We start from the raw sequence: 54,630 nt of genomic DNA, 5'->3' as shown, positions 1-54,630 counted from the left end.
AAGGCGGATGAGTCCTTCGACGCCGACACCGAGGCGATGTATTCTGATTCCAAAGCAGACATGGCGGGCGCCGAGAGCGCGGCCGGGTCTGTTGATTGGTCCCGCGCGGGCTCCGGCGGCTCGTTCAATTCCTCTGAATTTGACGCCGCCGATCACGCCAGCCGGGAAAAAACCCTGCATGAGCATTTGCATGATCAGCTGGCGGATCTGGCTTTGCAGCCTGCTGACCGGCTGATCGCGGCGCATCTGATCGATCTGGCGGACGAAGACGGCTATCTGCGCGCCGATCTGGGCGAAACCTCCGACCGGCTGGGCGTCACCCGCTCTGAAGTCGAGGCGGTGCTCTTCGCCTTGCAGAAGTTCGAGCCGACGGGCGTCATGGCGCGCACACTGCAGGAATGCCTGGCGATGCAATTGCAAGAGCGCGACCGTCTGGATCCGGCCATGGCGGCGCTGGTGGACCATCTGCCGCTGCTGGCCAAGCATGACTATGCGGGGCTGAAAGCCTTGTGCGGCGTGGACGCCGAAGATCTTGAGGACATGATCGCCGAGCTCAAGCGCCTGACCCCAAAGCCTGGCCTGGGCTTTGGCGCTGACGGCGCGCGCGCGGTCGAGGCGGACGTGATGGTGCGCGAGCGCCCGGATGGCGGCTGGGCGGTTGAGCTGAACACCGACACCTTGCCGCGCGTCCTGATGAATAATCGCTACGCCGCACAGATCAGCGCGTCAGCGCGGTCAGAGGACGAGAAGGTCTTCATCAGCCAGTGCACCCAGAACGCGTCCTGGCTCGTGAAAAGCCTTGATCAGCGCGCCCGGACGATTCTCAAGGTCGCCAGCGAGATCGTGCGCCAGCAAGACGCCTTCTTCGCCAAGGGCGTGGCCTGGCTGCGCCCGCTGAACCTGAAAACGGTCGCGGATGCGGTGGGCATGCATGAATCCACTGTCAGCCGGGTGACGTCCAACAAATACATGGCCACCCCGCGCGGCCTGTTCGAGCTGAAATACTTCTTCACCTCGGCCATCGCGTCTGCAGACGGCGGCGAAGCCTATTCCGCCGAAGCGGTGCGGTTCCGCATCAAGGCGATGATTGAGTCCGAAACGATTGAAGATGTGATGAGCGACGACAAGATCGTCGAGCGTCTGCTGGCGGACGGCGTGGATATTGCGCGGCGCACGGTCGCCAAATACCGCGAGGCCATGAACATTCCCTCTTCGGTCAAGCGCCGGCGCAAGCTCAAGGGCATGGGCTGAACACGGTTCATGTTGCGCCGCATGATGCGTTTGCCTCACGCGTCGTTCACCGTGTCGCACCAGTTCTGATTGACGGCACGGTTTGCCTGCAGATACCGTGAATGTCCGGTCTTTCGACAAGGCCGGCCGCGCCCGGCGCGGGGAGTGACCCACAGGGTCCAACGCGCCGAAGGTGCGCTCTTGGACCCCAGTTGAAGGGAGCTCTCATGTTTATCCAGTTCGTCTCCAAAGGTATCGATGTGTCCCCCGCTCTGCGCGAGCGCATGGAGACCCGCATCACCGACGCCGGTTCGAAATATTTCAATCGACCTGCGGAAGCCTTTGTCGTCGCGAGCAAGGAAGGATACGGCTTCAAGGTGGACATCTCGCTCCATCTTCCCTCCGGAGCTTTTCTTCAGGCGTCCGGCTCGGCCGAGGAGGCGTATAGCGCGGCCGAAGACGCCGCCGGGCATCTGGAAAAACGGTTGCGGCGGTACAAACGCCGCCTGAAGGACCATCAAAATGGCGCAAAGGCCGGCTTGCCGGCGGCGGAATCCACGTCCGTCATGGTGCTGCGGTCTGATCGCCGGGCTGTGGAAGTCCCTGAAGACGAGCTTGAAGAGGATGATGGCGGCGCGGTTGGCGGCGATGAGCCGGTGATCATCGCTGAACAGGCGGCGGAGCTTAAAACCCTCACAGTCTCCATGGCGGTGCTTGAAATGGACCTGGCCGATGCGCCTTTTGTGCTGTTCAGAAACGCCGCCAACGGCGCGATGAACTTCGTTTACCGTCGGCCTGATGGTCATGTGGGGTGGATTGATCCGTCCCGAGGCGCTAAAGACGCGGCCAGCGCGGCTGCGGAGTGATCGAAACTCACAGCCGCTGGAGCAGTCAGCAGTTGAGCGTTTCATGGCTCTGAGCACACTTATTTCGCCAGGCGGCGTTTCCGCCGAACTGGCCGCGACCAGTCGCAAACAGGCCCTTGTGGGTCTGGCCGAGCTGGCGGAGCGCGCCCTGGGCGTGGCGTCGCGGCCTGTTCTGGACGCGGTCATCGAGCGCGAGAAACTCGGATCGACCGGGGTGGGGGATGGCGTGGCCATTCCCCATGCCCGCACCGATCTGGTGGACCGGGTGTGCGGCGTGTTCGCACGGCTCAAACAGCCGGTGGACTTTGACGCCATTGACGGCCAGCCGGCGGATCTGGTGTTTTTGCTGCTGGCGCCGGAAGACGCAGGCGCAGACCATTTGAAGGCCCTGGCTCAGGTGTCGCGGTTTTTCCGGCGTGAGGATTTGCGCCGCGCCGTGCGCGCTGCGCCGGATGCGGATGCGATCACCGCCTTGCTCAATAATGGCGTGGAAAGCGACGCGGCCTGATCCCGTTCGCCTCAAAGTCATTTTAAAAAGCCCCGACCAATCGGTCGGGGCTTTTTTTGAGTTGATGTCTGGGATGTCAGCTCATCCGCACATCGATGCGGCCGTCCGAATGGACGATGGCGCGTTTCATACCCGGCGAGTTGAACTGGGCGGTGACCGCGCCAGAGGCGTCGACCGCGATCAGGCCGCCCTCGCCGCCCAGACGCGCCACATCGGCGAGCGCGCCTTCGACAGCTTCCGCCAGGGGTCGCCCGGCGTATTTGACGCGGGCGGAGACGTCGGCGGCGGCGTTGGTGCGCATGAAATACTCGCCCTGCCCCGTACAGGAGACCGCCACACGTTCATCCGCCCAGGTGCCGGAGCCGATGATCGGCGTGTCCCCCACCCGGCCCCAGACCTTGTTCAGCGTGCCGCCGGTGGACGTGGCGGCGGCGAGCCGGCCGTCACGATCGAGCGCCACCGCGCCCACCGTGCCGGTTGGAATGGGGCGGGGGTCTGGATCGGCGGCGGATTTGTAATAGGCGTCCGGATCCTCAACCTGCGCCAGCCCGGCTTTTTCCGCGAAGGCTTCCGCGCCCTTCCCCGCCAGAAGCACATGAGGCGTGGTCTCCATCACGGCGCGTGCGGCGCGGATGGGGGAGAGAAACCCTGTGAGGGCGGACACGGCGCCGGCATTGCGGTTGGCCCCGTCCATCACCGCGGCGTCCAGCTCATACCGCCCGGCGGCGTTGGGGGCGCTGCCCTTGCCGGCGACATAGAGGCCGGACGCTTCGAGATCGGCCACAGCCTCCACAACCGCGTCCAGAGCCGATTGACCGGCCAGCAGCGCATCCCGCGTGCGTTCGGCGAGGGCGGAGAGATGATCGATCTCGCGATCATAACTGCGCTGAGCCAGCACGCCTGCGCCGCCATGGAGAACCAGAACCGGTGTCGTCATCACGCCCTCATCGGTTTGAATTGCTGGGCTGACTTATCATCCTTGAACGCAAGCGCCTAGCGGTGCGGCATGCGGGATAGGGCGCGCTGGAAAAGCAAGGTTAAAGAAGAGGACCTTTCCGCACTACGCGACTGTGACGTTCGCCTTCGGGCGGCGCATTTTCTTTTGTTCGCGCGCGCGGTATGAAGTCTGCGAACGCGCCGGAGGGCTCCGGCGCCAGCCTTGGATTGATAATAGCCCAAAAGGGGAGACTTTCATGAACTTCAAAGGCATCGCAGCTGTCGTCACCGGGGGTGCGTCAGGCCTGGGCGAAGGCACCGCCCGCCGCCTGGCCGCCGAAGGCGCCAAGGTCACCTTGTTTGACCTCAATGAAGAGCGTGGCGAAGCGGTCGCCAAGGAACTGGGCGGCGTCTTCGCCAAGGTGAATGTGGCCGACCCTGAAAGCGTGAAGGCCGGCTTTGAAAAGGCGCGCGCCGCCCACGGTCAGGAACGGATTCTGGTCAACTGCGCGGGCATTGGCTGGGCTGAAAAGACCGCACGCCGGTCCTCCAAGGGCGATATCGTCATGCACCAGCTCGACAAGTTCCAGCTGGTGATCAATGTGAACCTTGTGGGCAGCTTCAATTGCGCAGCGATCTCCGCCGCCGGCATGCTGGAGCTCGAGCCTGATGCGTCCGGTCGCGGCGTGATCGTGAACACCGCATCCGTCGCCGCTCAGGACGGCCAGATCGGCCAGGTCGCCTACGCCGCCTCCAAGGGCGGGATCTATGGCATGACCCTGCCGATGGCGCGTGATCTGGCGCGTGAAGGCGTGCGGGTGAACACCATCCTGCCGGGCTTCTTTGAAACCCCGATCTATGAGCAGATGCCGCCGGAAGTGAAAACCAACCTGGCCGCGAACCTGCAATTCCCGCAGCGCTTCGGCACCCCGGCGGAATACGCCGATCTGGTCGCCTTCATGGTGTCCAATGATTACATCAACGCCGAATGCGTCCGCCTGGACGCCGGCGCGCGCATGCCCCCGAAATAAGGGCGGTTTCAGCGCTGGAAGGACAAACCCCGGAGCCTCGCTCCGGGGTTTTGTTATGATTTGACCCAGGCGCCGCCTGCCTTTTTCAGCGGTCCTGCCTTGCTGAAGCGCCGCAAATCCTGTCTGACACGCTCGATTATGCCGATAGGGAGAGCAGGATGGGCTTTGCAGCGATATTTCTGGCGGTGTTTCTCGCCGAGCTGGGCGACAAGACGCAAATCGCTTCCGCCGCATTTGCAGCCGGCGATCCCGGCCGGGCCTGGAAGGTGTTCGCCGCGTCTTCGCTGGCGCTGGTCTGTTCGACCGCGATCGCTGTATTTGTCGGTCAGTATGCGGGCGAGCATCTGGCGCGTCTGCCGCTGAAGTTGATTTCAGGCGTGGTGTTCATCGTACTGGGCGCGCTGGCGGTGCTGGACCATTTCCGTCCGCTGGGCGGCGCCTGATCTTCAAATAGATACGCGCCCGTTCTCACGAACGGGCGCGTTTGTCGGCATTCAAGACTGTGGCGGAAGCGCCTGCTTAGCCTTCGCTGGGACGCTGAACCCGCGGCCCCAGATTCTGCACCACTTCTCGGGCGTTGAAGGCGTCTGGCGTATCGGGAATCGCGCCGCGGCCCAGAACGATCTCGGCCATGGCTTCATAGCGCGTAACTTCACGGATGTTCACATCGTTCCAGAACGGATCGTAGCGGCCATACCAGCCATAGGCGGGATGGTAATAGCGATACTGCAGGCCGAACCGGTCATAGGTGCTGGAGCCGACCAGACGAGTCTCGGTTTCGGTGTCGCGCTGGGCGAGGCGGAAATAGTCATAGCCCTGAGCCAAAGTCAGCTCGGCGGCGCGATACAGAAGATAGGTCTCCACCGTATCGCGATCTGTCAGCGAATTGCCGCTGAAGCTGATGCGAAACCGGTCGGATTCAACCTGTTGCTCGGTCAGCCCGTATCGGCTGTCGCCTGCCGGAGCGTAGGGCGTGGGTCCGCCAGCGCAGCCCGCCAGAACGGCGGCCAGAGTGATGATGGTGATGGATCGCAGCATGATCTCAGTCCTCTCATGACCTCTCCCCTGAATATGGGGGGAAGCGTGCGCCAAGTGAAGATGGGCAAGACAAATTTAACCTTGCAGGCGCTGACCCGCGCTAGAGCAGGATATGCCGGCCTCGCAGGACGATGGTGTCCTTGTCCGCATTGAGAATACGACGCCCTGTTGGGGACAGGGTCGGGCCCCGTCCTGCTTTATGCGCCTTGCTAGATGTGGCTTTGGCGAGCGCCAGAATGCTGAGAGAACGCCGCATAACAACCTCCTGTATGGTTTCAGGAGAATTATTGCACTCAAAAGTTGTTTTTGAAAAGTCTTAACCGGTGCGTCGCGCGTCAATAATCCGGCCTCTGAGCACCAGGATGTCGATATCGTCCGGCGCCAGGGCGCGAGCGGTTTCAATGTCGCTCAGCGCTTCATCATAAGCCTGCAAGCCCAGTCGCGCTTCGGCGCGCAGGCGCCAGAGCGAGGGCGAAGCATCGCTGCGGGACAAGGCGCGGCTGGCGGCGTCTTCGGCGGCGGCGAAATCTTCAAGCGCCAGATGGGTCCGGGCGAGCCCGCTCAGAAGCCCTGCATCGTCCGGGGCGAAGTCCAGCCCAGCGGTGAAGCTGATCAGGGCCTGATCGTATTCCTCAGCGGCCAGAAAGGCGTCCCCGGACTGGCTCAGCATGATGGCGCGGCTCAGATCGCTCGCCATGTCCGCGTCAATCGCGGCCTCGCGCAGGCGCAGGGCGCCGGGCGCGTCCTGTCCCAGAGCAATCAAAGCGTGAGAGACGCAATGCTCAGCCGGCCACCCGCCGCCCTGATGCCGCCAGGTCAGCGCATCCTCATACGCCTCTTCGGCATCGTCCTGAATGGCGCCGAGGCAGGCTTGCAGCCGGTCTTGATCATTGGGCGCCGGGGTGAGCGCAGTTGCGAGCAGGACGGATACGATGAGCACAGGCGCCATGGGCGGGTTTCCCTCGGGCTGGGTTGAGCGCTAAGCCTATCGGCCAGATCAAGGAGACGTCCATGGGCGCACGCAGCATCTGTCTTTTGGGGTTCGGCTTCACCGCCAAAGCGGTCGCCCGGCGACTGAGCGCAGAGGGCTGGCGGGTTCACGCCAGCACGCGGTCCGCCGAGCAGGCCGAACAGATCCGGGCGCAAGGCTATCAGCCTGTCCTCGCCGATCCGGCCAAGCCAGACGATCATGACGCCCTGCGCGCGGCGGTCAGCGCCTGTGACGCGGTGCTCGCCTGCGCCCCGCCGGGCGAGGCGGGTGACCCGTTCCTGCCCGCTTTTTCGGCTGAAATCCTGAACGGGAAATGGCTGGGATATCTCTCCACCACCGGCGTTTATGGCGACCGACAGGGCGGCTGGGCGTTCGAATATGAGCCCGTCAGCCCCGGTCAGCAGCGCTCGATCCGGCGCGCCGCGGCGGAGGCGGACTGGCTCAAGCACGGCGCGCGCCTGTTTCGACTGGCGGGGATATATGGCCCTGGCCGCTCCGCCTTTGACCGGCTGGAGGCGGACAAGGTTGTTTTTGACGTGCCCGGCCATGTGTTCAGCCGCGTGCATGCTGACGACATCGCCCAGGCGATCGCGTTGAGCCTAGAGCAGCCCGAAGCGAAAGGCGCGTTCAATCTGGCCGATGATTGGCCGGACACCCAGCCTCATGTGATGACCGGCGCGGCTGAGATTGCCGGGCTGCCCGGTCCGCGCATCGAACCGTTCGACCCGGACAAGGCCAGCCCCATGCAGGCGAGCTTTTATGCGGAATGTCGCCGCGTTTCGAACGCGCGCGCCAAGGCGGCGCTGGGCTGGCGGCCGCGCTATCCGAGCTGGCGTGAGGGGCTTCAGGCGATCTGGGATCAGCGCTAGCCGCTGACGCTTTCGATCAGCCGCACCAGCGCCGCCAGATCTTGCGGCGCGCTCATGCCGTGATCGCCTGCTTTGGACAGCTCATAGCGTACATCATTCGAGGTCAGCTGTTCGAGCACGCGCAGGCCATGGCTCCACGGTACGTCCTTGTCTTGCCAGCCGTGCAGGATGCGCACGGGGCCGTCAAAGGGAATGGGCGCGTCCAGAAGGCTCCAATTGCGGCCATCCTCAATCAGGGTTTTGGTGATGGCGTAGGGCTCGCCATAGGCGTTGGGCCGCAGCCATTGGCCTTCGGCTTCGATCTGCTCGCGGATATGGAAGGGCAATTGCTCCCAGATCAGGCTTTCGGTGAAATCCGCCGCCGGTGCGATCAGCACCAGCGCTTTCACCCGGTCAGGGCGCGCCATCGCCGCCAAAAGCGCCATCCAGCCGCCCATGGATGATCCTACGAGGATTTGCGGCCCATCCGTGCGCTGGTCGAGCATGTCCAGCGCATCCTGGCGCCATTGGCTGACCGTCGCGTCCTGCCAGGCGCCTTCGGACGCGCCGTGCGCGCTGTAGTCAAAGCGCAGATAGGCGCGGTCCGTCTGATCCGCCCAGTCCTGCAGCGCTGTGGCCTTGGTTCCGGTCATGTCCGACTTGAAACCGCCCAGAAACATCACGCTAGGCCCCTGTCCGGGACGGGCGACATAGGCGAGGCGGGGCTGGCCGGGGCGGTCGAGGTGTTCAGGCTGGGTCATCTCATCGGCCTCCAGTGCGGCGCTCATGGTTTACGGACCGGGCCGGTCGCGGTTATCTGATCATATCGCGGGCCGTCAACATGCCCGCCGTGAAAAGGCGAACGCGTTTGAACATCTTGCAGGTTATCCCCCAGATGCATGCGGGCGGCGCGGAGCGCACGGTCATTGAAATGGCCGAAGCCATTCTGGCCGATGGCGGTCAGGCTGTCGTGGCCAGCAGCGGGGGGCGTCTGGTCGCTGATCTTGAAGCGCTGGGCGCACGCCATGTGACGCTGGAGATGGACACCAAGAACCCGCTCAAGGTCTGGACCAATGCGGACAAGCTGGCGCAGCTGATCCGCGCTGAGAGCATCGACATTATTCACGCCCGCTCCCGCGCGCCAGCCTGGAGTGCGAAATGGGCGGCGCGGCGCACGCAAATCCCGTTCGTGACCACCTATCACGGCTTTTACAAAGCCAAATCTCGTCTCAAGCGCTGGTATAACTCGATCATGGCGCAAGGCGACCTTGTGATCGCCAATTCAGAATTCACCGCCCGGCATGTGCGTGAAGAGCATGAGATCGAGCCGAGCCGCCTGCGCGTCATCCCGCGCGGCGTGGATCTTGACCAGTTTGATCCGGCGCTGGTCAATCCTGAACGGATTAGGGCGCATCGCGCGGCCTGGGGCGCCGGGCCGGAAAAGCTGGCCATCGTGCTGCCTGGACGCCTGACCCGCTGGAAGGGCCAGCTGTTGATGATCGAGGCGCTGGCGCGGCTCAGGCTCGATCCCGGCCCTTTGCTGGTGTGTCTGGGCGAAGGGGCCGACAAACCTGACTATCAGGCGGAACTCAAAGCGGCGGCGGACGCAGCGGGCGTCGATCTGGCCCTGCCTGGCCATACGACAGACATTGCGGCGGCGTATCTGGCGGCGGATCTGGTGGTTTGTCCCTCGCTCGAGCCTGAAGCGTTCGGGCGCACCGCCGCAGAAGCCCAGGCCATGGGCGCGCGAGTGATCGTCGCCGATCATGGCGGCGCGCGCGAAGTGGTTCGCGACGGCGAAACCGGCTGGCGGGCGGCGCCGGGTGATGCGGACGCCTGGGCTAAAGCGGTCAAAGCCGCCTTGTCACTGAACGCTGAAGGCGCCAACACTCTGGCGCTGGCTGCGCGCAAGCGGGTCAGAACGCATTTTTCCAAGGTGCAACTGCAACAAGCCACCTTGCGGGTCTATCGGGAGCTTCTAGACTAAGCCCATGTCCGAAGACGAAGCTGACAAAGAACAGATCCTGGTGATCCATGAAGGCGCGCTCACTGACGTGGTGCGCATGCTGGCGCCCGCCAAGATGATCCGCGATCATCACCGCAAGGCGCGGATCACGCTGCTGTGCGGCGAGGAATATGAGGGCCTGCTTAAGCATTGCCCCTATTTCAACGCGGTCGAGACCAATCTCGACGACACCGCGAAGCGCAATTTCTTTGACCGGCTCAAGGCGGCCCGCAATTCGGGCTTTGACGTGATTTATGACCTGTGCGGCAGCGAAGGCGCGAAAAAGATTGGTCGCGCCGTCCGCTTCTCCAAAACGCGCTGGGTCAGCGCTGCGCCGCGGTCTGATCGTCCGGGGCACCCGCTTGAACAGATGGCCGCCCAGCTGGGCGAGGCGGGCCTGGGGCCCACCACATACCTTCTGGGCGAGGCGCCGCCGCCGGATCTGAGCTGGATTGATTTCGTCGCCAAACGCTCGCGCACTTTGGAGCCGGCCTATTTCGGACTTCTGGGTCGCTACGCCTTGTTCGCGCCCGCTGGCGAAGACGTGCTGCCCGCGCAGCGCTGGCCGAAAGAGCGCTGGGCGTCTTTGGCGCATGAGCTGCTGGAGACGGGCGTGGAGCCGGTGATCGTGGGCGGGCCGAACACGCGCGAAGTGGGCCGCTATGTGGCTCATGTGACGCCGGGCGCCCGCGACCTGACCGGACGGGCGAACCTGATTCAGCTGGCCGGGCTTGGCCGCAAGGCCAGCTGCGCCTTTGGCGAGGCGGCCGGATTGCTGCATCTGATGGCCGCCGCCGGATCGCCTGCGGTGCTCTTCCATCCCGGTGAAAACGCGCCGCTGGAGAGCGCGCCGCGGGGCTTGTCGCCCACCTTGCTGATGCACGCGCCGACCCTGGCGCAGATCAATGCAAAAGAGGCTGTGCAGGCCATGCGCTGCGCTGGAGGCTTCGCTGACGCCTCAAACGCGGCGTGACAACCTTGATTTTCGCCTGTTGTTCGCGGTATTCGCTACCGCTCACGCGCAAAGTCAGTTACTTTGCGCGTTCCACTCGCAGTCGCCATGGAGAAGACGCATAGCACGACGTCCGCATGCCGCGCCCCCGCCTAAGAAAGAAGGGCCGCGCATCAACAGAGAAATCCGCGTACCGCGGGTTCTGTTAATTGATGAATCTGGGGAAAAACAAGGTGAAATGCCAATTGACGCAGCGCTTGAAGCCGCGTCAGAGGTTGGTCTTGACCTTGTAGAAGTTTCGCCGAACGCCAACCCGCCGGTCTGTAAGATCGTCGATTACGGCAAGCTCAAATACCAAGAGCAAAAGAAAAAGGCTGAAGCTCGAAAGAAACAGAAGACCCAGGACGTCAAGGAAATCAAAATGCGTCCGAACATCGACATCCACGATTACCAGGTCAAAACCAAAGCCATGACCCGGTTCTTCGAGGATGGCGACAAGGTCAAAGTCACCCTGCGGTTCCGGGGGCGCGAAATGGCGCACCAGGAACGCGGCATGGATGTGATGAACCGCGTCAAGGCGGACTTCAACGAGGTCGCCAAGGTCGAGTTCGAACCCAAGCTTGAAGGCCGTCAGATGATTATGGTGATGGCTCCGCGCTAGCGTTTACGGACGTTTCGCCGCATCTCGGTTTTAAAAAACCCTATCGCTTTGAGCGGTAGGGTTTTTTCATGCGCCGTTCAGATTCCATCGTCACAATGGTCCTTGCGATTTTTTGAAAAAAGGGTTTGTCGGTCAAGGTTCGATCTGGCCCTTTTAACCAAGCCTGCTTAAGGTATGCGGATGATCCGCAGCTTGCTGCGGGGGAATACGGGGGACCAAATCATGATGAAATCTGCAACGCTGACGGCCAGTGTTATTGCGGCGGCGCTTTTCGCTGTACCGACGGCTCTGGCTCAGGACTTTACTGAGCCGCCCTCCTTTGGTCGGGCGACCTTGAGCGCCGGTTTTTCGCCGGATCCTTATGTGCGCAATCTGACGGCGGGCGGATCGATCCGCGCTCAGGATCGGTTCTCCGATTGCCGCGGTTATATCGCCAATGCGCCGGACTTTTCGGTCAATTACAGCGCCGGCTCTTTCCCGCTGATTTTCTCGGTGGATTCAGACGCAGACACCACGCTGGTCATTAATGGCCCGGATGGTCGCTGGTATTGCGATGACGACGGCGCGGAAAGCCCGCTCAATCCGCTGGTGCGGTTCTCAAACCCGTCTTCTGGCCGGTATGATGTCTGGGTGGGCACCTATCTGAGCGGTTCTGGCGTTCCTGCGACCTTGTTCGTTTCTGAACTCGGCGAGTACACGCGTGACAGCGCAGGCAGCGGCGCGGGCGGCTATGATTATGGCGGCGGCCTGGACATCTCTCTGGCGTCCCGTTTCGCCGACATCACGCTGAATGGCGGCTTCCTGCCCGATCCCTACCAGCTGCGTCTGACGGCGGGCGGTTCGGTTTCGGTCAGTGACGCGCTGGAATATGGCAGTGGTTCCTGCCGCGGCTATGTCACGCGCGAACCCAGTGTCGAGCTTGATTATAACGGCTATGGCGATCTCTACATCTATACGGACGGGGATGCGGACACGACGCTCGCGATCAATGGCCCGGATGGTCAGTGGTATTGCTCTGACGATGAGATCGGCACGGATGCCGGGATCGAGTTCAACAGCTCCACCCGAGGCGTTTATGACATCTATGTGGGCACCTATTCACAGGGTGAGCGTCAGACCACGCTGATGATTTCCGAGATTGAAATGGGCTACCGCCCGTCCCGGAAGTAACCGGTTCGCTGACGCGCCCCAGGCGCGTCAGCGCACACCGCTTTGATGGGGGAGCCGTCAGGGCCGGCAGGAGGATTGCAGGAAACCGAAAGGGTCTTGAGATGCGCTATAGTCTGATCACCGCCGTTGCGGCTGTCGGCATGATCGCCGTTTCCGCACACGCTCAGAATGTTTCATTGAGCCCCACATACGGCACCATCGCGCTCAATAGCGGGTTCTCACCGGACCCTTATGTGGTCAGCCTGGATGCTGGCGGTTCTATTTCCGCCTCCAATATCGGATGTACGGGCTATATCGCCAATGCGCCCGACCTGCGGCTCAATTACCGCGCTGGCGACTCTCTGCCGCTGATCATCTCGGTCAGTTCGGAAGCGGACACCACGCTGGTGATCAACACCCCGAACGGCGGCTGGGCCTGCAATGATGATGGCGGTGAGGGCTCCAACCCGTCGATCCGTTTCAGCGCCCCGCAATCGGGTCAATACGACATCTGGGTCGGGACGTATTCCAGTGGCGGGATACGGTCCGCGGATCTGCATATCTCCGAACTATACAGCCAATAAGTCTAATCAGGGCTCGGCCTGTCCGGACAGGTGACAAGGTATCGCGAGCCCGGCGCCAGATCGACATGATCTGGCCTGTATTTCAGTCCTACAGTGACTGAAATTGAGTTTTCACAGGGGGATCACATGACTGCATCACTGAAATACGCCGCCTCCGCGGCCGTTCTGGGGCTTGCGTTGAATCTGGGCCTGGGCGCGACCGCCGCCGCCCAGTCTTTCTCCGGCGATCCGGCCTATGGCGGGCTGAGCCTGCGCGACGGATCGGTTCAGACCGCCGTGCGAGCAGGCGGCGCCTGGAGCGCGGACCTTCTGAGCCAAGGGTGCTACGGCTACATCACCGAAGCGCCGACGCTGACCGTGGAGTATGCGGGGGGTGAAGACCTGTATCTCTCTGCGGGCGCGGATGAAGACACGATGTTGGTGGTCCGCACCCCGAACGGCGACTTGCATTGTGATGATGACGGCGCAGGCGATCTCAACCCCGGCCTGGTGTTCGCGAAAGCAGAGCGCGGCGTGTACGAGCTGTGGCTGGGCACCTATTCCGCTGGCGTCGGCACGCCTGCGGCCCAGATTCATGCGTCCACAAGCGGTTTTGACACGACGAACCCGTTCAGCGTGTCGCCGAACGCCAGCCTGCGCGCTGACCAGGCCCTGCGCCTGCGTTCTGGCTTTCGCGATGATCCGCGATTGATCGACGTGGTCGCGGGCGGCGAGGCGCGGCTCGAAGAGCTGGGCGATATGTGTTTTGGCTATTCGGGTGAAGCCGCCGATGTGGCGCTCACCTATCGCGCGGGGTCGCTGCCGCTGTACATCGCGATGGAAAGCGACCGCGACGGTGTCTTGGCCGTGCGTACGCCATCGGGCGAGATGCTGTGCAATGACGATGCCGTGGGGCTTAATCCCGGCGTTCATGTCGAAAATCCCGAACGTGGCGAGTATCTGATCTGGACGGGTCTTCTGGGCGACCGGGGCGTGACCGCGGATGGCGTTCTGTCGATTTCCGAGATCGGCTATCAGGGCGTCGACCGGCGTCTGGACCTGACCGAGCCGGCCCTGTTTGGTTCGCGCGCGCTGCGTGCTGGCTTCGTACCGGATCCCATGGCGGTCGACGTGCAGGCCGGCGGGCCGATCGAGGCCAATATGGCGGTGCAGGACGGCGTCGTGTCCGTGGGCTATTGCAACGGCGACGTCACGCGCGCGCCGACCTTCGAGCTCGACTTTGAAGCCGGAGAGTCGCCGCTCTTCATCTCGGCTGTCTCTGATGACGATACGACGCTGGTGGTGAACGGGCCGGATGGCGCCTGGATGTGTGACGATGACAGCGGCGCGGGCCTCAACCCGGTCCTTGAGATCAATAATCCGCAAAGCGGTGTCTATGACATCTATGTGGGACGCTTCTACGGCGACAGCGAGACGTCTCCGGCGACGCTTTACGTCTCCGAGATCGGCGGCGGCGCCGACCCGATCAATTCGCGTGTGGATCTGAGCTTGCCGGCGATGTACGGCGATCATGATCTGGAGGCGGGGTTCGTGCCGGATCCCTACCGGATTTCAGTCCAGGCGGGCGGCCCGCTCGAGGCGAGTTCGTCCGGCATTTCCTCGGATGCGGATTGGTGCAGCGGCAACTACACCGCAGCGCCGACGGCCGAATTGACCTGGAGCGGCGAGAACGGCCCGCTGTCGATCTATGTGGAAGGCGACCGGGATACGACCCTGGCGATCAACATGCCCGACGGCAGCTGGCGTTGTGATGATGATAGCGGACCCGGTCTTAGCCCGGCTCTGCAGTTCGACCGCGCGCTGAGCGGCGTCTATGACATTTATGTCGGCGTGTTCAGCGGCCAGCCGGCTTCTGCGCAGCTGATGATTTCGGAGTTCGACGCGCCGAACGATTAATCGGCGTTGCGACACGGTATAAAAGGCGCCCCGGCCGGTCCGGGGCGCCTTGCATTTTGAGCGGGGGCGCGTATAACCCCCGCTCTTACTCACCAGCCACCCCGGCTTCATCGACATGCCGGGCGGCTGAGAACGCTGGAAAGACTGGTCCTGAACGGCTGGATTTCCCCGCAGGAATGGAGAGCGAAATGTCGAAACTGAAGACCAAATCAAGCGCCAAAAAACGCTTCAAGGTCACGGCCTCTGGTAAAGTGATGGCCGGCCCGGCGGGCAAGCGCCACGGCATGATCAAGCGGACCCCGAAACAGATCCGTCAAAAGCGCGGCACCTCCGCGCTGGCGGCTCCGGACGCTAAAGTCGTCAAGCGCTCTTACATGCCGTACAACCGCTAAGGCGGAACGGCTAAGCCCACCTTTTAAAAAGATTTAGGAGACAGCCCGAATGGCTCGAGTGTCCTCCGGCCCGGCCCGTCACGCCCGGAAAAAGAAAGTTCTTGATCAGGCGAAAGGCTATTATGGCCGTCGCAAGAACACCTTCCGTACCGCCAACCAGGCGGTGGAGAAGGCTGGTCAGTACGCGTATCGCGACCGCCGCGCCAAGAAGCGCACCTTCCGTGCGCTCTGGATCCAGCGGATCAACGCCGCTGCGCGTCTGAACGACTTCACCTACGCCCGCTTTATGGACGGGCTCAACAAGGCTGGCATCGAGCTGGACCGCAAGGTTCTCGCCGATATCGCCGTGCATGAGCCCGAAGCCTTCGCTTCCCTGGTCGCTCAGGCCAAGCAGGCTCTGCAGGGCTAAGTCGGACTTTTTGTTCGACAGCTTGTGACAAGCGCCCGCCTGCAGACCCTGCAGGCGGGCGTTTTTCTGTTTGGAGCAAGGCGATCATGCTTGTGCAACGCGAGGATGGCCTGGAGCTGAGCGATGATCCGGCAAGACTGGATCTTGACCTCATGCATCGGGAGCTGAGCCAGTCCTACTGGTCGCCTGGCTTGCCGCGGTCTGTGATGGACCGCGCGATCACAAACAGCTGGTGCTTCGGATTGTACACGCTGGAGGCCGGGCAGATCGGGTTTGCACGCTTGATCACAGACCACGCCACCTTTGCGTATCTGGCCGATGTTTTCGTGCTTTCGGCCTATCGCGGCGGAACCGGACGCTGGATGATGGACCAGATTTTCGCCCTGCCTGAGCTGGCGCAGTTGCGTCGGATCATGCTGGCCACACGCGATGCACACAGCCTATACGCAGGTATTGGGTTTGAACCCCTAGCCGCGCCTGAAACTTTCATGCAAATCGTACGGCCTGACATCTATTCGAGCCCTACCAAGAGCGACTGATAATGGACGATCTGAAATCACTCGAAACTCGCCTGTCCGCTGACATTGAAGCGGCGTCCGATCTCGCCGCGCTTGACGCCCTGCGCGTGGGGGCGCTGGGCAAGAAGGGCGAGGTGTCCCTGAAAATGCGCGAGCTAGGCAAGATGAGCCCGGAAGAGCGTCAGGTGATGGGCCCGGCCCTGAACGGTCTCAAGGACCGCCTCAACACGCTTCTTGAGGCGCGCAAGACCACTTTGGAAGACGCAGCCCTGAACGCGGCGCTCGCTAGCGAGACGGTGGACGTCACCCGGCCCGTGAAGCGCGAGGCGCAAGGCTCGCTGCATCCGGTGGCGCAGGTGATGGAAGAGCTGGCGGTGATCTTCGCCGACATGGGCTTTGCGGTCGCTGAAGGCCCGGACGTGGAAGACGATTTTCACAACTTCACGGCCCTGAACTTCCCCGAGGATCACCCCGCGCGTGACACTCACGACACCTTCTTCATGAAGGCGGCCGAGGGCGAGACGCCGAAAGTCCTGCGCACGCATACGAGCCCGGTGCAGATCCGCACCATGCTCAACTCCAAGCCGCCGATCCGCATCATTGCGCCGGGCCGGGTCTATCGCTGTGACTGGGACCAGACCCATACGCCGATGTTTCATCAGGTCGAAGGCCTCGTCATCGACAAGGAGACCCATATGGGTCACCTCAAGGGCTGTCTGATGGATTTTGTCGCGGCTTTCTTTGAGACCGACACCGTCGAGGCGCGCTTCCGCCCCCACCACTTCCCCTTCACCGAGCCGAGCGCGGAGATGGACGTGCGCTATGAGCGCGTGGGCGATGCGGTGAAAGTGGGCTCTGGCGACAAATGGATGGAGATCCTGGGCTGCGGCATGGTCCACCCCAATGTGATCAAGTCCTGTGGTCTCGACCCGGACGAGTATCAGGGCTTCGCTTTCGGCATGGGCGTGGATCGTCTCGCCATGCTCAAATACGGCATGCCCGATCTGCGGCCTTTCTTCGAGCCTGATACGCGCTGGCTGAGCCATTATGGCTTCAGCCCGCTCCTGCAGGCGAACCTCGCCACCGGTTTGAGCTAGGAGACCGGCGATGCGGCTCAACTCTGATTATCTGCAGGCCTTCGGCACGCTGGCCGCCGCGATTGCAGCGCTCATTGCGCTGTTTGTCGCCTGGGATCAGGGCCGGGTCATGCGTCAGGAAATCCGCGCCTCGGTCTGGCCCGCTCTGCAGGTGGATGGTTTTTCCACCCAGCGGGACGCTGACATCGTGCAGGGGCTGAACATCCAGAATGCGGGCGTGGGACCGGCGCGGATCGACGCCATCTCCGTCTATTACCAGGACGCGCTTGTGCCTGATCTTGAGGCGCTGTCAGAGCTGTTCCCCGGTCATACCGGTCGCTCCGCCACCAGCGTCACCGGGCGCATTATCGGCGCCGGCGATACGGTGGAGGTCTTCGCCTTCCAGGCGCCGCGCGCTGAAGACGATGACGCGGTCGATATGATGTACGACCTCGCCAGCAATTACAGCGTGGACGTGTGTTATTGCTCGGTTCTGGACGAATGCTGGATCGCGCACACAAGTGGGGCCGCCACCCCGAAACCTGAATCTGTGGACGCCTGCCCTGTCCGTGGCGTCAGCCAACTCTAATTCTCCGACCCTTTGGACCTGACCGATGAAATTCACCTATTCCTGGCTCAAAGAGCATCTGGACACCGATCTGACCCTCGACCAGCTGGACGAGGCGATGACCATGGCGGGTCTGGAGATCGAAGAGATCGAAAATCCCGCCGCCAAGCTTGAGGCGTTCTCCACCGCCTATGTGAAAGACGCTCAGCCGCACCCGGATGCGGACAAGCTGCGCATCTGCACGGTGGAGACCAAAGACGGCGAGAAACAGATCGTCTGCGGCGCGCCCAATGCGCGCGCAGGCATGACCGCCATTTACGCCCCGCTGGGCGCCTACATCCCCGGCCTTGATTTCAGCCTCGACAAGAAACCGCGCAAGATCCGCGGCGTTGAGAGCTATGGCATGATGTGCTCGACCAAGGAGATCGAGGCGGGCGAGGATCATGACGGCATCGCCGACCTGACCGGCGACTGGCCGGTGGGCACCCCCGCCGCCGAGGCGCTGGGCGTTAATGACCCGGTGATCGATTTCGAAGTCACCCCGAACCGGCCTGATTGGCTGGGCGTTTACGGCATTGCGCGCGATCTCGCGGCGGCCGGCGCCGGCACGCTGAAGACCGGTCCGGTTAAGGCGATCCCCGGCAGCTTCCCCTGCCCGGTGACGGTGAAGCTCGACTGGCCTGAAGCCTGCCCGATCTTTGCCGGGCGGGTCATCAAGGGCGTCAGGAACGGCCCCTCGCCCGAATGGATGCAGAAGCGGCTGACCGCGATCGGCATCAAACCCAAGAATCTGCTGGTGGACGTGACCAACTATGTCTCGTTCGACTATGCGCGCCCGCTGCATGTCTATGATCTCGCGAAGATCGGCCCGGTGCTCTACGCCCGTAAGGGCCGGGGCGAGGCGGACCAGCATGTGGCGCTCGATGAGAAGACCTACACCCCGTCCGAAACCCATTGCGTGATCGCTGATGATGAGCGCGCGCTGGGCCTTGGGGGCATCATGGGCGGCCAGTATTCGGGCTGTTCGTCCGAGACGACGGACGTTTTCATCGAGAGCGCCTGGTTTGATCCCGCCATCATCCGCAAATCCGCGCGCGAGCTGGGCATTGAGTCAGACGCCAAATACCGCTTCGAGCGCGGCGTGGATCCCGAAAGCCCGGTCGATGGCATCGAGCTGGCCACCGCGCTGATCCTTGAATATGGCGGCGGCGAAGCCTCTGAGGTCACGGTGTCCGGGGAGTCCCCGGCGCGTCCGGATGACATTGTCTTTGACCCGTTCCGCATCAAGCGCCTGCTGGGCCTTGAGCTCTCTGAAGACCGCATCGAGGCGATCCTGGTGTCTTTGGGCTTCGGCGTCACCCGCGGCGATCGCTGGACGGTCAGCGTGCCGAGCTGGCGGCGCGATTGCTCCCAGCAGGCCGACCTCATCGAGGATGTGGCGCGGATCGCCGGCTATGACAATCTGCCGGTCGTCTCCTTCCGCCGTCCCGAAGGCGAGCGGTTCGAGGCGCCGGCCACGGAGCTGCAAAATCGCGTGCGCGCGGCGCGCCGGGCGGCGGCGAACCGCGGCTATCGCGAAGCGATCACCTGGTCCTTCTGCCGCAATGATCAAGCCGATCTGTTCGGTGGCGTGGGCGACGGGCTTGTTCTGGAGAACCCGATCAGCTCGGAGCTTGATGTGATGCGCCCGTCCGCGCTGGTTCATCTTCTGACCAGCGTTCAGAAAAGCGCTGATCGCGGCTTTGACGATGCGCGGTATTTCGAGGCGGGTCCGATCTATCTCAATGACAGCCCGACCGGTCAGCAGACCGTGGTGTCTGGCGTGCGCCGCGTGGTCGCAGCGCGCGACTGGCGGGGCGAGGGCGCGCCGGATGTCTTTGACATCAAGGCGGACGCCCTGGCGGCGCTCGAAGCCGCCGGCGCCCCGGTTGAGAAGCTGCAAGTGACCGCGGATGCGCGTGAGCATTGGCATCCAGGCCGGTCAGGCGTGCTGCATCTGGGGCCGAAAGTGCTGGCGGAGTTTGGCGAGATTCACCCCAAAACGCTCAAGGCGCTGGATGTGGATGGCCGGGTGCTGGCGTTTGAGGTGTTCCTCAACGCAATTCCGTCCGCAAAGAAGAAAGCCCTCAAGGCGCGCCCGGCGCTGGAGTTGTCTGACCTGATGGCGGTGAAGCGCGACTTCGCCTTCCTGATGGAGGCGTCGGCCCCGGCCGCCGAACTGATCAAGGCCGTGAAGGGCGCCGAGAAACAGCTCATCACCGATGTGGCGCTGTTTGACGTCTATCAAGGCCAAGGCGTGCCTGAAGGCCAGGTCTCGCTGGCGTTGGAAGTCACCATCCAGCCGAGCGACAAGACCCTGACCGACAAGGAGATCGAGGCGATCAGCGCCAAGCTCATCGCCAACGCCCAGAAGGCCGGCGCGAGCTTGCGCGGCTAGAGATATGACAACGCCCCGGAGGCTTGAGGTCTCCGGGGCGCGCACGCCGTCTTACCCATGCAGCAAAGCGTTCGTTAGACCGTCAGGTTCACGCCGCCCTGGGCGATCTCTTGCGGGGTCACTGCGCCGTCAAGATTGTTATCGAGCGGCTGGTTCACGGGCCGGGCGCGCTGGGGGTCTGGCGTGGTTTCGCTCAGCCGGTCAGCGGTTGCGGGGTTGGGATCGGTGCGGCTGATGCCGTCATCGCGGGTGGAAAGTCCGCTCTCGGCGCGCGCGAAACGCGTTTCAAACTGGGTGTTTGGCGTCGTCACCTCAGCTTCGGCGTCATTGACCGTATCGCTCTCAGGGCGAGCGGAACTGAGTCCTGATGCGTTATCGTCATCGTCAGCCTCAGCGGCATCTACCGCCGTCTCGGCGGCGGCGTTGCGCGGGTCAGCGCGGTTCACGGCGCTCGATTGCTCCAGCGCTGCTGTGGTGGGATTGATCGCGTCTGACGCCCGCGCCGCCGGGTTCAACCCGGCTTCAATTGCGTCGCTCTGAACAGGCGCTGTGTCATTGCGCTCAGTCTCGACCGGGCGGGCGGCTTGCGCCTGAGCGTCCTGCGGACGCGTGTCTTCGGTCACGGTGCGGGTTTCAACGGTTTGCGTGTCTAGGCGGCGGGTGTCGCGGGCTTCATCAGCGTTCCGGGCCTCTGCGGCGCGGGCCTGGCGCTCAGCGGTTTCCGCTTCGCGCGCACGGGTCAGCGTGTCGGAAAGCGCGTTTGCACGGGTCTCATTGGCGGCCGGGGCCGGGGCCTCGCGCGTCTCGACTGAAACGTCACGCTCTTCCCGGCTCTGACGCGTCGCGTCCTGTGTGGGCGGGGCGGTCGGCCGGTCCTGTTCGGGGCGGCTTTGCACGCGCGCTTCCTGAGCTTGCAACAGCGCAGCGTTGGTGGAGGCGTCCAGTCGGTCGCCCACCGCCTGTCCGAATCCCTCGGCGGCGGCGGAGCGGGTCTGGCGGTCGTCGCCTGCGCGGTTCTGATCTGTTGCGGATCGCTCCACGGGCGGGACTGCAGCCGCATCGCGTGCGCTGGTCGTGTTGATCAGGGCGGGCTCGGATTCACGGGGCGGGGTTCGATATAAATCAGCGAGATATCCCGCACCGCCTGCAATGTCAGCGACCATGGCGCACCTCTGCACAGCTGGGTTCACTGGGCAGCATACAGTTTTTACGTTTCGAAGGTTCCCCTGACAGGGGATAGTGCTTTCTGAATTCTTAACGGCCAGACCCCAAAAAAGCCCCGAAGCATGAGCTCCGGGGCTTTTCTGTTCGGCGATGAAGCCTAGCCTTCGCTCTCGGCGTCTTCGTCCATCAGCTCTTCCATCAGGAACGTGTATTCGAGCGCCAGACGACGCGCGCTTTCCTGAAGGTTGGCGGCGGCGGAGTGACCGCCCTCCATGTTCTCATAATAGAGGACATCCTGATCCATCTCGTTGAGCAGATAGGCCAGTTTGCGGGCGTGGCCGGGATGCACCCGGTCATCCTTGGTGGAGGTCAGAAGGAAGAGAGGCGGATACTCCACCCCGGTCTCCACATTGTGGAAGGGCGAGATCGAACGCAGGAAGGCGCGCTCTTCGGCGTTCTCGTCAGGGAAGCCGTACTCGTCCTGCCAGCTGGCGCCGGCCAGCAGCGTATGGAAGCGCAGCATGTCCAGGAGCGGCACCTGGCTGATGACCGCGCCCCAGAGGTCCGGACGCTGGGTGTACATCACCCCGGTCAGCAGACCGCCATTGGAGCCGCCCTGAACCGCAAGGTGGTCAGAGGTGGTGACGCCGTCATCAATCAGGTCTTCAGCCACCGCGATCAGGTCATCATAGATGCGCTGACGGTTGGTGCGCAGACCCGCCTGGTGCCAGGCCGGGCCGAACTCGCCGCCGCCGCGAATGTTCGCCAGCACATAGGTGCCGCCGTTTTCCAGCCACATCCGGCCACGGGTGCCCGAATAGGACGGGGTCAGGCTGACCTGGAAGCCGCCATAGGCATAAAGGAGGGTCGGCTGCGGGCCTTCCACGCCTTCAGCATGGACGATGAAGTACGGGATCATCGTGCCGTCGGTGCTTTCCGCCTGGCGCTGCTCGACCACAAGGCCTTCAGCCTCAAACCAGGACGGAGCCGCTTTGGCTGGCTCAAGTTCCAGATCAGCGGACAGGCGATAGAGCGCTTCAGGTTCCAGGAAGCCTTCCACATTCACATAGGCCAGATCGGAATGATCATCAGCGGTGACGATGGAGATCGAGGCGTTCTCAGGCGTTTCAACGCTTTCGCTGGTCCAACCGCTATCAGACCGGGTGAAGGCTTCCAGACCGCCCACCACATTGTCATTGATCACCATCAGCAGATGGTTGGCCGTGGTGGCGACGCTGCCGATGGATTGGCGTTCATTGGGCGTGAACACGACTTCGACAGCCGGAAGCTCGCCGGTCTCGACGAATTCGCCCATGTCAAAGCTGAGGATCGAGCCGGTGGGATAGGTTTGTCCGCCTTCGACCGGGGTCCACTCTTCTTCAATGGAGAAGACGAGCTGGCCGTCAAACAGGGTTTGCGGGCTGGATTTGCGCGGCAGCGGAAGCTTCACCGGTTCGCCGGTCGCTCCATCCGGCAGGTAGAAATAGTCGCTTTCAAAGAAGCTGATCGACTGGGTGGCCATCATGTAGGCCGTGCCGTCCGCCTGTTCGAAGCGGGCGGGCCAGACGCCCACATTGGTCTCATCCCCACGGATGACCTCTTGCGCCTCGTCAATCGGCGTGCCGCGAGACCAGCGTTTCACCACGAAGGGATATCCCGACTGGGTGGCTTCGGCCGGGTCGAGCGCCGTGGCGATCAGCAACGTGTCTTCGTCGATCCAGGCGGTCGAGCCCTTGGTCTCGTCAATAACGAAGCCGTCCTCGATGAACTCGCGGGTCTCCATATTGAACTCACGACGCACGGCCGCGTCAGACCCGCCGTCCGACAGGGTGATCATGCAATGGACATAGCCCGGCGCCAGGCAGTCGCCGCCACGGAAGACCCAGTTATGGCCTTCGGCCTCGCCCAGAGCGTCGAGATCGAGCACCACATCCCATTCGGGATTATCGGTGGCGTAGCTTTCCACGGTGGTTGTGCGCCACAGGCCTTTGACGTGATCAGCGTCCTGCCAGAAGTTCCACAAAACGCCATTGGCGACGCCCACATACGGGATGCGGTCGGTCGATTGCAGAACCTCGAGCGCCTGATTGTAAAGCGTGTCATAGCGCGGATCGGAGGTGAGGCGGTCGAGCGATTGCTCGTTCATCTCGGTGGCGAAGGCGAGGGCGCGTTCGCCTTCGACCTCTTCCAGCCATTCAAGGCTCTCGGTTTCCGCCTGGATGGCGGCGTTCAGCTCGGCGCCCGGCAGATCGGCGGTGTCTGTCACGCCGGACTCCTCAGTATCAGTCATATTGGATGGATCGGACGGCGAACAGGCCGCGAGCGCCAGAACGGCGGCGGCGGCGGACAGGTGATAACCCCAGCGGCGCATCATGCTCTCCCCTTATTGAGCGACTGTGCGCATTCAACAGGGCGTTGGCCTCCGGGTCAAAGTGATACTGTATTACAGGCCGTTTATCTTGCGGCCTGAGCCTCATGCGCGTATCGCTGCCGGTATGAGAGCTTACGCCATGAACGGGGCGGGTAACGCCTTTATCGTCATTGATCGCCGCCATGCGGCCGGCCCGTCCGGCTATTCTGAAACGGATATCGCGGCGATGCTGACGGTGCATGCCTTTGACCAGCTGATTGTTCTCGACCCTTCTGATGACGCTGACGCTGACTTGCGGGTCTGGAACAATGATGGCGGCGAGGTGGGCGCTTGCGGCAACGGCACGCGGGCCGCGGCCTGGTTGTTGTTTGAAGACGGCGTGAAGCCTCATCTTCGTTTCACCTCGGCGGGCGGGCTGATGTCAGCGCAACGCCTGGCCAAGGGTGCGGCGGAAGTGGATCTCGGCCCGGCCCGGCTCGACTGGCGTCAGATTCCGCTTTCGCTTCCCATGGATACGGTGCGGCTCGATTTTGGCGTCAATTTGCCAGACGGCGGACGGCTGGAGGGGCCGGGGGCGGTCTCCATGGGCAATCCCCATGTGGTGTTCGCGGTGGACGATCTCGACAGCCTGCCCATCACCGGGATTGGCCCGGACATCGAGCATGATCCGCTGTTTCCTGAACGTGTGAATTCAGGCTTCGCCCAGGTGCGCGATCGCGATGATATCCGCCTGAAGGTGTTTGAACGCGGCGCCGGACTGACGCTCGCATGCGGCACGGGCGCCTGCGCCGCGCTGGTCGCGCTTCATCGTCAGGGGCTTGCAAACCGCGAAGCGGTGATTGAGGCCGATGGCGGCAAGTTGCCTGTGCGGTGGGACAGCGAGGGCCATGTGCATCTGTCCGGTCCGGTGGAGCTGGAGCGCGAGCTGGATTTGCGGGGCCTCTGATCGGTTCTGAAACTCTAGCCAAGCGCAGTGCAGAGCCGGGGCCTCCATCAGGATAAGGCGCTGTTTGCGGACATAGGTCCCGGGTCTTCGCTTTGCTCGCCCGGGAATTCACGCTCTTCCCCACTGAATGACATGGATAAGTGAGTGAAACTGGACCTGCATGCGTCGGTGCGCGTCCCTCTCCCCTTCCTGAGGGGAGAGGACAGGTGAGGGGTGAGCGGCGCCTGATCCTTCAAGCGCCTGCATGTTGAAGCGCACCCCCTCACCCAGCCTCTCCCCCTTGGACAAGGGGGAGAGGGGCAGGGCCGAGCCGCATCTGCATGAACACTCCAAACGCATACCCGCCTTGCAGACTCCCTTCCCCGCTTGACCCAAAGCCCTCTCAACCCCACTTTGCGCGCCAATGAGCACACCTGTGGAAAACCCTGCCCCGTCCCCTGAAGCTTCAGAGGGGCGCGATGTGGAGATTGTCACTTTTGGCTGCCGGCTGAACGCCTGGGAGTCCGAAGTGATGCGCGATCACGCGCGGGCGGGCGGGCTGCAAGACGCCGTGATCATCAACACCTGTGCTGTGACCAATGAAGCCGTGCGTCAGGCGCGCCAGACCATTCGCCGGATGAAGCGCGAGCGTCCCGACGCGCAGATGATCGTCACCGGTTGCGCCGCCCAGATCGATCCCGAGCAGTTTGCGAAAATGGCCGAGGTGGATCAGGTGCTGGGCAATGCAGAGAAATTGCGTCCTGAAACCTTCAAATCCACCGCTATTTCAGGCGGCGACAAGGTGAAGGTGGATGACATCATGGCGGTCAGCGAGATCGCCAGTCACCTCGTTGATGGTCTGGATGGTCGCGCCCGCGCCTATGTGCAGGTTCAGACCGGCTGTGATCACCGTTGCACCTTCTGCATCATCCCTTATGGCCGCGGCAATGCGCGCTCCGCCCCCGCCGGCGAAGTGGTCGATCAGGTCAGACGCCTAGTGGAGACCGGCCATTCCGAAGTGGTGCTGACGGGCGTGGATATGACCAGCTGGGGGCAGGACCTGCCCGGAACGCCCAAGCTCGGTCGTCTGGTGCGCGCCATCCTCAAGCAGGTCCCCGACCTGCAGCGCCTGCGCCTGTCCTCCATCGACGCCATCGAGATCGATGAGGATTTGTTCCGCGCCATCGCCGAGGAAGAGCGGCTCTGCCCCTATATGCACCTGTCGTTACAGGCGGGCGATGACATGATCCTGAAACGGATGAAGCGCCGCCATTCCCGCGATGACGCGATCGCCCTCGCCCGGCGTTTGCGCGCCGTGCGTCCGGACATCGCGTTTGGCGCGGACCTGATTGCGGGCTTCCCCACCGAAACCGAGGAGATGTTTGAAAACTCGCTTCGGCTGGTGGATGAGTGCGACCTCGCCTTTGTGCACGTCTTCCCCTACTCGCCCCGCCCCGGCACGCCCGCCGCGCGCATGCCGCAGGTGGACCGCGACGTGGTGAAAGACCGCGCCGCGCGTTTGCGCGCGAAATCACAGGAGGCGTTGCAACGCCATCTCGCTTCACGCGTTGGACGGGAGATGACGGTGCTCGTTGAAAAGCCCGGGTTCGCGCGCGCTGATGATTTCTCGCCTGTACGCATGGACTCGACCGCTCGCCCTGGCGCGCGCGTGCGGGCCATGATCACCGGCCATGACGAGAAAGCCCTGTTCGCCACCCCGCTGGAGGCTGCCCTGTGAGCTGGTTCAAATTCGGTTTCGGCAAGAAAAAGAAGAAGGACGAGGCGGCCCCGTCCGAGCTTCCAGCGCTTGATGCGCCGGAAACTGCGGCAGACCCCCAAGCGCCTGCTGAAGCTCCTGTAGAATCCGCGGTCATCGCCGAGATCGAAAAAGCGCCCGAAGCGCTGGACGAGGCGCGCCCGGCGGAGCCTGCGCCTGCGCCGGCGGATCCTGAGCCGGAGCTGGAAGATCGCGCCGAAGCGGTTGTAGAAGACAATTCTCCGAACCCGGATGAAATTACCGAAGCGCCTGCCCAGGCAAGCGGACTCGAGGATCTGGCGGAAACACTGACGCAGCCGGAAGCCGATGATCCGGCTACGGAAGAAACGCCGCCAGCCCCTGAACCCCAATCCGAAGCGACTGAAGAGAAAAAGGGGTTCTTCGCCCGCCTCGCCGCAGGCCTGAAAAAATCCTCCTCGCGCCTCAGCGACGGGCTCAGCGCGATGTTCACTCAGCGCAAGCTCGATCAGACGGCGCTGGATGAACTTGAAGAATTGCTGATCGCGGCCGATATCGGCGCGGCGACGGCGGCCAAGGTGATTGATCGCCTCGCGAAAGACCGGTTCGACAAGGATGTCTCCGACATCGAGATCCGTGAAGCCCTCGCAGACGTGGTCGCCGAAACGCTTCAGCCTTACGAGCAGCCGCTCGACATGACCGGCGAGGCGCCGCGCGTGGTGTTGTTTGTCGGCGTCAACGGCTCGGGCAAGACCACGACGCTGGGCAAGATCGCGGTGAAGATGACGCGTGAAGGCGCGGATGTGATCACGGCGGCGGGCGATACCTTCCGCGCCGCAGCGGTTGAGCAGCTTCAGGTTTGGTCAGATCGCGCCGGGGCGACCTTCATGTCGCGCGATCTGGGCGCAGACGCCGCAGGTCTCGCTTATGACGCCATCCAGCAGGGCCGCACCGATCAGGCGGATGCGGTGCTGATCGACACCGCCGGACGGCTTCAGAACAAGGCCGAGCTGATGGACGAGCTGCGCAAGATCGTCCGGGTGATCAAGAAGATGGACGAAACCGCCCCGCACCATGTGCTGCTGGTGCTCGACGGCACGGTGGGTTCGAACGCCATCTCCCAGGCTGAAGCCTTCATGGAAGCGTCCAAAGTCACCGGGGTCATCATGACCAAGCTCGACGGCACCGCCAAAGGCGGCGCTCTGGTCCAGGTCGCTGAGCGCTTCAAACTACCGATCCACTTTATCGGCGTGGGGGAAGGCGAAGCGGATTTGCAGGCCTTCAAGGCGAAAGAGTTCGCGCGGGCTCTGGCCGGGCTTGAGGGCTAGGGATTACCCCAAACCCCGCACCCAGTCCGGGACGACTTCCGTCGCTGGACCATAATGGTGCTCTTCAAACAGGCCGCTGATCTCGCCCGGCTCCAGCGTCAGTTCGACGGTGTGGGCGCCATTGCGACGGGCTTCACTGACAAAGCCGGCGGCCGGATAGACCGTGCCGGACGTACCGATGGCGACAAACAGGTCGCAGCGGTCGAGGCTTTGATAAATCTGATCAAGCCCCAGCGGCATCTCGCCGAACCAGACCACATGTGGGCGCAAGCCGCCCGCCTTTGTGCAGGCGGGGCACATGCGGTCAATCGCCATATCCTCACGATCAAAAAACAGATGATCACACAGACTGCAGCGGGTTTTCAGGAGCTCGCCATGCATGTGCAACAGGCTCGCCGAGCCCGCCTGCTCATGCAGATCGTCGATATTCTGGGTGACCAGCAGGAAATCTGAGCGCCCGTCCATCATCAAGTTCTGCTCAAGCTCGGCCAGGGCGTGATGGGCGGCGTTGGCTTTGGCGTCCGACAGGTTCGCCCGCCGGGCGTTATAAAAGCCCAGAACGGTTTCTGGGTCATCGGCGAAGGCTTCCGGCGTAGCGAGCTTCATGGGGTCAAACTTCGCCCACAGCCCGCCTTCATCGCGAAACGTGCCCAGCCCGGATTCCGCCGATACGCCGGCCCCGGTCAGGATCACGATGTTCTCATAGCGCGCCATCATCGCCTCAGACGCTGGGGAAGCGGGTGGTGAGCCATCCGAGCATCAGCTCGGACAGCTCGGCGGGGGCTTCGTACTGGGTCCAGTGGCCGATATCCTCGATCACATTCATGTCGAGATCCGAGCACAGCATGGGCATCCAGGCGGCGAGCTTGGGCGGCAGCATGTAGTCGCACTCCGCCGCAATCATCTGGCAGGGCATGGAGAGCCGGTGATCAACGCCGCCCAGGCGCTCCCAGTTCGCATCGAAATTGCGATACCAGTTCATTCCGCCGCGAAAGCCGGTCCGGGCATAGGTCTCGGCGTAGACCTTGCGGATTTCGGGGGGCACGACGCAATTGTCTTCGCTCTTGAGCCCGCCGCGTTCGACGAAATTATCAAACCGCTTGGGCAGATGAGTGATGGAATCGGGCAGCTTTTCGAGATCGGCGCTGGGCGCAGGCGCGGCGAAACTGAAGGCGAAGAAGTCCTCTTCGCGGCCCTTGAAATAGTCGTCCATCGCCTCGTCCTGGAAGGCGACGATGTAATGGTCATCACCACCGCGCTCCTTGAACACATCGGTGGGCGGGACAGAGCCGCGCGGCAGATGCGGCGTGTTCACCCCGATGGCGCCCAGAAAGCGCTCGGGGACCAGACAGGCGGCGTGCCACATCAGAATGCCGCCCCAGTCATGGCCCACCCAGACGGCCTTTTCGATCCCCAGCGCATCCAGCAGCCCGGTGAAATCACCCACCAGATGATCGACGCCATAGGCGTCCACCGGATATGGAACGTCAGAAGCGCCGAAGCCGCGATTGTCCGCCGCGATCACCCGATAGCCGGCGTCCGCCAGATCCTCGATCTGTTGCGCCCAGCTGAGCGCCAGCTCCGGCCAGCCATGCATCAACAGCACCGGCACGCCGTCTTCAGGCCCCGCCAGATGCACCGACAGGCTCACCTCGCCCACATTGATCTTTCGGGCGGGCGGCATGGGCGGGTGAGTCATGGTGTCCTCCGGAGCGCTTTATGAGCGGGTGAGCCCCGCACGTTTTTGTTGTCTCTCGAAGTGTAGAAGCTCGACCACGAACACGGCCAGCCCTGACCAGATGAAAATGAAGGTGGCGAGATAAGCCAGGCTGAACGGTTCGCCATAGGCCAGCCCGACGATGAATTGCAGGGTGGGGGCGACGAACTGCAGCACGCCGATGATCGCAAAGCTCAAGCCCCGGGCGCCGGTCAGGAACAATAAAAGCGGCAGCACCGTCATCGGACCGGTCAGAAACAGCAGACCGGCTTCATAGGGCCCGTCAAAGAAATGCCCGGCCTGCTCGCCGCCCTGAATCTCGAACAGGGTGAGCACCACAATGGAGGGGATCGCCATGATCAGCGTCTCCCAGAACAGCCCCACGCGGGCATCCACCTGCACGGTCTTGCGCACATAGCCATAGGCGGTGAACGTGCCCGCCATGATCAGGGCGAAGATGGGCAGCGTGCCCACGGTGATAATCTGGTTGAGCACGCCCAGCACTGCGAGCCCGATTGCAACAGCGCGCAGGCGCGAGAAGCGCTCATGGGCGACAAACACGCCCACGGCCACATTCATCAACGGGTTGATGTAATAGCCCAGCGAGGCTTCCAGCACATGGCCTGAATTGACCGAGAAGATATAGACCCACCAGTTCGCCCCGATCAGAAGCGAGGTGCACACCAGCAGCAAGAGCGTCTTGCGGTCATTGAGCACGGCGAGCGCCGGGCCGAGCCGGCGGCTGAAATACAAGATCGCGAACAATATGGGCGCGGACCAGACCACCCGCTGCAGCACGATCTCGGTCGGGTTCGCGAACGCCAGAAATTTGTAGAAGATCGGCGACAGGCCCCAGATGAAATATCCGGAGAAGGCCGCGAGGGCCGCCTGCTTGGGGTCAAGGCGTTCGGGCGCGAGGGGCGGCGGCTGGCTCATGAAGGCCATGTAGGCGCGCACGGCGCCCCTGTCATCTCATAGTGCTGCGCCGGTCATGATTTATTCGCGCGCAATGGGCGTCCTTGCCACGAGACGCCCCAGACGCCAGGCGACCCAGACCGCGCTCCACACATTGCCCAGGATCGGCAGGGGCAGGATGAACGCCAGCGCGATCAGCTTGTTGGGTTCAAACACCCAGATCAAAATCGCCAGCAGGACAAAGCCCAGATAGAGGTCGATCAGGCTGACCACGCCCCAGGGCTCAGACACCAGCCAGGAGACCGCCTCAGACAGCGATTGCCCCGCGGTCATCGACGCCCAGACGATGGCTGCGGCGAGCGCGATCGCGCCCAAAGCTGCGATAATCCGAAAACCCGTCATGTCCCGCTCCTCCAATGTTCAAGAGGGTATACGGGCGGGAGGGGAGAGCGGTTCAGCTCAGCTTGTCTTCACGGGTCAGAAGACCGGTGAAACTGGTCACCATGATCGCGATCAATATGGCGCCGAGAAAGCGCTGCAGAATGGTCAGCCAGTAGAGTGCGGAGCCGGTCATCCAGAGCGTCTCGCCCCAGGCCGGGCGCAGATGATTGGGATTGGGCCGCCAGTACCGGTCCATGCCCAGATCGAGCACCGGCACGAACACATCCAGCGAATAGAGGAGCGGATTGAAGTCCGGATAGACCCGCGACAGGAAGGGATCGGCCTGCGCCAAATCCTGAACATTGGTCGCCGCGGTCACGTCATCAGCCTCGGCCCGGATGAAGACCGGCGGCGGATTGGCGTTGGCGTCAGAGGCGGGGCCGGCTGCTGTGTATCCCGCCATAGGGCTATACCCGCCATCGGGCATGGGGCCGGTCCACGCCATCAAGCCATAGATCAGGGCGAAGGCGATGATCACATAGGCGCTGCGCCGCAGGGTCAGCCAGGGGTCAAATCCATAATGCGAGGTGATGTCGAGCACCCAGGACATGAAGACATCAAACCCTCGCGTCGCTTTTGAATATCTGTGATAGCGCCGTCGATGTTCCGCGATCTTGCGTGCCGCGTCATCATGGCCCTGCGCCTCCAGCCGCGCCGCCATCTGACGCCAGGGCTGGGGTTTGAAGTGATCGGCGACGTGGTGGGCGTGCTGACTGAGCAGCCAGCGTTTGCGAGCCTGCGCCGTACTTTCTTCGGCCCCATCGGCGGACCCGCCATTGGGCGCTGCCAGATAGTCATAGGTGAAGCCGTTGAGCTCAAAATAGCCAATATCTTTCCCGGTTTCTGGGTCGCGGCGCGATTGGGGTGTTTTCCAAGTGTCATTTCTGCGCTCCAGCGCGTCCGGCCAGGCGCGTTTATGGTCGCAAAAATGCTCCACATGACACCGGGTCAGGATCACAACGCCCTTGATCTGATGCTGGGGTGATTGCGGCATGTCTAACCGCCCAATCCGAGCGTCGGTAAGATCAAGGACGCGCGGATCGGTGGGGGTCTTAGGCTCATCCTCGGGGTCTGGTGTGTCAGAGGGCGCGGCCTCTAACTGCGCATGCCACGCGGAAATCAGCCTTGCGCCCCTCAGTTCCAGTCGCTTGATCCGGGCTCCGTAATCCCCTCTCAATTGTCCTGTCAAAGTGGCGCCTTTGAGGAAAATTTCAGCGGTTTGGGCGCTGTTGAAATCGCAAATGCCCTTAAGGGTGGCGTTGTTCAAGAACACAATGTCTGCGACCTCTGAGCCCTGTGCGTTGAGGGCGTCGCCGTAATGAGTTTTGAATGTGGCGCCTTTGGCGTTGAATTGCCCGCCGATTTTGGCGCCAGCTATGTTGCACTCTCCGTTCAGTGTGGCGTTACGCAAGTACACACCGTCTGTAATCTTAGCGCTGTGCGCCCTGAGGGCTATGCCATCAGTCGTGTTGAACTTGGCGTCATCGGCGCTGAATTGCCCGCCGATCTTGGCGCGATTGATGGCGCATTGCCCGTTCACTGTGGCCTTGTCCAAGAACGCACTGTCTTTGATTTCAGCGCCCTGCGCTTGGAGGGCTATCCCGCAAGGCGTGTTGAACTTGGTGCCGTTGGCGCTGAATTGCCCGCCGATTTTGGCGCCAGCTATGTTGCACTCTCCGTTAATCCTGGCGTTACGCACGTACACACCATCTGTGATTTCAGCGCCGTGCGCCCTGAGGGCGTCGCCGTCAGGCGTGTTGAACGTGGCGTTATTGGCGCTGAATTGCCCGGTCACATGTGCGCCGGACAGGTTTAGATCTTTCAATGTGCAATGGTTGAAAAATAACCCTCGGGCCTGAGAGTCCTCAATATTCACGCCTTCAGTCAGATATGTACCGGTAAGCGCTAAAGGCCATTCAATCCGGGACTGGCTCAGATCGAGCCTCGTCTCCACGCGCCCGCCTGCAATCCGCACCCCTTTTGACGCCACCGGCCAGGGCGCGCGCCCGTTATAGCTTCGTCCTGTGATCAGCGCCGCCAGCACATTTGCGTCTAGAACATCGGTCTTTTCAAACTCAGCCATTGTCCCCGCGCACGCAGCTTTCACCAGGCGGCGATGCAGCTCATCGAGGCCGTGCAGGTCCGGCTGGCCGTCGCGATGGCGTTTGGGGCCATAGGGCCGCGTCTTTGGATGAGTCATGTTGGTCGCCCTTCCCCTGTGGGTTGCAGGTTAGGGCGCAAAATCGTGATGGCCAAGATGGTTAAGGGCTTCGCTCGGCAAGGCGGGCGGTCCGGATTACTCCTCGACCTCGCAGCTGTTCACCCGCTCACGCTGGTTTTGCGGGAAGGTTCCGATCCAGCACTGGTCGAAGACCGAGCAATAACAGACCTGAATATCGGTCTGCCATCGGGCGGCGTTCAGCCGTTCCCAATACGCGCGATCGGGCGTGTCTTCGGGCGGCCGGGTGAAGGCGATGAATGCGTGCTCATCATTGGGCGCCAGCAATTGCGGCGCGACGGGACTGGTGAGCACCTGATTGGTATCGAAAATGCGCTGCATGACCACGATCCGCTCCTCGGGATCATCGTCATGGCCTTCGACAAGGCTGGCGAAATAGGATCCGGGGCCGGGATAGGTCACGCCCTCATGGATGAAGTGCATCCAACGGATATCGACGGGACCGAGACCGCGATTTCCTATGATGAAGCTCAGCCGGTAGACTTGCTGATCGCTGTCGTAATTGCCGTGGGCGACGGTGGGGATGGGCAGCACGCTGGCTTCCAGCTGGCGCTGCATGATCACGCCCTGGAACACCGCCACAAACAGCGAGGCGACCGAGATCATCGTGACGGCGATCGCCACGATGATCTCGATCACACGAATGCGGCTTGAGCGCATGTATGCCTAGTCCCGGTCGGCGTCGGCCACTTCGGGCGGGGTTTTCGGCTCGTAGGGGACATCGGCCGGGTGACGGTAGATGTCCTCGTCCAGCTCGCCTTCCCATTTGGCCACCGCCGTCGCCACCGTAGCGTCGCCGGTGACGTTCAGCGCCGTGCGGGCCATGTCCATGATCCGGTCGACGGGCAGGATGAAGCCGACAATTATCGCCACCTGCTCGGGGCTGACGCCGAAGGTATCGAGCACGATCGCCAGCAGGAAGAGCGAGGCCGACGGGATGCCGGCTGCGCCGATGGAGACGATGGCGGCGGTGAAGGCGATGAGGAAATAGTTGGCGAGCGTCAGGTCATAGCCGAACGCCTGGGCGGTGAAGAGCGCCAGAATGCCCAAATACAGCGCCGTGCCGTCCATATTGATGGTCGCGCCCAAGGGCAGGACCGAACCGGCGATGGAGCGTTTGACGCCAAGATTTTCCGTGGCGTTGGCGATGGTGACGGGCAGGGTCGCGCTGGAGGAGGCGGTGGAATAAGCCACCGCGATGGCGTCCAGCATGCCGCGAAGGAAGTTCATCACCGGCAGGCCGAGCACGAAGCGGATGAAGCCGCCATAGACCAGCACCGCATGGGTCAGAAGGCCCAGATAGACCGCCGCGATCAGGATCGCGATGGAAGCCAGCGCTTCAAGGCCTTGTGAGGCGACGGTGTGGCTGACCAGGGCGAACACGCCGAACGGCGCCACTTCCATCACCAGATGGGTGACTTTCAGGACCACATTGGCCGCCTGGGTGAACAGATCGCCCACCAGCTTGCCGTCGCGGCCCGCCATCAGGACGCCCACGCCCAGAAGCACGGCGAAGAAGATGATCGCCAGCACGTCGCCGTCTGCGAGCGCGGCCACCGGGTTTTCCGGCACGATGCTCAACAGGCGTTCGACCAGGGTCGGCGCTTCGCCGGACACAGGAACGGCGTCCGCGCCGCCCAGATCCACACCCTCGCCGGGGCGGAAGGTCAGGCCGAAAATGATGCCGATGATGTTGGCGAAGAAGGTGGTGGCGAAATAGAGCGCCATGGTCTTCAGACCGATGGAGCCGAGCTTTTTGGGATCGCCCAGCGCCACGACGCCGGAGACCAGGGTGGTCAGGATCAGCGGAACAATGAGCATCCGGATCAGGCTGATGAACAGATCGCCCACCGGCTTGATGAAGGTCGCCAGCCAGTCCGCGGCGGCGGGACCGCCCATGACCTGGCTCAACACGCCGCCGAAGATCACACCGATCACCAAGGCGCCCAGCACGCGCTGCCACAGCGCGATCTTAAACCAACCTCTCATACAGGCCCCTCCCCGGCGGCTCTCATATCAGAACCGCGCCAGCCTAAGCCCGGATGCGATCAGGTCAACGATCTGACGCCGTAAGGGGCTACGAATATTATCAGGATTTGGGATGAGAGGCGGCCTGGCCGATGGCCTTCAGCCCGCCCATGCGCACGCCATAGACCAACCAGATGACGCCGATGATTAACAGCCAGGGCGAGACGGCGAAGGTTGGATTGATGCGCGAGACGATGACCAGGAGAGCCGCCAGACCGATATGCCCGATCACGACCCGCCAGCGCAGGTCGCGATAGCTTTCCGCGGTCCGGATCGTCGCCTCTGAAAACCAGCGCCAGGCCCGGTTCACACCGCCGGAATCGCGGGCGCGACGCGTGTTTTCGGACTGGTCAGGTTGATAGCTCATATTTTCAGGATACGGACTTGTTCGGAGCGTGTCAAAAGACCGTGATCGCCTGCGCTCCATAAAAAAACCCGCCGGAGCGGCCTGATGCAGACCGCCCGGCGGGCTCAGGAGAGATCGTGGATGCAGGCTTAGCCCAGCGCGCTTTCCGCGCGGATGATCGCGGCGGCGGCGTTCACGACAGACCCGATGCGAACAGCGGCCTGGATCTGTTCGGCGGTCAGGCCGGCCTTGCGCAGTTCATGTTCGTGCGCGTCGATGCACATGCCGCAGCCATTGATGGCGGACACGGCGAGCGACCAGAGCTCGAAATCGGCTTTGTCGACGCCGGGATTACCGATCACATTCATGCGCAGCTTGGCCGGCATGGTTTTGTAATCGCTGGCGGAAACCAGGTGGTTGAAGCGATAGAACACATTGTTCATGCCCATGATCGAGGCGGCGGCCTTGGCGGCGTTGATCGCCTCGGGGGACAGCTTGTCCTCGATCTCGCCGACAATGTCGGTGAGGGTTTCACGCTCGCCCACCGCATAGGCGGAGGCCAGGAAACAGCCATATTTCTTCTGATCGTCGAGCACGGTTTCGCGGGCCAGCGAGCTGAGGTTCAGCTTGATGTCCTTGGCGTGGTCGGGCATGCGGTTTTTCAGGGCGTCAAGGCTCATGGCGCGTCCTTTCATGATGAATGGCGAGATTGGACCGGTCGTCCGGCAGGACGAAGATCGCCCGGCGTCTGAAGGGGGGGGACGAACGCGGGGCGGGGGACATCGGGACGACCGGTCCGGCTCTGGCCATGGCGGACCATGGACAGGGCGGGGCGGGCCGCCGTCGGACGGCTCCCCGAAGAGAGCCGTCCTTGAGCGAAACGATTACGCTGCGAGCGTGTCGCCGCCAGCCTGGCGGTTGCACGGGCACAGTTCGTCGGTCTGCAGGGCGTCCAGAACACGCAAGGTGTCTTCCGGGTTGCGGCCCACATTGAGGTTGGTCGCATAAACGTGCTGGATTACGCCGTCCGGGTCGACGATGTAGGTGTAGCGGAACGCCACGCCTTCCGGTGAGCGCACGCCCAGACCGTCAACCAGGGAACCGGTGGTGTCAGCGAACTGCCACTGGTTCAGGCCGTTCAGGTCCGGATGCTCGCGGCGCCAGCCCAGCTTGGAGAATTCATTGTCAGTGGAGCCGGTCATCACGACGGCGTCACGGTCTGCGAATTCATCTTCAAGATTGGCGAAGGCCACGATCTCGGTCGGGCAGACGAAGGTGAAATCCTTCGGATAGAAAACGATGACCTTCCACTTGCCCGGGAAGGACTCGTTGGTGATCGCTTCGAAAGCGGACTCGCCGTTTTGCTCGTGCTCGTTGAATTTCGGCTTGACGCCGGTGACTTCGAATTCGGGGAGCTTGTCGCCAATGCCCAGCATGTGTGTCTCTCCTGGCAGGTTTGAATCTCATGGGTCGAGGATGGTTGCCTGAGGGGGCCGCCCTTCGACGAGACAGGATATGAACCTCAGCTATTGATAAATCCAATGGATTGTTCCTGTCGCTCCCATAGGATTTATCAATACAGCGCGTCCGAAGCCCGCTTCATGCTGTTTTTCCTGTCTTCGTCCGCCCTTTCCGTTCTGAGGGTTTCAGGCGGGTCATCTCATTGGAAAACCCACAGAGACACGAGCAGTATTGGTATTTCCTATGTCTCACCGTAATTAAATTGATTTGATATATGCCTCAGTCCGGCGTGATACTGTGCTCAATCTTAGCGTTCTGATCCGGGAGGATATGACCATGGACGGACACGACATGAAGACTGCGGGCGGGTGCCCTTTCCATCACGGCGGCAACACCGCCATGGATAAGCCGGTCACCAAATGGTGGCCCAACGCGCTCAATCTCGACATTCTCCACCAAGGCGGCGCGCGCACCAATCCGATGGACCCTGATTTCGATTATAAATCAGAGGTGCAGACGCTCGATTTCGATGCGGTCAAAGCCGACGTCAAAGCCTTGCTGCATGACAGCCAGGATTGGTGGCCGGCCGATTGGGGTCATTATGGCGGCCTGATGATCCGCCTCGCCTGGCACTCGGCGGGGTCCTACCGTCTGGCGGACGGCCGCGGCGGCGCCGGGTCTGGCAATATCCGGTTCGCCCCGCTCAATTCCTGGCCGGACAACGCAAGCCTGGACAAGGCGCGCCGCCTGTTATGGCCGGTGAAGAAGAAATACGGCAACAAGCTGTCCTGGGCCGATCTCATCATCCTGTCCGGCACTGTGGCCTATGAAGACATGGGTCTGAAGACCTTTGGCTTCGGCTATGGCCGTGAAGACATCTGGGGTCCGGAAACGGACGTCTATTGGGGTTCTGAATCGCAGTTTCTCGCCAACAGCGAAGAGCGCTATGGCGATCTCGACGACACCTCCACGCTCGAAAACCCCCTGGCGGCGACGCATATGGGCCTCATCTACGTCAATCCCGAAGGCGTGAACGGTCAACCCGATCCGCTGAAGACCGCCGCCCAGGTGCGCGAGACCTTCAAGCGGATGGCGATGAATGATGAAGAGACCGCCGCCCTCACCTGCGGCGGCCACACAGTGGGCAAGGCGCATGGCCGCGGCGCGGTCGACCAGATCGGCGCGGAGCCTGAAGCCTGCGGCGTGGACTCCCAGGGCTTCGGCTGGGCCAATCCCGGCCTTGAAGGCAAGGCGACGAACGCTTTCACCTCGGGCATTGAAGGCGCCTGGACCCAGCATCCCACCCAGTGGGACATGGGCTATTTCGAGTATCTGTTTGACTATGACTGGGAGCTGAAGAAATCCCCGGCCGGCGCCTGGCAATGGGAACCGGTGAACATGCCGGAGGCCATCAAGCCGGTCGACGCCACAGATCCGTCCATTCGCCATAACCCCATCATGACCGATGCGGATATGGGTATGAAAATGGACCCGGTCTATAACGAGATCTGCCAGCGTTTCCGCAAGGATCCAGAGTATTTCGCCGATACGTTCGCGCGCGCCTGGTTCAAGCTAACCCACCGCGATATGGGGCCCAAGGCGAATTATGTGGGCCCTGAGGTGCCGAACGAAGACCTGATCTGGCAGGACCCGATCCCCGAAGGGTCCACCGATTACGATGTGGATGCGGTGAAAGCCAAGATCGCATCAAGCGACCTGACCCCGGCCGAGCTGATCGCCACCGCCTGGGACAGCGCCCGCATCTTCCGGGGCTCTGACAAGCGCGGCGGCGCCAATGGCGCGCGCATCAGGCTGGCGCCGCAGAAGGACTGGGCGGGCAATGAGCCTGAACGTCTGCAGCGGGTTCTGGCCGTGCTGGAGCCGATCGCAGCGCAAAGCGGCGCATCCGTAGCCGATGTGATCGTGCTGGGCGGCGTCGTGGGTCTGGAAGCGGCCATCAAACAGGCAGGTTCTGACGTCCCCGTGCCCTTCACGCCGGGACGCGGCGACGCCACCGCCGAGATGACGGATGCGGAGTCTTTTGAGCCGCTTGAACCGCTCGCGGACGGGTTCCGCAACTGGATGAAAGACCGCTATTCGGTCAGCGCTGAAGAGTTGCTGCTCGACCGCGCCCAGCTGCTGGGTCTGACGGCCAATGAAATGACGGTTCTGGTGGGCGGCTTGCGCGTGCTGGGCGTCAATCATGGCGGCTCGCGCCTCGGGGTGTTCACTGACCGGATCGGCGCGTTGACGACGGACTTCTTCGTCAATCTGACGGATATGGATCTCAGCTGGCATCCGGCGGAAGATGGGCTCTATGAGATCCGCAACCGCAAGACCGGCGAAGTCAAATGGGGCGCCACCAGCGCGGATCTGGTGTTCGGATCAAACTCGATCCTGCGCGCCTATGCCGAGGTCTACGCCCAGGACGACAATAAAGAGAAGTTCGTCAAGGACTTCGTCGCCGCCTGGACCAAGGTCATGAACGCCGACAGGTTTGACCTGACCTAAGCCTTGATGGAGCGCTCCCGGGTTCAGGGGGCGCTCCATTTGTATTTCAACACCGCCCTCAGACGATCAGGACGCCTTATGGTTGGCCATCTGCCTACGCTGCGACAACTCACCTTCCTGTCGGCGCTCGCCGAGCACGGCTCGTTTTCCCGCGCCGCCGAAGCCGCCCATGTGACCCAGCCCACCCTGTCCGCCGGGATCAAGGAGCTGGAGACGATCCTGGGCGCGACCCTTGTGGAGCGCGGCGCGCGCGGCGCGGTTCTGACCCCGGCGGGCGAGGCGGCGGTGGCGCGAGCGCGCATCGTGCTGACCGAAGCCGAAGACCTCGTCCATGTGGCGCGCGCGGCGGGCGAGCCCTTGAGCGGGCCGTTCCGTCTGGGGGTCATCCCCACAATCGCGCCCTTCTTGTTGCCCAAGGTCCTGCCCAGCCTGCGCACCCACTATCCCAAGCTTGAACTCTTTCTGCGCGAAGACCTGACACACCGGCTGGTGGATGCGCTGAAAGACCGGCGTCTGGATGCCGCGCTGATCGCGCTGCCCTATGACGCGCCCGGGATCGAGACCACAGGCGTTCTGGAAGACGAGTTTCTGTTCGCCGCAACGCCGGACCACCCGTTGGCCCAGCGCGACACGCTCAGCCCCGAAATGCTGGCGGATGAACAGCTTTTGCTGCTCGAGGACGGTCATTGCCTGCGCGATCATGCGCTGGCGGTGTGCTCAGCCAGTCGGCCCGACACGAACGACGCCCGATCTGACTTCGCCGCCACCTCGCTTCATACCCTGGTGCAGATGGTCAAATCAGGCCTCGGCGTGACGCTTCTGCCCAAGCTCGCGATTGATGCGGGGCTCGCGGACCGGCTCGACCTCGCCATCCGTCCTTTCGACCCGCCTGTCGCGGGCCGTGAGATCGGCGTCGCCTGGCGCAAGGGTAGCGCTCGCGAGCATGAAGCGCGTATGCTCGCTGATGCGGTGCGTGAGGCGTTAAGGGTATAATAATGGCTGAATTAAGTTTTACTCAAAATATTCTAATACTTATATTTGGCGTATTGGGAGGATTTTTCTCATCTATAGTTTTAGATATATTAAAATCTGAATCTAAAAACACTTCTGATAAAAAATTTGCTCTAGGAATTTTAATTGCTCTACACAATAAGTGCTTTACTACCATGCAGTCTTCATTCCCACTTGGTGAAACTATTGATAATTGCGATTCTCATAATAAGCTTAGGAAGAGATCAAACCAACATTTAGATAATTTTATCAAGCAAAATGAAAAAGACCTAGAAGAATCAAAACGATCATTGATGAGGATATTACCGTTTGATGCTGAATCAATTTATTACATAGACCATAGAATTCAAACATCAATAAATACTAGTTTCGACAATATTTGCTCAACTGATACTGAATTGTATAAAAAACTGATGAAAGCTATATATGTTTTGGAGTGGTCTAATTTAAACCGTGACAAAGATATAATATCGAAAATTGCTATAAGTATTGGGCCCATAACTTGGATAAGATGGTCATTATACAAAATGAATAGGGACTATGTGAAGCATGAGAAAAAGCTTATTGAGGAAGTGCTGACTGATTCTGCTTTTATAGCGCTAAAAGAAATGAACTTATAGAAAGAACCCCGGCGTTTCCGCCGGGGTTTTCGCATTCTCGCTCTGAAGCTGACCCTAGTCCGGGCGGCCCAGAATGATGGTGCCGTTGGTGCCGCCAAACCCGAAGGAGTTGGACAGCACCGTGTTGAGCTCGATCTGTTTCGTCTCGGTGACGATCGGCAGGTCCGCGAGTTCGGGGTCCATCTCGTCAATATTGATGGAGGGGGCGATGAAGCCCTCTTTCATCATCAGCATGGAATAGATGGCTTCCTGAACGCCCGCCGCGCCCAGCGAGTGGCCGGACATGGACTTGGTCGCCGACAGGGCCGGGACGTCCTTGCCGAACACCGCGCGCAGACCTTCGGCCTCTTTCACGTCGCCGACGGGCGTCGAGGTGGCGTGCGGGTTGATGTAGTCGATCTTGCGGCCCTTGGCCTCCGCCAGCGCGATCTGCATGCAGCGCGCTGCGCCTTCGCCGGACGGCTGGACCATGTCATGGCCATCTGACGTCGCGCCATAGCCGAGCACTTCAGCGTAGATGGTCGCGCCGCGCGCTTTCGCCCGCTCATACTCTTCCAGCACTACAATGCCGGCGCCGCCCGCAATGACGAAGCCGTCGCGGTTCTTGTCAAAGGCGCGCGAGGCCACGGCCGGGGTGTCGTTATAGTTCGAGCTCATGGCGCCCATGGCGTCAAACAGGTTTGAAAGCGCCCAGTGCAGCTCTTCGCCGCCGCCGGCGAACATCACATCCTGCTTGCCCCATTGGATCTGCTCGGCGGCCGCGCCCATGCAGTGCAGGGACGTGGTGCAGGCCGAACTGATCGAATAGTTCAGCCCCTTGATCTTGAACGGGGTGGCGAGCGTCGCCGAGCCCGTCGAGCACATGGCTTTGGGCACCGCGAACGGGCCGATGCGCTTGGGGCCTTTCTCGCGGGTGATGTCGGCGGCCTTCACGATCGCCTCGACAGAGGGACCGCCGGTGCCGACGATCAGACCGGTGCGCGGGTTGGAGACATCGCTGTCTTCCAGCCCCGCGTCTTCAATCGCCTGCTGCATGGACATGTACGCCCAGCCCGCGCCCTCGCCCATGAAGCGATAGGCGCGCTTATCCACATGCTCGGCCGGATTGGCGTTCGGGCGCGCATGGACCTGACATTTGAAGTTCAGATCGGCGTATTCGGGCGCTGCGATGACGCCGCTCTTGCCCGCTTTCAGGCTGGCTGCGACTTCTGCTGCGTTATCGCCGATGGATGAAACGATGCCGATACCGGTGACGACGACACGTCTCATGCTTTTTCTCCGCCATTATTAAGCTCTTCAGGCCGGAACAGACCCACGCGCAAATCCTTGGCGGTGTAGATGGTCTGACCGTCAGCCTCTACGTGGCCATCGGCGATGCCCAGCACAAGGCGACGATTTATCACACGTTTGAGATCAATGACGTAACGCACGTTCTTGACGCTAGGGGGGACCTGTCCGGTGAACTTCACCTCGCCCACGCCCAGGGCGCGGCCTTTGCCCGGCGCGCCGGTCCAGCCCAGGAAAAAGCCCACGAGCTGCCACATGGCGTCCAGACCCAGGCAGCCCGGCATCACCGGGTCGCCCTGGAAGTGGCAATCAAAGAACCACAGATCGGGGGTCACATCGAGCTCGGCGACCAGGAGGCCTTTGCCATGGGCGCCGCCATCGGAGGTGATCTCGGTGATGCGATCAAACATCAACATGGGCGGCAGCGGCAATTGCGCGTTGCCCGGACCGAAGAGGTCGCCTTTGCCGCAGGCGATCAGGTCATCATATGTGTAGCTGTTTTTCTGGTCTGTCATGGGGTCCGTCGTGCCGGCCCGGCGACGCATGCCGGGGGTCGGAAGTTGCGGCGAACGCGCCAGCGCTACGCGTGAAATGCGACGCGCCAGGCTGTCATCCTGGGTTCAGATCCGTCAGTCGGCCGAGGCGGGATTTTCACGGTCCGCCGCCAGCACGTCTGGTTCAGGCGAAGAGCGGTAGCATGACGCTTGCCCCCCCTCAAGCGCGGGGCTCGGCTCGGTCTCTTCAGAATAGACGCCCCAGAACGCCTCCGCGGGGGCCCAGCCGCGGTAATCGTCTGCTTCCAGACGGCACCAGCCTGCGCGGCAACGCTCCAGCCACAACACCGCGCCCGCCTCGACGTCCGCAATCAGGGCGGCGTCGGAATCCGGGCGCGCCAGAAGCTGGGTCGCGTCTTGCGTCCAGACCGAGCGCCGCCCGGTCAGGGTGCGGCGATGCATCCACACCTCTTCGCCCTGTGGATCGCGCACCCGGCGCCAGTCCGGCGTCTCTGCGACCACTTCCATGGGCAAGCCCTGGCGCTGGTAGAGCCAGGCGACGGGATGGGTGAAGGACGGACCGGCGCGGCCCCGGGTCTCATTGTATTTCAGCGACACGAAGCGCGGCACCGGCAGCCCCGAAAACGTATCGCAGGATTGCGCGTACGCCGGGCCAGATCCCAAGCCTGCGCAAGCAATGATGATCAAAGCAAAGAGCGTCCGCATGGGTGCGCTACATCCAGGCCAGAGTGAATTCGGGGTTAAATGTGAAGGCTCAGGATTAAGATTGTTTTTCAGTCGGGCTGGATATGGGCGCTCATCACACCCATTTGGCCAACAGACCGCAGCCATCGGGGAACCGCCATGATCCGCACCGCTCTCATCGCCAGCCTGGCTCTCAGCGCAAGCGCTCAAGCCCAGAACGACAATCAGGTTTATGTGGAGACCAGTGATCTGGGATCAGGGATCTACATGCTCGCCACAAATCAGGCCGGCAATGTGGGTGTCAGCGTCGGCGAAGACGGCGTGTTCATGATCGATACCCAGATGGAACGCTTTGCAGAGGCCATCGACGCCGCGCAACGCGCCGTGTCCGGCGACCGGGCCGTGGATCTGGTGCTCAACACGCATCTGCACGGCGACCATGTGCTCGGCAACGCCTATTTCGCTGAACAGGGCGCGACGATCATGGCCCATCCCAGCGTGCGCGATGCGCTGATGAATCCTGTGACCGCCCAGCTGACGGGCGCGACGCCGGAGCCTCTGTCAGGCGCTTATCTGCCGACTGTGGGCGTCAATGACGGCGATGTGGTCACAATCAACGGCCTGAGCGCACGCCTGCATCACACGCCGGATGCGCACACCAATGGCGATATTTTCGTGGTGTTTGAGGATGCAAACGTCATCCATGCCGGCGACCTGCTGTTTTCTGGCTGGTTCCCCTATATCGATCTTGATAATGGCGGCACGGTCGACGGCTATATCGCCGGCATGCAGGCCATTGTGGATGCGGCGGATTCCGACACCCAGATCATTCCCGGCCATGGCCCGCTGTCGACGCAAGCGGACCTTGAAGCCAGCATCACCATGCTGACCCAGGCCAAGGCCGAAGTGGCGGCGCTGGTCGAGCAAGGCATGAATTTACAGCAAGTTCAGGACGCCGAGCCGCTGGCGGCCTTCCATGACGAGTGGAATTGGGGTTTCATCACCACTGAACGCATGGTCTGGACGCTGTACCGGGATATCACGGGTGAAACAGAGTAAAACAAACATGGTCTGGCTGCCTGAGCCGCGCATCCTGACGCTCATCGTGATGATCGCCTTGGTGATGGGGCTGACCTTCGCCGCCTTGCTGGGGAGCTGGCTCTCCGGCATGGCGGTCGGGCTCGTGTTCGCGGGCGGCATCTATCTGTTCGTGGTGGTCAACGCCCGCCGCGCCGCCAAGACCCTGGCCCAGCATCATTCCGGCAAGCATCGCGGCCGACTGTGACGACTTGCCGCGCCTGCCCGGCATGAGGTAGGACAGAGACAGAGTGTCTCAGATGCGTGGTCACGATGCTGCTCAATCATGCTTCAACCCCCCGGCGCAGAGCCGATCTGACCCTGTTCAGCTTTCTGGCGATCGGGGTTGTGGTCGCGCTCTTGATCGGCGTTCTGGGCCGTAGCGTCTGGCTGGCGATGCTGGTGGGCGTGGCGCCGAGCGTGCTTCTGGGCGCGCTCGCCTGGTTCCGGATCAGACGTGGCCGGTGCGGGGGGTGTCAGTTCTGCCCGATGCGCAAGCCGGGCAGCTGCGGGATGCCGGCAGAGTAACGGTCCGGGCCCGACCGGACAGACCGTCATAGACGCAAATCCTCCCGATCAATGGCTCGCCGGCCCCGGTGATCAGCTTGATCGCCTCCATCGCCATCATTGATCCGATCACCCCGGTCAAGGCGCCCACCACGCCCATCACCGCGCAATCCTCGGCGTCAGGCGGCGTTTCGGGCACCCAGCACTGATAGCAGGGCGCGTCCGGCTTCAGATGCGGGGCGAACACGGCGACCTGCCCCTCCCAGCGACCGACTGCGCCCGACACCAGCGGTATGCCGGCTTTTATCGCAGCCGCGTTGACGGCGAAGCGGGTGGCGAAGTCATCACAGCCGTCCAGCACCAGATCGGCGCCCTCCAACAGGCCAGGCAGCGTGTCCGCGGTCGCGCGTTCACGCATCGCTTCCACGGTGACGCCCGGATCCAGCGCGGTCAGCACATCGCTGGCCCGTTCGGCCTTGGGGGCGTCCACATCATCGGTGCGAAACAGGATTTGTCGTTGCAGATTGCTCAGCGACACGGTGTCGGGATCCACCACGAGAAGCTGGCCGACGCCCGCCGCCGCCAGATAGAGCAAGGCTGGCGCGCCCAGCCCGCCCGCGCCGATTACGGCGATGCGGGCGCGGCTGAGTTTTTGCTGGCCCGGCCCGCCCAATTCTTTCAAGACGATGTGACGGGCGTGGCGTTTGACGTCGACGGCCATGGCCGGCTCCTGATCCTGGTTTGGGCAAGCGGCGATGCAGCGCAATGCTCAGCTTGTGTTCATGAAGCTGAGTGTAAGCCAAGCTGACCCCTCAACCATGGGACTGCACAGATGAAATACCAGATCGCCGCCGCATTGGCCCTCATGCTGACCGCCTGCGCCACCTCTGAAGGCTATCGTCAGCAGATGACCCAGCTGGTGGGGCGGACCCAGGATGTCTTGCTGGTGGAGTTTGGCTCGCCTGATCGCATGGATGAATTGAGCGATGGCGGCGCAGTGTGGAGTTATGTGCGCGAAGAACAGCGCACGGATCCGGGCGGGTATCGCACCATCCCCAATGAGCGCCGCGTCACCTATGTGGACGAGCATGGCGAGCGTCACACGCGCATCGAGCGCTATGATGAGACGCTGTATGAACCCGCTCGGAGCTGGTGGGTGGAGTGCGAAACCCGCTTCGTGATTGATCCAGAGGGCGTGGTGCGCGATTTCCGCTTCGTCGGCGACGCCTGCGTGGCCGAAGAGCTGTACTGAAACCGGCTGATCGCTGGCGGTGAGGCTCGAAACACGACAAGGTCAGGCTCTCTTGAAGGAGCCCTGACCGTGTTGACCCCTCGCCCCTCATTCACTCTGTCGCCGGACCAGCAAGCGGTGGTCGACTACGCCATCAATGGCGGCGCGCACCTGTTTCTGACGGGCCGGGCCGGCACGGGTAAAACCACCGTCACGCGCGCCATCCTGCAACGCCTGGGGCCGCAGGCCGCCGTGGTCGCGCCCACGGGCGTCGCGGCGATGAATGCGGGCGGGCAGACCCTTCACAGCTTCTTCCGCCTGCCGCCACGCCTGATCACGCCGGGCGATATTCGCCGCTTGCGCAATGCGCGCACGGTGAAAGCGCTGACCACTCTGGTGATCGACGAGATCTCCATGGTGCGCTCGGACATGATGCAGGCGGTGGATTTCTCGCTGCGCCTCAACCGTGACAGCGCCGAGCCTTTCGGCGGGGTGCGCATCATTCTGGTGGGCGATCTGGCGCAGTTGCCGCCCATCGCCCAGGGTGAAGAAGGCTCGTTTCTGGAAGACACCTATGGCGGGCCGTTCTTCTTCCATGCGCCGGCCTTCCGCGACGCCGGTTTCACCATGGTGGAGCTGACCGAGGTTCACCGTCAGGCCGATCCTGAATTCGTCGAAGTGCTCAACGCCGTTCGCGACGGCGAGCTGACCAATGATCTGGCGGAGATTTTGAACACGCGCGTGACGGGTCGGATCGGACTGGAAGCGTCTGGCACCCATGTGGTGCTGACCCCCACCAACCAGGCGGCGTCTTCGATCAATCAGGCCCGGCTTGAAGGCCTGCGCGGCGAACCACGCGGCTTTTCGGGCAAGGTCCAGGGCGAGTTTGATCCGCGCCTCTTTCCCACTGACGATCCGCTGGTTCTGAAAACCGGCGCGCGCGTGATGATGATCCGCAATGATCCCGGCGGACGCTATGTGAACGGCTCTATCGGTGAAGTGATGGGCTTTTCGTCCGATGGCGTCAAAGTGCATGTGAACGACCAGATGGTGACCATCGAGCCCGTGAGCTGGGAGCGGATCCGCTATGCGGCGGACGGCCAGTCCAGCAAGCTCAAGCGCGAGACCATCGGCTCTTACGTGCAGTATCCGCTCAGGCTGGCCTGGGCGATGACCATCCACAAGGCGCAAGGACTGACGCTGGACAAGGTCTATCTCGACGTCTCGCGCCGCTTGTTCGCGCACGGACAAGCCTATGTGGCGCTGTCGAGGGCGCGGACCCTTGAAGGGTTGGAATTGTCGCGGCCCTTGCAGCCCTCAGACATCATCACCGATCAACGCCTGTTTGACGTCAAAGCCTTCTGTGATCCCGCCCCGCTGGGGATTGGCGGATGACTCCGGAGGCTGCGCAGCGCGCGCTGGGGGTGGACGCCTGGGGGCTGAACCAACTTGTGGCGCAAGGCGAGTTCGCCGAGGCGCTGGATGAGCGTAGCGTCAAGCGCCTCGCCGAACAGCGGGATCGGGTCCGGGCGCAGGCGTTCAAGGATCTGGCGCGCCTGGACGGCCCGCATCTGGCGCCCTCCAGTTCGGACGCTCCGGTGATCGCGGCGCCGGACGCGGTCGCTCTTCCCGAAGACTTTGATCGGCCGGCGGTGTTTCTGGACGCCTGCGTGCTTGCCAGCGCGGTGCGGCGGCAACTGGTTCTGGCGCTGGCGGATGCCGGGTTCTTCTATCCGCGCTGGTCAGAAAAAGTGCTGTTTGAAACCGGCCACGCTCATGCGCGCATCGTGGACGGCAAGCCGGATCGTGACGGGCCGGGTGAAGCGTCGCAACTGGTCATGGCTCTAGAGCATGCCTGGCCCGAAGCGATGGTCCCGACCGAAGAGGCGGATCTGGTCAAGGTGACCGGCAAGCTGCCCGGCCCGGACGACGCCCATGTGATGCAGGCCGCCGCCGCCGGGCAGGCGCGGGTGATCCTGACGGAAAACATGAAGGATTTCCCCCGTGCGACCTTGAAGCCGCTGGGGCTTTATGCGCGTCCGTCTGGTGAGTTTATCGCCAGCCGGTTGGGGCTCGCGCCCGAGGCGGCGACAGCGGCCGTATTGGGCGCAGCGCACCGGCTCGGGCTCAGCGCGCCGCGTTTCGGACTGGCCTTGCAACGTGCAAGGCTCGGATCGCTGGCGAAAAAGCTGGGCTTTTAGACGCCGGTTGAGCCGAAGCCGCCGGCGCCGCGCGCGGTTTCATCAAGAGCGTCGACCGGGTTCCAGCGGATCTGGGTGAACTGGCCGATCACCATCTGGGCGATGCGCTCACCGCGCTGGACGATGAACGGCTCCTTGCCGTGATTGATCAGATTGACGTGCAACTCGCCGCGATAATCGGCGTCCACCGTGCCCGGCGTGTTGACGCAGGAAATGCCTTTCTTGGCGGCCAGGCCGGACCGGGGCCGGATCTGGGCTTCATAGCCTTCGGGCAGGGCGATGCAGATGCCGGTCGGAATCAGTCGCCACTCGCCCGGCTCAATCACCACAGGCGCATCTGCTGGCACGGCGGCGGGCAGGTCGAGGCCTGCCGAGCCCGAGGTCTGGTAGGCGGGCAATTCCAGCCCCTCAAAATGCTCCAGCGTTTTGACATTCAGCTTCATGACGCAACCCTTCCCGCCGCTTGAGATGTGCGGGAAGGGTTAGCGTCTGAAAAGCCGGAAGTCAGCTGTCTTGTTCGGCCTGGGCTCTCAGCAGCGCATCCAGCGCCTGCTCGCTGGCGGAAAAGCCCTCGAGCGCGGAAATGACTCCCGTACGCTCCTCATCGCTGAGGCCGCCCTGGGCCATCTGGACCTGGTATTGCGGATCGGTCATCTCACCGTTCTCGTCTTCCGTGGCGGGTTGAAAGCCCAACAGCAGCATTTGGCGGGCTTCGCCTTCACCCGTGGAAATCAGAAGCGGCGTTCCGTGATAGCGCACCAGCTCGAAATCATTGGGGCGCGGCACGACGCTGTCACGTTCGCAAGCGATGGCGTTTGCGCCCTCCGCCAGCGGCGGCGGATCCATCAAGCCGTCCAGATTGGCGGCTTCGGTCACGGTGTAACCGGCCATCGGGGCGGGTTGCTGGCCTGCGCCTTGCGGATAGATCGAGTAACAATCCGCCTGTGCGGCGGCGGCGCTGAATCCGGCAAGGGCGAGGGCGGTCAGTGCGGTTTTCATATCAGGTCCTGAGTTTGCTAAAACGCCCCGACCCTAACAATCTGATGGGGGCGATTTCAAATTCAGTCTGAAGTCTCTGTAATAGCTAATGAAATTCTATCAGCCAGTTTTTGGGCCAGTGCTGACTTGGCTGCTCGGGCAAAGGGTTCCTCCCTGTCCGGCGTAATCAGAAGCGCGGCGTTTTCCGTGCCGCCCATCACATCACCGGACACGTCATTGGCGACGATCCAGTCGCACCCTTTGCGCAATCGCTTGGCGCGGGCGTGTTCGATGACGTCATGGGTTTCGGCGGCGAAACCCACCACCAGGCGCGGGCGTTGGTCCGGGCCGTATTGGGAGATGGTTTTGAGAATGTCGGGATTCTCGGCAAGCGGCAGGCTCGCCAGGGCGCCCTTGTCGAGCTTGAGCTTCTTGTCGGCGGTTTCAGCCGGACGCCAGTCCGCAACGGCGGCGACGGACACGAACACGTCTGCGGGCAGATGCTCGTTCACCGCGGCCAGCATGTCGCGTGCGGTTTCGATGCGCACGGTCTTCAGGCCTTCAGGGTCATTGAGCGCCACGGGGCCGGAAACCAGCACCACCTCGAAGCCTTGATCACGCAAGGCTTCGGCGATGGCGTAGCCCTGTTGTCCAGACGAGCGATTGGACAGGAAACGGACCGGGTCGATGGGCTCCAGCGTGGGTCCCGCGGTGACGATGGCCTTCATGACTTCAGCGCGGCCTCGATGGCGTCTGCGATGCGGACCGGTTCGGGCAAACGCCCCGGCCCGAACTCACCGCACGCCATCTCGCCTTCATCAGGCTCCAGAACGGTGACGCCATAGCCGCGCAGGGTTTTGACATTGGCTTGCGTGGCGGGATGGGTCCACATGCGCACATTCATCGCCGGCGCCATCAAAACCGCCTTGTCGGTGGCCAGAAGCGTGGTGGTCGCCAGATCATCGGCGATGCCCTGGGCGGCCTTGGCCATCAGATTGGCGGTGGCGGGGCAAACGACCACAAGATCGGCTGAGCGCGACAGCTCGATATGGCCCATTTCGGCCTCATCGGTCAGCGAGAAGAGATCGCTATAGACCTTGTCCGCCGTCAGCGCGCCCACACTCATCGGGGTGACGAACTGCTTGCCGGCCTCAGTCAGGATGGCGCGCGTCTTGATCGAGCGCCGCGCCAGCTCGCGGATCAGCTCGAGCGATTTATAGGCTGCGATTCCGCCGCCAATGATCAGAAGAATGCGTTTATCCGCCATGACATGCCCCGCGGCTGTTACAAAACAGGCTTACCCTGAACAGGCCGCCGCGTCACCTCGGCTCAGATCACATCACCGCCAGCATCACCGCAATTGCGGTCGACGCCCCGGCGATGACGCTCAGCGTGGTGATCAACCAGGTCGGGTTTGCTGACTGCTGGGTGTCGCGTTCACGCAGGACCTTGGCAGTTTCGGTCAACTCGTCCAGCGTGTCGGGCAGGCGTTTGAGGATGGTTTTGGCGCGGTCGAACGCCTCGGCCAGATCCTCGATGCGGCCTTGCGGGCCCAGTTCGCGGCGCATGAAACGCTCCACGGCGGGGCCGGACGCCTGCCACATATTATGGTCGTCTGTCAGAAGACGGCAGACGCCTTCGGCTTGCACCATGGTTTTCTGAAGCAGCACCAGCTGGGGCTGAAGGTGCATGTCATAAAGGTCAGTGACTTCAAAGAGCTGCATCAGCACCCGGCTCATGGGCGTTTCGCCGGCGTTCTTGCCGAAAATGGGCTCGGCGACCGCGCGCAGGGCGCTGGCGAAGTCATCGCGCGAATGATGGTCGGGCACATAGCCGGCGTCAAAATGCGCTTGCGCCGCGCCGTCATAGTCGCGCGTCAGGAAGCCGTGAAGGATACGCGCCAGATAGCGCCGCTCGCCGCGTCCCAGCCGCCCGATAATGCCGAAATCCACCGCCCATAGAAGGCCGTCTTGGGTGACGAACAGATTGCCCGCGTGCAGATCCGCGTGAAACACGCCCTGCTCCAGCGCGGTCGACAGGAAGGCGTCGGTCAGATCGCCCGCAAGCTTCACCGTATCCACCCCTGCCGCGCGCACCGCGTCCATATCGGTCAGCGGTATGGCGTCGATCCATTGGGTGGTCAGGACCTTCTTGGCGGTCAGCGGCCAGACGACTTCGGGGATGAAGAAATTTTGCGCCGCGACCGCCGCTTCGCCCAGCTCATTGGCGGAGGCCGCCTCCAGCCGCAAATCCAGCTCCAGCACCAGAGACCGGGCGACTGTCTCCACAAAAGCGCGCGGCTCCATGCGTTTGGAGGCGGGAAACAGCCCTTCGGCGAGTTTGGAGCCCAGGCGCATGGCGGCGATGTCGCGCTTGATGCGCTCCGCCACGTCCGGGCGCAGGATTTTCACCGCCACATCGCGGCCATCAATGGTTTTCGCCCGGTGGACCTGCGCGATGGAGGCGGCGGCGACCGGCTCGCCGAATTCAGAGAACAGCGCTTCCACGGGCTTGCCGAATTCGGCCTCCACCGTGGCGCGCGCCTGCTCCAGGCCGAACGGCTCCATCTGGTCTTGCAGCCGTGACAGGCCGCGCGCGAACTCCGCCCCGATCACATCCGCGCGGGTGGCGAGCACCTGGCCGAATTTGACATAGGACGGTCCCAGCTTTTCCAGCGCATGGGCCAGACGTTCGCCGGGATTTTTCGCCCGGTCACGAATGGCGATCAGACGCGCGAACTGGCCCAGCACCCGCGCAGGCGCTGGAAACGCCGACTGGTACTCAGCCGGGAAAATCGCGTCATGACGGGCCAGCGTCCACGCGGCGCGCGTCAGGCGGAAGATATTTGAGAGCGTACCAAACACGGAAGTGAGGTTTAGGGCGATGAAGGGGGTTTGGCGAGGGGGCGCGGCGCCTTGGCGGCTGCGTCAAAGTGCTTGGGCGCGCTCAAACAGATATTGGCGCACCGCCGGATCGGTGCTTAGCGCCATGGCGCGCTCATAGGCGCCCGCCGCTTCATCGCCGCGGCCGGCCTGCGCCAGCCAGTGCGCCTGCGCCGCCCAGAAGGGCTGATACGCGCCCGCCTGATCGCTCAGGGCGGCCAAGGCTTCAAGCGCGCGATCGGCGCCAAACGCTTCACCATGGGCGCAAGCGCGCGCCGTCAGGGCGCCCAGGCTGGGTGTATGGCTGACCAGTCCGTCATAGAGCGCCGCCGCCGCCAGCCAATTGGTCTCCCCCGTGAACCGCCGTTCAGCGTGAACAGACTGAATTGACGCCTCCAGCGCATACCGACCGGGCGGGGCGAGCTTGAGCGCGCGCCGGAGGGCGGTTTCAGCGTTCTGGATCGTCGTTTCGCGCCAGAGCGCCGTGTCCTGATCTGATAAAGGAATAAAACGGCCCTCTGAATCACGCCGCGCCGGGGTGCGCGACTCACAATGGGCGATCAGCGCGTAGAGCCCCCAGACCTCGGCGATGTCCGGCGTCAGCTCAGTCAGAAGCCTGCTCAGATACAGCGCTTCGTCCGCCAGGCCGCGCACGCGGCTTTCGCTCGCGCCAATCTCATCCCAGCCCGTGCCATAGGCGGCATAGATGGCGTTGAGGACTGGGGTGATACGACCAGCCAGCTCGTCCTTGCCGGGTTGTTCAAACCGGGCGCCGCGCTCACGCAGCCTCGCCTTGCCACGCGAGAGGCGCTGACCCATGGCGGCGGGGCTGACCAGAAAGGCCGCGCCGATCCGCGCTGCATCCAGCCCCAGCACAGCCTGTAACATCAGGGGCGTATGCAGCGCTGGATCAAGATCAGGATGGGCGCAGGCCAGCATCAGGCCCAACCGGTCATCAGGCAGGGCGTCAGGGTCCGCGCGTTCGGACACCTCCTCCAGAAGGCGCTGGAGTTCGGGTTCAGCGTGCGCCCGCACGCCGGATTGGCGCGCCCCGTCAATCAGGCGCCGATGCGCGGTCTTGAGCAGCCAGGCCTCGGGCTGGTCCGGCAGGCCTGTATCTGGCCAGGTGCGCAAGGCGCGCTCGAACGCGTCAGCCAGCGCATCTTCAGCCCGGGTCAGATCGCCCCATCGCCGGGCGAGGCTGGCCACCAAGCGGCCATAGGATCGGCGCGCGACGACCTCGGCCGTCGCGCGCGTCTCGTCGGTCTCTGGGTCAGGCGTCGCCATAGGCCGGCACGGGACGAACCTCGATCTGGTCGCCGGGCAAGCGCGGACATTTGCCCGCCCAGTCCAGCGCCGTCTCAAGGCTGTCCGTTTCGATCACATAAAAGCCGCCCAATTGCTCCTTGGTGTCGGCATAGGGACCGTCCTGAACCCCGTCATCCGTGATGCGTTTGGCGCTGGCGGCTGTGTCCAGCGGCTCGCCCGACACCATCAGACCCGCTTTCACAAGGGCTTCGGAATAAGCGCCATGCTTTTCAAACATGGCCATTTGTTCGGCTTCGCTCAGGGCGTTCCACTGGCTTTCAGCGCCATAGATCAGTAGGGCGTATTTCATGACTGCATCTCCGCAATTTCACTCATGGGCTGAACCGGGCGCACTTCAACAGCGCCGTGCTGGGCCGCTGGACAGCGTTCCGCCCACTCCAGCGCTTCGTCCAGAGTGCCCGCTTCAAACAGCATGATCCCGCCCAGCTGTTCCTTGGTCTCGGCATAGGGGCCGTCCTGGACCTGCCGTCCGGACTGTGTCTGGCGCAATACAACGCCGGTATCGGGGGATTTCAGGCAGGCGCCGCCTGTCGTGTGGGCTTTCAATGCGCCTGAATACGCCGACCAGCTGGACCAATAGGCCGCCGCGTCAGGTCCGCGACGGCGTGTGAAATCGTCCGCGGTCTCATAGATCAATAAGGCAAATTGCATGGTCTCGTCCTTGATGGCTCACCCTGCGCGTCTGGCAGGGACCATCTTAGGACGTTTCAACACCCTGCGCTTCGACAGGGGCGTGAAAAAAATTCACGGCGGGTTCGCCTAGACTTTCCAGCCCATATGGATGGCGGCGATGCCGCCGGACAGGTTCGTCACGCTGACACGCTCAAACCCGGCCTCTTCCAGCTCGGCCGCGAAGGCGTCCTGATGGGGAAATTTACGGATGGATTCCACCAGATACTGATAGCTGTCGCGGTCTTTGGCGATCCATTCGCCGATCTGCGGAATGGCGCCGAAGGACCAGGCGTCATAGAGCTTTTCAAGCGGGCGCGTGGTGGGGCGCGAAAACTCCAGACACACAAAGCGTCCGCCGGG

General features: G+C 62.6%; 57 protein-coding genes and 1 pseudogene (2 of these 58 only partly in view). 29 read left to right on the top strand and 29 right to left on the bottom strand.

Going from position 1 to position 54,630, the window contains the following annotated elements:
- From rpoN to ptsN, 3 genes are all read left to right on the top strand, one after another.
- A protein-coding gene (gene rpoN / locus ACTIGF_RS06190; protein ID WP_439636031.1) for an RNA polymerase factor sigma-54 crosses the window boundary here: on the top strand, positions 1 to 1,251 show its 3' portion. The gene continues 261 nt to the left of window position 1, outside the view; 1,251 of the gene's 1,512 nt are visible here — the last part of the coding sequence; its start codon lies beyond the left edge, outside the window; its stop codon occupies positions 1,249 to 1,251.
- 206 nt (positions 1,252 to 1,457) lie between these two features.
- A complete protein-coding gene (hpf, locus tag ACTIGF_RS06185; RefSeq protein ID WP_439636030.1) occupies positions 1,458 to 2,096 on the top strand; it encodes a ribosome hibernation-promoting factor, HPF/YfiA family in 639 nt (212 codons plus the stop codon).
- Between the two features lie 43 nt (positions 2,097 to 2,139).
- Positions 2,140 to 2,604 (top strand): PTS IIA-like nitrogen regulatory protein PtsN, encoded by a 465-nt coding sequence (gene ptsN / locus ACTIGF_RS06180; RefSeq protein ID WP_107712043.1) that lies wholly within the window; start codon positions 2,140 to 2,142, stop codon positions 2,602 to 2,604.
- Between the two features lie 76 nt (positions 2,605 to 2,680).
- Here the strand turns inward: ptsN and ACTIGF_RS06175 are convergent, their stop codons facing one another.
- The gene (locus ACTIGF_RS06175; RefSeq protein ID WP_439636029.1) at positions 2,681 to 3,541 is read right to left on the bottom strand and encodes an isoaspartyl peptidase/L-asparaginase family protein; all 861 of its coding nucleotides are present in this window, start codon (positions 3,539 to 3,541) and stop codon (positions 2,681 to 2,683) included.
- A 256-nt stretch (positions 3,542 to 3,797) separates the two neighbouring features.
- Between ACTIGF_RS06175 and ACTIGF_RS06170 the strand changes: the two genes are divergently transcribed.
- Complete coding sequence (locus tag ACTIGF_RS06170; RefSeq protein WP_439636028.1) at positions 3,798 to 4,571, top strand: SDR family NAD(P)-dependent oxidoreductase; 774 nt, start codon at positions 3,798 to 3,800, stop codon at positions 4,569 to 4,571.
- 158 nt (positions 4,572 to 4,729) lie between these two features.
- Positions 4,730 to 5,014, top strand: a complete 285-nt coding sequence (locus ACTIGF_RS06165; RefSeq protein WP_439636027.1) for a TMEM165/GDT1 family protein — start codon at positions 4,730 to 4,732, stop codon at positions 5,012 to 5,014.
- Positions 5,015 to 5,090: 76 nt separating this feature from the next.
- Here the strand turns inward: ACTIGF_RS06165 and ACTIGF_RS06160 are convergent, their stop codons facing one another.
- From ACTIGF_RS06160 to ACTIGF_RS06150, 3 genes are all read right to left on the bottom strand, one after another.
- Positions 5,091 to 5,609 carry a CC0125/CC1285 family lipoprotein gene (locus tag ACTIGF_RS06160; protein ID WP_439636026.1) on the bottom strand — a complete coding sequence of 173 codons (519 nt, stop codon included), beginning with the start codon at positions 5,607 to 5,609 and terminating at the stop codon, positions 5,091 to 5,093.
- Between the two features lie 100 nt (positions 5,610 to 5,709).
- Positions 5,710 to 5,865, bottom strand: a complete 156-nt coding sequence (locus ACTIGF_RS06155) for a hypothetical protein (protein WP_439636025.1) — start codon at positions 5,863 to 5,865, stop codon at positions 5,710 to 5,712.
- Positions 5,866 to 5,925: 60 nt separating this feature from the next.
- Positions 5,926 to 6,558 carry a tetratricopeptide repeat protein gene (locus tag ACTIGF_RS06150; RefSeq protein WP_439636024.1) on the bottom strand — a complete coding sequence of 211 codons (633 nt, stop codon included), beginning with the start codon at positions 6,556 to 6,558 and terminating at the stop codon, positions 5,926 to 5,928.
- Positions 6,559 to 6,620: 62 nt separating this feature from the next.
- Between ACTIGF_RS06150 and ACTIGF_RS06145 the strand changes: the two genes are divergently transcribed.
- Positions 6,621 to 7,469: an NAD(P)H-binding protein gene (locus ACTIGF_RS06145; RefSeq protein WP_439636023.1), complete on the top strand. Its 849-nt coding sequence runs from the start codon at positions 6,621 to 6,623 to the stop codon at positions 7,467 to 7,469.
- Here ACTIGF_RS06145 and ACTIGF_RS06140 read toward each other — a convergent pair.
- Positions 7,466 to 8,236 carry an alpha/beta fold hydrolase gene (locus ACTIGF_RS06140; protein ID WP_439636022.1) on the bottom strand — a complete coding sequence of 257 codons (771 nt, stop codon included), beginning with the start codon at positions 8,234 to 8,236 and terminating at the stop codon, positions 7,466 to 7,468. The two genes, ACTIGF_RS06145 and ACTIGF_RS06140, sit on opposite strands and share 4 nt — an antisense overlap.
- 80 nt (positions 8,237 to 8,316) lie before the next feature.
- Here ACTIGF_RS06140 and ACTIGF_RS06135 point away from each other — a divergent pair, with 80 nt between their 5' ends.
- From ACTIGF_RS06135 to pheT, 12 genes are all read left to right on the top strand, one after another.
- Positions 8,317 to 9,435 carry a glycosyltransferase family 4 protein gene (locus ACTIGF_RS06135; RefSeq protein WP_439636021.1) on the top strand — a complete coding sequence of 373 codons (1,119 nt, stop codon included), beginning with the start codon at positions 8,317 to 8,319 and terminating at the stop codon, positions 9,433 to 9,435.
- Positions 9,436 to 9,439: 4 nt separating this feature from the next.
- Positions 9,440 to 10,426, top strand: a complete 987-nt coding sequence (locus ACTIGF_RS06130) for a glycosyltransferase family 9 protein (protein WP_439636020.1) — start codon at positions 9,440 to 9,442, stop codon at positions 10,424 to 10,426.
- A 100-nt stretch (positions 10,427 to 10,526) separates the two neighbouring features.
- Positions 10,527 to 11,066 carry a translation initiation factor IF-3 gene (gene infC, locus ACTIGF_RS06125; protein WP_040705371.1) on the top strand — a complete coding sequence of 180 codons (540 nt, stop codon included), beginning with the start codon at positions 10,527 to 10,529 and terminating at the stop codon, positions 11,064 to 11,066.
- A gap of 222 nt (positions 11,067 to 11,288) precedes the next feature.
- Positions 11,289 to 12,236 carry a peptidase gene (locus ACTIGF_RS06120; protein ID WP_439636019.1) on the top strand — a complete coding sequence of 316 codons (948 nt, stop codon included), beginning with the start codon at positions 11,289 to 11,291 and terminating at the stop codon, positions 12,234 to 12,236.
- Between the two features lie 101 nt (positions 12,237 to 12,337).
- Positions 12,338 to 12,799, top strand: coding sequence for a peptidase S1 (locus ACTIGF_RS06115; protein ID WP_439636018.1), 462 nt, complete (start codon positions 12,338 to 12,340; stop codon positions 12,797 to 12,799).
- Between the two features lie 126 nt (positions 12,800 to 12,925).
- Entirely contained in the window at positions 12,926 to 14,695 is a 1,770-nt protein-coding gene (locus tag ACTIGF_RS06110) for a hypothetical protein (protein WP_439636017.1), read from the top strand.
- A 188-nt stretch (positions 14,696 to 14,883) separates the two neighbouring features.
- A complete protein-coding gene (gene rpmI / locus ACTIGF_RS06105) occupies positions 14,884 to 15,087 on the top strand; it encodes a 50S ribosomal protein L35 (RefSeq protein ID WP_028284624.1) in 204 nt (67 codons plus the stop codon).
- A 49-nt stretch (positions 15,088 to 15,136) separates the two neighbouring features.
- Entirely contained in the window at positions 15,137 to 15,496 is a 360-nt protein-coding gene (gene rplT / locus ACTIGF_RS06100) for a 50S ribosomal protein L20 (RefSeq protein ID WP_439636016.1), read from the top strand.
- A gap of 86 nt (positions 15,497 to 15,582) precedes the next feature.
- Positions 15,583 to 16,035, top strand: coding sequence for a GNAT family N-acetyltransferase (locus ACTIGF_RS06095; RefSeq protein ID WP_439636015.1), 453 nt, complete (start codon positions 15,583 to 15,585; stop codon positions 16,033 to 16,035).
- Positions 16,036 to 16,037: 2 nt separating this feature from the next.
- Positions 16,038 to 17,111 (top strand): phenylalanine--tRNA ligase subunit alpha, encoded by a 1,074-nt coding sequence (pheS, locus tag ACTIGF_RS06090; protein WP_439636014.1) that lies wholly within the window; start codon positions 16,038 to 16,040, stop codon positions 17,109 to 17,111.
- Positions 17,112 to 17,121: 10 nt separating this feature from the next.
- Positions 17,122 to 17,679: a hypothetical protein gene (locus ACTIGF_RS06085; protein WP_439636013.1), complete on the top strand. Its 558-nt coding sequence runs from the start codon at positions 17,122 to 17,124 to the stop codon at positions 17,677 to 17,679.
- Positions 17,680 to 17,704: 25 nt separating this feature from the next.
- Entirely contained in the window at positions 17,705 to 20,095 is a 2,391-nt protein-coding gene (pheT, locus tag ACTIGF_RS06080) for a phenylalanine--tRNA ligase subunit beta (RefSeq protein WP_439636012.1), read from the top strand.
- Positions 20,096 to 20,169: 74 nt separating this feature from the next.
- Here the strand turns inward: pheT and ACTIGF_RS06075 are convergent, their stop codons facing one another.
- Both ACTIGF_RS06075 and ACTIGF_RS06070 read right to left on the bottom strand, forming a co-directional pair.
- A complete protein-coding gene (locus tag ACTIGF_RS06075; RefSeq protein ID WP_439636011.1) occupies positions 20,170 to 21,258 on the bottom strand; it encodes a hypothetical protein in 1,089 nt (362 codons plus the stop codon).
- Between the two features lie 158 nt (positions 21,259 to 21,416).
- Complete coding sequence (locus ACTIGF_RS06070; protein WP_439636010.1) at positions 21,417 to 23,633, bottom strand: prolyl oligopeptidase family serine peptidase; 2,217 nt, start codon at positions 23,631 to 23,633, stop codon at positions 21,417 to 21,419.
- A 136-nt stretch (positions 23,634 to 23,769) separates the two neighbouring features.
- On the opposite strand from ACTIGF_RS06070, the gene dapF reads away from it, so the two are divergent.
- The 3 genes from dapF (at position 23,770) to ftsY (ending at position 27,618) form a co-directional block, all read left to right on the top strand.
- Positions 23,770 to 24,576, top strand: coding sequence for a diaminopimelate epimerase (dapF, locus tag ACTIGF_RS06065; protein ID WP_439636009.1), 807 nt, complete (start codon positions 23,770 to 23,772; stop codon positions 24,574 to 24,576).
- 403 nt (positions 24,577 to 24,979) lie between these two features.
- The gene (gene mtaB, locus ACTIGF_RS06060; protein WP_439636008.1) at positions 24,980 to 26,293 is read left to right on the top strand and encodes a tRNA (N(6)-L-threonylcarbamoyladenosine(37)-C(2))-methylthiotransferase MtaB; all 1,314 of its coding nucleotides are present in this window, start codon (positions 24,980 to 24,982) and stop codon (positions 26,291 to 26,293) included.
- On the top strand, positions 26,290 to 27,618 hold the full coding sequence (gene ftsY / locus ACTIGF_RS06055; protein WP_439636007.1) for a signal recognition particle-docking protein FtsY: 1,329 nt from the start codon (positions 26,290 to 26,292) through the stop codon (positions 27,616 to 27,618). The genes mtaB and ftsY overlap by 4 nt, the downstream gene beginning before the upstream one ends.
- Positions 27,619 to 27,621: 3 nt before the next feature.
- On the opposite strand, the gene ACTIGF_RS06050 is transcribed toward ftsY, so the two are convergent.
- The 10 genes from ACTIGF_RS06050 to ACTIGF_RS06005 all read right to left on the bottom strand — a co-directional run bounded on the left by ACTIGF_RS06050 (position 27,622) and on the right by ACTIGF_RS06005 (position 36,740).
- The gene (locus ACTIGF_RS06050) at positions 27,622 to 28,332 is read right to left on the bottom strand and encodes an NAD-dependent deacylase (protein WP_439636006.1); all 711 of its coding nucleotides are present in this window, start codon (positions 28,330 to 28,332) and stop codon (positions 27,622 to 27,624) included.
- Positions 28,333 to 28,339: 7 nt separating this feature from the next.
- Complete coding sequence (locus tag ACTIGF_RS06045; RefSeq protein WP_439636005.1) at positions 28,340 to 29,317, bottom strand: alpha/beta fold hydrolase; 978 nt, start codon at positions 29,315 to 29,317, stop codon at positions 28,340 to 28,342.
- Positions 29,318 to 29,335: 18 nt separating this feature from the next.
- Positions 29,336 to 30,292, bottom strand: a complete 957-nt coding sequence (rarD, locus tag ACTIGF_RS06040) for an EamA family transporter RarD (protein WP_439636004.1) — start codon at positions 30,290 to 30,292, stop codon at positions 29,336 to 29,338.
- 39 nt (positions 30,293 to 30,331) lie between these two features.
- Positions 30,332 to 30,652 carry a hypothetical protein gene (locus tag ACTIGF_RS06035; RefSeq protein ID WP_439636003.1) on the bottom strand — a complete coding sequence of 107 codons (321 nt, stop codon included), beginning with the start codon at positions 30,650 to 30,652 and terminating at the stop codon, positions 30,332 to 30,334.
- Between the two features lie 52 nt (positions 30,653 to 30,704).
- The gene (locus tag ACTIGF_RS06030; RefSeq protein ID WP_439636002.1) at positions 30,705 to 32,891 is read right to left on the bottom strand and encodes a hypothetical protein; all 2,187 of its coding nucleotides are present in this window, start codon (positions 32,889 to 32,891) and stop codon (positions 30,705 to 30,707) included.
- Between the two features lie 96 nt (positions 32,892 to 32,987).
- Positions 32,988 to 33,590, bottom strand: coding sequence for a hypothetical protein (locus ACTIGF_RS06025; RefSeq protein ID WP_439636001.1), 603 nt, complete (start codon positions 33,588 to 33,590; stop codon positions 32,988 to 32,990).
- Positions 33,591 to 33,596: 6 nt separating this feature from the next.
- Positions 33,597 to 34,919, bottom strand: coding sequence for a dicarboxylate/amino acid:cation symporter (locus tag ACTIGF_RS06020; protein ID WP_439636000.1), 1,323 nt, complete (start codon positions 34,917 to 34,919; stop codon positions 33,597 to 33,599).
- Between the two features lie 100 nt (positions 34,920 to 35,019).
- Entirely contained in the window at positions 35,020 to 35,325 is a 306-nt protein-coding gene (locus ACTIGF_RS06015; RefSeq protein WP_439635999.1) for a hypothetical protein, read from the bottom strand.
- Positions 35,326 to 35,453: 128 nt separating this feature from the next.
- Positions 35,454 to 35,984, bottom strand: coding sequence for a carboxymuconolactone decarboxylase family protein (locus tag ACTIGF_RS06010; RefSeq protein WP_439635998.1), 531 nt, complete (start codon positions 35,982 to 35,984; stop codon positions 35,454 to 35,456).
- 204 nt (positions 35,985 to 36,188) lie between these two features.
- Positions 36,189 to 36,740, bottom strand: a complete 552-nt coding sequence (locus tag ACTIGF_RS06005; protein WP_160092841.1) for a peroxiredoxin — start codon at positions 36,738 to 36,740, stop codon at positions 36,189 to 36,191.
- A gap of 361 nt (positions 36,741 to 37,101) precedes the next feature.
- Here ACTIGF_RS06005 and katG point away from each other — a divergent pair, with 361 nt between their 5' ends.
- The 3 genes from katG (at position 37,102) to ACTIGF_RS05990 (ending at position 40,907) form a co-directional block, all read left to right on the top strand.
- The gene (gene katG, locus ACTIGF_RS06000; protein ID WP_439635997.1) at positions 37,102 to 39,276 is read left to right on the top strand and encodes a catalase/peroxidase HPI; all 2,175 of its coding nucleotides are present in this window, start codon (positions 37,102 to 37,104) and stop codon (positions 39,274 to 39,276) included.
- A 78-nt stretch (positions 39,277 to 39,354) separates the two neighbouring features.
- Positions 39,355 to 40,269, top strand: coding sequence for a hydrogen peroxide-inducible genes activator (locus ACTIGF_RS05995; RefSeq protein WP_439635996.1), 915 nt, complete (start codon positions 39,355 to 39,357; stop codon positions 40,267 to 40,269).
- 2 nt (positions 40,270 to 40,271) lie between these two features.
- Complete coding sequence (locus ACTIGF_RS05990; protein ID WP_439635995.1) at positions 40,272 to 40,907, top strand: hypothetical protein; 636 nt, start codon at positions 40,272 to 40,274, stop codon at positions 40,905 to 40,907.
- Positions 40,908 to 40,961: 54 nt separating this feature from the next.
- Here the strand turns inward: ACTIGF_RS05990 and fabB are convergent, their stop codons facing one another.
- The 3 genes from fabB to ACTIGF_RS05975 form a co-directional block, all read right to left on the bottom strand.
- The gene (fabB, locus tag ACTIGF_RS05985) at positions 40,962 to 42,176 is read right to left on the bottom strand and encodes a beta-ketoacyl-ACP synthase I (RefSeq protein WP_439635994.1); all 1,215 of its coding nucleotides are present in this window, start codon (positions 42,174 to 42,176) and stop codon (positions 40,962 to 40,964) included.
- Complete coding sequence (gene fabA, locus ACTIGF_RS05980; protein WP_022700761.1) at positions 42,173 to 42,709, bottom strand: 3-hydroxyacyl-[acyl-carrier-protein] dehydratase FabA; 537 nt, start codon at positions 42,707 to 42,709, stop codon at positions 42,173 to 42,175. Before fabA ends, fabB begins: the two co-directional genes overlap by 4 nt.
- Positions 42,710 to 42,823: 114 nt before the next feature.
- Positions 42,824 to 43,414 (bottom strand): SH3 domain-containing protein, encoded by a 591-nt coding sequence (locus ACTIGF_RS05975; protein WP_439635993.1) that lies wholly within the window; start codon positions 43,412 to 43,414, stop codon positions 42,824 to 42,826.
- A gap of 138 nt (positions 43,415 to 43,552) precedes the next feature.
- Between ACTIGF_RS05975 and ACTIGF_RS05970 the strand changes: the two genes are divergently transcribed.
- Together ACTIGF_RS05970 and ACTIGF_RS05965 are read left to right on the top strand one after the other, a co-directional pair.
- Entirely contained in the window at positions 43,553 to 44,452 is a 900-nt protein-coding gene (locus ACTIGF_RS05970) for an MBL fold metallo-hydrolase (protein ID WP_439635992.1), read from the top strand.
- Positions 44,439 to 44,678: a hypothetical protein gene (locus tag ACTIGF_RS05965; RefSeq protein ID WP_439635991.1), complete on the top strand. Its 240-nt coding sequence runs from the start codon at positions 44,439 to 44,441 to the stop codon at positions 44,676 to 44,678. Before ACTIGF_RS05970 ends, ACTIGF_RS05965 begins: the two co-directional genes overlap by 14 nt.
- Before the next feature lie 243 nt (positions 44,679 to 44,921).
- Here the strand turns inward: ACTIGF_RS05965 and ACTIGF_RS05960 are convergent, their stop codons facing one another.
- Positions 44,922 to 45,698, bottom strand: a complete 777-nt coding sequence (locus ACTIGF_RS05960; RefSeq protein ID WP_439635990.1) for a HesA/MoeB/ThiF family protein — start codon at positions 45,696 to 45,698, stop codon at positions 44,922 to 44,924.
- A gap of 111 nt (positions 45,699 to 45,809) precedes the next feature.
- On the opposite strand from ACTIGF_RS05960, the gene ACTIGF_RS05955 reads away from it, so the two are divergent.
- From ACTIGF_RS05955 to ACTIGF_RS05945, 3 genes are all read left to right on the top strand, one after another.
- Positions 45,810 to 46,229 carry a hypothetical protein gene (locus ACTIGF_RS05955; RefSeq protein ID WP_439635989.1) on the top strand — a complete coding sequence of 140 codons (420 nt, stop codon included), beginning with the start codon at positions 45,810 to 45,812 and terminating at the stop codon, positions 46,227 to 46,229.
- Between the two features lie 69 nt (positions 46,230 to 46,298).
- On the top strand, positions 46,299 to 47,603 hold the full coding sequence (locus tag ACTIGF_RS05950) for an ATP-dependent DNA helicase (RefSeq protein ID WP_439635988.1): 1,305 nt from the start codon (positions 46,299 to 46,301) through the stop codon (positions 47,601 to 47,603).
- The gene (locus tag ACTIGF_RS05945; protein WP_439635987.1) at positions 47,600 to 48,409 is read left to right on the top strand and encodes a PIN domain-containing protein; all 810 of its coding nucleotides are present in this window, start codon (positions 47,600 to 47,602) and stop codon (positions 48,407 to 48,409) included. The genes ACTIGF_RS05950 and ACTIGF_RS05945 overlap by 4 nt, the downstream gene beginning before the upstream one ends.
- Here the strand turns inward: ACTIGF_RS05945 and dut are convergent.
- The 8 genes and pseudogenes from dut to ACTIGF_RS05905 all read right to left on the bottom strand — a co-directional run.
- Positions 48,406 to 48,852, bottom strand: coding sequence for a dUTP diphosphatase (dut, locus tag ACTIGF_RS05940; protein ID WP_439635986.1), 447 nt, complete (start codon positions 48,850 to 48,852; stop codon positions 48,406 to 48,408). The genes ACTIGF_RS05945 and dut overlap by 4 nt on opposite strands.
- A gap of 61 nt (positions 48,853 to 48,913) precedes the next feature.
- Positions 48,914 to 49,408 (bottom strand): hypothetical protein, encoded by a 495-nt coding sequence (locus ACTIGF_RS05935; protein ID WP_439635985.1) that lies wholly within the window; start codon positions 49,406 to 49,408, stop codon positions 48,914 to 48,916.
- A gap of 62 nt (positions 49,409 to 49,470) precedes the next feature.
- Positions 49,471 to 50,654: pseudogene (gene coaBC / locus ACTIGF_RS05930) on the bottom strand (bifunctional phosphopantothenoylcysteine decarboxylase/phosphopantothenate--cysteine ligase CoaBC).
- 67 nt (positions 50,655 to 50,721) lie between these two features.
- The gene (gene ubiB / locus ACTIGF_RS05925; RefSeq protein ID WP_439635984.1) at positions 50,722 to 52,251 is read right to left on the bottom strand and encodes a 2-polyprenylphenol 6-hydroxylase; all 1,530 of its coding nucleotides are present in this window, start codon (positions 52,249 to 52,251) and stop codon (positions 50,722 to 50,724) included.
- 63 nt (positions 52,252 to 52,314) lie between these two features.
- Positions 52,315 to 53,556, bottom strand: coding sequence for an RNA polymerase sigma factor (locus ACTIGF_RS05920; RefSeq protein WP_439635983.1), 1,242 nt, complete (start codon positions 53,554 to 53,556; stop codon positions 52,315 to 52,317).
- Positions 53,543 to 53,887: a YciI family protein gene (locus tag ACTIGF_RS05915; protein WP_439635982.1), complete on the bottom strand. Its 345-nt coding sequence runs from the start codon at positions 53,885 to 53,887 to the stop codon at positions 53,543 to 53,545. Before ACTIGF_RS05915 ends, ACTIGF_RS05920 begins: the two co-directional genes overlap by 14 nt.
- Positions 53,884 to 54,249 (bottom strand): YciI family protein, encoded by a 366-nt coding sequence (locus ACTIGF_RS05910; RefSeq protein ID WP_160092827.1) that lies wholly within the window; start codon positions 54,247 to 54,249, stop codon positions 53,884 to 53,886. Before ACTIGF_RS05910 ends, ACTIGF_RS05915 begins: the two co-directional genes overlap by 4 nt.
- A 108-nt stretch (positions 54,250 to 54,357) precedes the next feature.
- On the bottom strand, positions 54,358 to 54,630 hold the 3' end of the coding sequence (locus tag ACTIGF_RS05905; RefSeq protein ID WP_439635981.1) for a class I SAM-dependent methyltransferase. The gene runs 501 nt beyond the window's last position; the window shows 273 of its 774 coding nt (coding positions 502–774); the start codon falls outside the window, past its right edge — the gene reads right to left on this strand; the stop codon is at positions 54,358 to 54,360.

The sequence above is a fragment of the Oceanicaulis sp. genome (assembly GCF_051859625.1).
In the GTDB taxonomy this organism is placed as follows: domain Bacteria; phylum Pseudomonadota; class Alphaproteobacteria; order Caulobacterales; family Maricaulaceae; genus Oceanicaulis.
Note: the sequence above shows the minus strand (reverse complement) of the source record. Positions and strands in the feature narration are given on the sequence as shown.

What these genes read in the sequence shown, in the direction of transcription:
- hpf (WP_439636030.1), top strand. Translation starts at nt 1,458, where the DNA reads ATGTTTATCCAGTTCGTCTCCAAAGGTATCGATGTGTCCCCCGCTCTG.
- ptsN (WP_107712043.1), top strand. Translation starts at nt 2,140, where the DNA reads ATGGCTCTGAGCACACTTATTTCGCCAGGCGGCGTTTCCGCCGAACTG.
- ACTIGF_RS06175 (WP_439636029.1), bottom strand. Translation starts at nt 3,541, where the DNA reads ATGACGACACCGGTTCTGGTTCTCCATGGCGGCGCAGGCGTGCTGGCT.
- ACTIGF_RS06170 (WP_439636028.1), top strand. Translation starts at nt 3,798, where the DNA reads ATGAACTTCAAAGGCATCGCAGCTGTCGTCACCGGGGGTGCGTCAGGC.
- ACTIGF_RS06165 (WP_439636027.1), top strand. Translation starts at nt 4,730, where the DNA reads ATGGGCTTTGCAGCGATATTTCTGGCGGTGTTTCTCGCCGAGCTGGGC.
- ACTIGF_RS06160 (WP_439636026.1), bottom strand. Translation starts at nt 5,609, where the DNA reads ATGCTGCGATCCATCACCATCATCACTCTGGCCGCCGTTCTGGCGGGC.
- ACTIGF_RS06155 (WP_439636025.1), bottom strand. Translation starts at nt 5,865, where the DNA reads ATGCGGCGTTCTCTCAGCATTCTGGCGCTCGCCAAAGCCACATCTAGC.
- ACTIGF_RS06150 (WP_439636024.1), bottom strand. Translation starts at nt 6,558, where the DNA reads ATGGCGCCTGTGCTCATCGTATCCGTCCTGCTCGCAACTGCGCTCACC.
- ACTIGF_RS06145 (WP_439636023.1), top strand. Translation starts at nt 6,621, where the DNA reads ATGGGCGCACGCAGCATCTGTCTTTTGGGGTTCGGCTTCACCGCCAAA.
- ACTIGF_RS06140 (WP_439636022.1), bottom strand. Translation starts at nt 8,236, where the DNA reads ATGAGCGCCGCACTGGAGGCCGATGAGATGACCCAGCCTGAACACCTC.
- ACTIGF_RS06130 (WP_439636020.1), top strand. Translation starts at nt 9,440, where the DNA reads ATGTCCGAAGACGAAGCTGACAAAGAACAGATCCTGGTGATCCATGAA.
- ACTIGF_RS06120 (WP_439636019.1), top strand. Translation starts at nt 11,289, where the DNA reads ATGATGAAATCTGCAACGCTGACGGCCAGTGTTATTGCGGCGGCGCTT.
- ACTIGF_RS06115 (WP_439636018.1), top strand. Translation starts at nt 12,338, where the DNA reads ATGCGCTATAGTCTGATCACCGCCGTTGCGGCTGTCGGCATGATCGCC.
- ACTIGF_RS06110 (WP_439636017.1), top strand. Translation starts at nt 12,926, where the DNA reads ATGACTGCATCACTGAAATACGCCGCCTCCGCGGCCGTTCTGGGGCTT.
- rpmI (WP_028284624.1), top strand. Translation starts at nt 14,884, where the DNA reads ATGTCGAAACTGAAGACCAAATCAAGCGCCAAAAAACGCTTCAAGGTC.
- rplT (WP_439636016.1), top strand. Translation starts at nt 15,137, where the DNA reads ATGGCTCGAGTGTCCTCCGGCCCGGCCCGTCACGCCCGGAAAAAGAAA.
- ACTIGF_RS06095 (WP_439636015.1), top strand. Translation starts at nt 15,583, where the DNA reads ATGCTTGTGCAACGCGAGGATGGCCTGGAGCTGAGCGATGATCCGGCA.
- pheS (WP_439636014.1), top strand. Translation starts at nt 16,038, where the DNA reads ATGGACGATCTGAAATCACTCGAAACTCGCCTGTCCGCTGACATTGAA.
- ACTIGF_RS06085 (WP_439636013.1), top strand. Translation starts at nt 17,122, where the DNA reads ATGCGGCTCAACTCTGATTATCTGCAGGCCTTCGGCACGCTGGCCGCC.
- pheT (WP_439636012.1), top strand. Translation starts at nt 17,705, where the DNA reads ATGAAATTCACCTATTCCTGGCTCAAAGAGCATCTGGACACCGATCTG.
- ACTIGF_RS06075 (WP_439636011.1), bottom strand. Translation starts at nt 21,258, where the DNA reads ATGGTCGCTGACATTGCAGGCGGTGCGGGATATCTCGCTGATTTATAT.
- ACTIGF_RS06070 (WP_439636010.1), bottom strand. Translation starts at nt 23,633, where the DNA reads ATGATGCGCCGCTGGGGTTATCACCTGTCCGCCGCCGCCGCCGTTCTG.
- dapF (WP_439636009.1), top strand. Translation starts at nt 23,770, where the DNA reads ATGAACGGGGCGGGTAACGCCTTTATCGTCATTGATCGCCGCCATGCG.
- mtaB (WP_439636008.1), top strand. Translation starts at nt 24,980, where the DNA reads ATGAGCACACCTGTGGAAAACCCTGCCCCGTCCCCTGAAGCTTCAGAG.
- ACTIGF_RS06050 (WP_439636006.1), bottom strand. Translation starts at nt 28,332, where the DNA reads ATGGCGCGCTATGAGAACATCGTGATCCTGACCGGGGCCGGCGTATCG.
- ACTIGF_RS06045 (WP_439636005.1), bottom strand. Translation starts at nt 29,317, where the DNA reads ATGACTCACCCGCCCATGCCGCCCGCCCGAAAGATCAATGTGGGCGAG.
- ACTIGF_RS06035 (WP_439636003.1), bottom strand. Translation starts at nt 30,652, where the DNA reads ATGACGGGTTTTCGGATTATCGCAGCTTTGGGCGCGATCGCGCTCGCC.
- ACTIGF_RS06030 (WP_439636002.1), bottom strand. Translation starts at nt 32,891, where the DNA reads ATGACTCATCCAAAGACGCGGCCCTATGGCCCCAAACGCCATCGCGAC.
- ACTIGF_RS06025 (WP_439636001.1), bottom strand. Translation starts at nt 33,590, where the DNA reads ATGCGCTCAAGCCGCATTCGTGTGATCGAGATCATCGTGGCGATCGCC.
- ACTIGF_RS06020 (WP_439636000.1), bottom strand. Translation starts at nt 34,919, where the DNA reads ATGAGAGGTTGGTTTAAGATCGCGCTGTGGCAGCGCGTGCTGGGCGCC.
- ACTIGF_RS06015 (WP_439635999.1), bottom strand. Translation starts at nt 35,325, where the DNA reads ATGAGCTATCAACCTGACCAGTCCGAAAACACGCGTCGCGCCCGCGAT.
- ACTIGF_RS06010 (WP_439635998.1), bottom strand. Translation starts at nt 35,984, where the DNA reads ATGAGCCTTGACGCCCTGAAAAACCGCATGCCCGACCACGCCAAGGAC.
- ACTIGF_RS06005 (WP_160092841.1), bottom strand. Translation starts at nt 36,740, where the DNA reads ATGCTGGGCATTGGCGACAAGCTCCCCGAATTCGAAGTCACCGGCGTC.
- katG (WP_439635997.1), top strand. Translation starts at nt 37,102, where the DNA reads ATGGACGGACACGACATGAAGACTGCGGGCGGGTGCCCTTTCCATCAC.
- ACTIGF_RS05995 (WP_439635996.1), top strand. Translation starts at nt 39,355, where the DNA reads ATGGTTGGCCATCTGCCTACGCTGCGACAACTCACCTTCCTGTCGGCG.
- ACTIGF_RS05990 (WP_439635995.1), top strand. Translation starts at nt 40,272, where the DNA reads ATGGCTGAATTAAGTTTTACTCAAAATATTCTAATACTTATATTTGGC.
- fabB (WP_439635994.1), bottom strand. Translation starts at nt 42,176, where the DNA reads ATGAGACGTGTCGTCGTCACCGGTATCGGCATCGTTTCATCCATCGGC.
- fabA (WP_022700761.1), bottom strand. Translation starts at nt 42,709, where the DNA reads ATGACAGACCAGAAAAACAGCTACACATATGATGACCTGATCGCCTGC.
- ACTIGF_RS05975 (WP_439635993.1), bottom strand. Translation starts at nt 43,414, where the DNA reads ATGCGGACGCTCTTTGCTTTGATCATCATTGCTTGCGCAGGCTTGGGA.
- ACTIGF_RS05970 (WP_439635992.1), top strand. Translation starts at nt 43,553, where the DNA reads ATGATCCGCACCGCTCTCATCGCCAGCCTGGCTCTCAGCGCAAGCGCT.
- ACTIGF_RS05960 (WP_439635990.1), bottom strand. Translation starts at nt 45,698, where the DNA reads ATGGCCGTCGACGTCAAACGCCACGCCCGTCACATCGTCTTGAAAGAA.
- ACTIGF_RS05955 (WP_439635989.1), top strand. Translation starts at nt 45,810, where the DNA reads ATGAAATACCAGATCGCCGCCGCATTGGCCCTCATGCTGACCGCCTGC.
- ACTIGF_RS05945 (WP_439635987.1), top strand. Translation starts at nt 47,600, where the DNA reads ATGACTCCGGAGGCTGCGCAGCGCGCGCTGGGGGTGGACGCCTGGGGG.
- dut (WP_439635986.1), bottom strand. Translation starts at nt 48,852, where the DNA reads ATGAAGCTGAATGTCAAAACGCTGGAGCATTTTGAGGGGCTGGAATTG.
- ACTIGF_RS05935 (WP_439635985.1), bottom strand. Translation starts at nt 49,408, where the DNA reads ATGAAAACCGCACTGACCGCCCTCGCCCTTGCCGGATTCAGCGCCGCC.
- ACTIGF_RS05920 (WP_439635983.1), bottom strand. Translation starts at nt 53,556, where the DNA reads ATGGCGACGCCTGACCCAGAGACCGACGAGACGCGCGCGACGGCCGAG.
- ACTIGF_RS05915 (WP_439635982.1), bottom strand. Translation starts at nt 53,887, where the DNA reads ATGAAATACGCCCTACTGATCTATGGCGCTGAAAGCCAGTGGAACGCC.
- ACTIGF_RS05910 (WP_160092827.1), bottom strand. Translation starts at nt 54,249, where the DNA reads ATGCAATTTGCCTTATTGATCTATGAGACCGCGGACGATTTCACACGC.